Origin of the sequence: Marinicrinis sediminis, assembly GCF_042685085.1 — a bacterium.
Taxonomy (GTDB): domain Bacteria; phylum Bacillota; class Bacilli; order Paenibacillales; family KCTC-33676; genus Marinicrinis; species Marinicrinis sediminis.
This window is the reverse complement of sequence record NZ_JBHUMM010000001.1, coordinates 1-57671: the sequence shown is the minus strand read 5'-3', so window position 1 is coordinate 57671 and position 57671 is coordinate 1. Positions and strand designations below refer to the sequence as shown.

Annotated in this window: 53 protein-coding genes and 1 rRNA gene (1 of these 54 running past the window's edge); 44 read left to right on the top strand and 10 right to left on the bottom strand. The window is 47.6% G+C overall.

Annotation, left to right across the window (positions count from 1 at the left end):
• The 22 genes from yfmH to ACFSUC_RS00165 form a co-directional block, all read left to right on the top strand.
• Positions 1 to 550 carry the end of an EF-P 5-aminopentanol modification-associated protein YfmH gene (gene yfmH, locus ACFSUC_RS00270; protein ID WP_379927386.1) on the top strand. It extends 743 nt beyond the left edge of the window, so 550 of the gene's 1293 nt are visible here — the last part of the coding sequence; its start codon lies off the left edge, out of view; its stop codon occupies positions 548 to 550.
• A complete protein-coding gene (gene ymfI / locus ACFSUC_RS00265) occupies positions 547 to 1296 on the top strand; it encodes an elongation factor P 5-aminopentanone reductase (protein ID WP_379927385.1) in 750 nt (249 codons plus the stop codon). The genes yfmH and ymfI overlap by 4 nt, the downstream gene beginning before the upstream one ends.
• A gap of 76 nt (positions 1297 to 1372) precedes the next feature.
• Positions 1373 to 1624, top strand: a complete 252-nt coding sequence (locus tag ACFSUC_RS00260) for a DUF3243 domain-containing protein (protein WP_379927384.1) — start codon at positions 1373 to 1375, stop codon at positions 1622 to 1624.
• A gap of 290 nt (positions 1625 to 1914) precedes the next feature.
• On the top strand, positions 1915 to 2679 hold the full coding sequence (locus ACFSUC_RS00255) for a DUF3388 domain-containing protein (protein WP_379927383.1): 765 nt from the start codon (positions 1915 to 1917) through the stop codon (positions 2677 to 2679).
• Positions 2680 to 2730: 51 nt separating this feature from the next.
• Complete coding sequence (locus ACFSUC_RS00250; protein WP_379927382.1) at positions 2731 to 3600, top strand: helix-turn-helix domain-containing protein; 870 nt, start codon at positions 2731 to 2733, stop codon at positions 3598 to 3600.
• A gap of 65 nt (positions 3601 to 3665) precedes the next feature.
• Positions 3666 to 3830, top strand: a complete 165-nt coding sequence (locus tag ACFSUC_RS00245) for a hypothetical protein (RefSeq protein WP_379927381.1) — start codon at positions 3666 to 3668, stop codon at positions 3828 to 3830.
• Positions 3831 to 4050: 220 nt separating this feature from the next.
• A complete protein-coding gene (locus ACFSUC_RS00240; protein WP_379927380.1) occupies positions 4051 to 4542 on the top strand; it encodes a YajQ family cyclic di-GMP-binding protein in 492 nt (163 codons plus the stop codon).
• A gap of 106 nt (positions 4543 to 4648) precedes the next feature.
• Positions 4649 to 5983: a 30S ribosomal protein S12 methylthiotransferase RimO gene (gene rimO, locus ACFSUC_RS00235; protein ID WP_379927379.1), complete on the top strand. Its 1335-nt coding sequence runs from the start codon at positions 4649 to 4651 to the stop codon at positions 5981 to 5983.
• A complete protein-coding gene (gene pgsA / locus ACFSUC_RS00230; RefSeq protein ID WP_379927378.1) occupies positions 5980 to 6552 on the top strand; it encodes a CDP-diacylglycerol--glycerol-3-phosphate 3-phosphatidyltransferase in 573 nt (190 codons plus the stop codon). Before rimO ends, pgsA begins: the two co-directional genes overlap by 4 nt.
• Before the next feature lie 192 nt (positions 6553 to 6744).
• Positions 6745 to 8016, top strand: coding sequence for a competence/damage-inducible protein A (locus tag ACFSUC_RS00225; RefSeq protein WP_379927377.1), 1272 nt, complete (start codon positions 6745 to 6747; stop codon positions 8014 to 8016).
• A 280-nt stretch (positions 8017 to 8296) separates the two neighbouring features.
• On the top strand, positions 8297 to 9358 hold the full coding sequence (gene recA / locus ACFSUC_RS00220; RefSeq protein WP_379927376.1) for a recombinase RecA: 1062 nt from the start codon (positions 8297 to 8299) through the stop codon (positions 9356 to 9358).
• A 104-nt stretch (positions 9359 to 9462) separates the two neighbouring features.
• The gene (locus ACFSUC_RS00215; protein WP_379927375.1) at positions 9463 to 10122 is read left to right on the top strand and encodes a regulatory protein RecX; all 660 of its coding nucleotides are present in this window, start codon (positions 9463 to 9465) and stop codon (positions 10120 to 10122) included.
• A 270-nt stretch (positions 10123 to 10392) separates the two neighbouring features.
• A complete protein-coding gene (rny, locus tag ACFSUC_RS00210; RefSeq protein WP_379927374.1) occupies positions 10393 to 11937 on the top strand; it encodes a ribonuclease Y in 1545 nt (514 codons plus the stop codon).
• 93 nt (positions 11938 to 12030) lie between these two features.
• Positions 12031 to 12825, top strand: coding sequence for a TIGR00282 family metallophosphoesterase (locus tag ACFSUC_RS00205; RefSeq protein ID WP_379927639.1), 795 nt, complete (start codon positions 12031 to 12033; stop codon positions 12823 to 12825).
• Between the two features lie 112 nt (positions 12826 to 12937).
• Positions 12938 to 13198, top strand: a complete 261-nt coding sequence (locus tag ACFSUC_RS00200; RefSeq protein ID WP_162034705.1) for a stage V sporulation protein S — start codon at positions 12938 to 12940, stop codon at positions 13196 to 13198.
• Between the two features lie 107 nt (positions 13199 to 13305).
• Entirely contained in the window at positions 13306 to 14244 is a 939-nt protein-coding gene (locus ACFSUC_RS00195) for a dipeptidase (protein WP_379927373.1), read from the top strand.
• Between the two features lie 291 nt (positions 14245 to 14535).
• The gene (locus ACFSUC_RS00190; protein ID WP_379927372.1) at positions 14536 to 16281 is read left to right on the top strand and encodes a 2-oxoacid:acceptor oxidoreductase subunit alpha; all 1746 of its coding nucleotides are present in this window, start codon (positions 14536 to 14538) and stop codon (positions 16279 to 16281) included.
• Positions 16268 to 17134 (top strand): 2-oxoacid:ferredoxin oxidoreductase subunit beta, encoded by an 867-nt coding sequence (locus ACFSUC_RS00185; protein WP_379927371.1) that lies wholly within the window; start codon positions 16268 to 16270, stop codon positions 17132 to 17134. Before ACFSUC_RS00190 ends, ACFSUC_RS00185 begins: the two co-directional genes overlap by 14 nt.
• A 123-nt stretch (positions 17135 to 17257) precedes the next feature.
• On the top strand, positions 17258 to 17827 hold the full coding sequence (gene pduL, locus ACFSUC_RS00180; RefSeq protein ID WP_379927370.1) for a phosphate propanoyltransferase: 570 nt from the start codon (positions 17258 to 17260) through the stop codon (positions 17825 to 17827).
• 163 nt (positions 17828 to 17990) lie between these two features.
• Positions 17991 to 19466, top strand: a complete 1476-nt coding sequence (gene miaB, locus ACFSUC_RS00175; RefSeq protein ID WP_379927369.1) for a tRNA (N6-isopentenyl adenosine(37)-C2)-methylthiotransferase MiaB — start codon at positions 17991 to 17993, stop codon at positions 19464 to 19466.
• A gap of 50 nt (positions 19467 to 19516) precedes the next feature.
• A complete protein-coding gene (locus ACFSUC_RS00170) occupies positions 19517 to 19960 on the top strand; it encodes a RicAFT regulatory complex protein RicA family protein (RefSeq protein ID WP_379927368.1) in 444 nt (147 codons plus the stop codon).
• Positions 19961 to 20009: 49 nt separating this feature from the next.
• Complete coding sequence (locus tag ACFSUC_RS00165; RefSeq protein WP_379927367.1) at positions 20010 to 20513, top strand: CYTH domain-containing protein; 504 nt, start codon at positions 20010 to 20012, stop codon at positions 20511 to 20513.
• Here ACFSUC_RS00165 and ACFSUC_RS00160 read toward each other — a convergent pair whose 3' ends face one another.
• On the bottom strand, positions 20514 to 21362 hold the full coding sequence (locus ACFSUC_RS00160) for a polysaccharide deacetylase family protein (protein ID WP_379927366.1): 849 nt from the start codon (positions 21360 to 21362) through the stop codon (positions 20514 to 20516).
• 137 nt (positions 21363 to 21499) lie between these two features.
• On the opposite strand from ACFSUC_RS00160, the gene ACFSUC_RS00155 reads away from it, so the two are divergent.
• The 7 genes from ACFSUC_RS00155 to thpD all read left to right on the top strand — a co-directional run bounded on the left by ACFSUC_RS00155 (position 21500) and on the right by thpD (position 29269).
• Positions 21500 to 22198 carry a hypothetical protein gene (locus ACFSUC_RS00155; protein WP_379927365.1) on the top strand — a complete coding sequence of 233 codons (699 nt, stop codon included), beginning with the start codon at positions 21500 to 21502 and terminating at the stop codon, positions 22196 to 22198.
• Between the two features lie 65 nt (positions 22199 to 22263).
• Positions 22264 to 23232 (top strand): peptide-methionine (S)-S-oxide reductase MsrA, encoded by a 969-nt coding sequence (gene msrA / locus ACFSUC_RS00150; RefSeq protein ID WP_379927364.1) that lies wholly within the window; start codon positions 22264 to 22266, stop codon positions 23230 to 23232.
• Between the two features lie 191 nt (positions 23233 to 23423).
• Complete coding sequence (locus ACFSUC_RS00145; RefSeq protein WP_379927363.1) at positions 23424 to 25652, top strand: S-layer homology domain-containing protein; 2229 nt, start codon at positions 23424 to 23426, stop codon at positions 25650 to 25652.
• A 337-nt stretch (positions 25653 to 25989) separates the two neighbouring features.
• Positions 25990 to 26487: a diaminobutyrate acetyltransferase gene (gene ectA, locus ACFSUC_RS00140; protein ID WP_379927362.1), complete on the top strand. Its 498-nt coding sequence runs from the start codon at positions 25990 to 25992 to the stop codon at positions 26485 to 26487.
• Between the two features lie 54 nt (positions 26488 to 26541).
• Complete coding sequence (gene ectB / locus ACFSUC_RS00135; protein ID WP_379927361.1) at positions 26542 to 27834, top strand: diaminobutyrate--2-oxoglutarate transaminase; 1293 nt, start codon at positions 26542 to 26544, stop codon at positions 27832 to 27834.
• 107 nt (positions 27835 to 27941) lie between these two features.
• A complete protein-coding gene (locus tag ACFSUC_RS00130; protein ID WP_379927360.1) occupies positions 27942 to 28328 on the top strand; it encodes an ectoine synthase in 387 nt (128 codons plus the stop codon).
• 50 nt (positions 28329 to 28378) lie between these two features.
• A complete protein-coding gene (gene thpD, locus ACFSUC_RS00125) occupies positions 28379 to 29269 on the top strand; it encodes an ectoine hydroxylase (RefSeq protein ID WP_379927359.1) in 891 nt (296 codons plus the stop codon).
• 92 nt (positions 29270 to 29361) lie between these two features.
• On the opposite strand, the gene ACFSUC_RS00120 is transcribed toward thpD, so the two are convergent.
• Positions 29362 to 29790, bottom strand: a complete 429-nt coding sequence (locus ACFSUC_RS00120) for a thioredoxin family protein (RefSeq protein WP_379927358.1) — start codon at positions 29788 to 29790, stop codon at positions 29362 to 29364.
• 218 nt (positions 29791 to 30008) lie between these two features.
• On the opposite strand from ACFSUC_RS00120, the gene ACFSUC_RS00115 reads away from it, so the two are divergent.
• Together ACFSUC_RS00115 and ACFSUC_RS00110 are read left to right on the top strand one after the other, a co-directional pair.
• Positions 30009 to 30434, top strand: a complete 426-nt coding sequence (locus ACFSUC_RS00115; RefSeq protein WP_379927357.1) for a thiol-disulfide oxidoreductase DCC family protein — start codon at positions 30009 to 30011, stop codon at positions 30432 to 30434.
• Between the two features lie 338 nt (positions 30435 to 30772).
• Positions 30773 to 32926 (top strand): alpha-amylase family glycosyl hydrolase, encoded by a 2154-nt coding sequence (locus ACFSUC_RS00110; protein WP_379927356.1) that lies wholly within the window; start codon positions 30773 to 30775, stop codon positions 32924 to 32926.
• A gap of 189 nt (positions 32927 to 33115) precedes the next feature.
• On the opposite strand, the gene ACFSUC_RS00105 is transcribed toward ACFSUC_RS00110, so the two are convergent.
• Positions 33116 to 35038, bottom strand: coding sequence for an ABC-F family ATP-binding cassette domain-containing protein (locus ACFSUC_RS00105; protein WP_379927355.1), 1923 nt, complete (start codon positions 35036 to 35038; stop codon positions 33116 to 33118).
• The gene (locus tag ACFSUC_RS00100) at positions 35035 to 35994 is read right to left on the bottom strand and encodes a PD-(D/E)XK nuclease family protein (RefSeq protein WP_379927354.1); all 960 of its coding nucleotides are present in this window, start codon (positions 35992 to 35994) and stop codon (positions 35035 to 35037) included. The genes ACFSUC_RS00105 and ACFSUC_RS00100 overlap by 4 nt, the downstream gene beginning before the upstream one ends.
• A 189-nt stretch (positions 35995 to 36183) precedes the next feature.
• On the opposite strand from ACFSUC_RS00100, the gene ACFSUC_RS00095 reads away from it, so the two are divergent.
• Positions 36184 to 37797: an ABC-F family ATP-binding cassette domain-containing protein gene (locus tag ACFSUC_RS00095; protein WP_379927353.1), complete on the top strand. Its 1614-nt coding sequence runs from the start codon at positions 36184 to 36186 to the stop codon at positions 37795 to 37797.
• 168 nt (positions 37798 to 37965) lie between these two features.
• Here the strand turns inward: ACFSUC_RS00095 and ACFSUC_RS00090 are convergent, their stop codons facing one another.
• From ACFSUC_RS00090 to ACFSUC_RS00080, 3 genes are all read right to left on the bottom strand, one after another.
• The gene (locus ACFSUC_RS00090; protein ID WP_379927352.1) at positions 37966 to 38097 is read right to left on the bottom strand and encodes a DUF4023 domain-containing protein; all 132 of its coding nucleotides are present in this window, start codon (positions 38095 to 38097) and stop codon (positions 37966 to 37968) included.
• Positions 38098 to 38185: 88 nt separating this feature from the next.
• Positions 38186 to 38686 (bottom strand): hypothetical protein, encoded by a 501-nt coding sequence (locus ACFSUC_RS00085; protein WP_379927351.1) that lies wholly within the window; start codon positions 38684 to 38686, stop codon positions 38186 to 38188.
• Positions 38679 to 40223 (bottom strand): diguanylate cyclase, encoded by a 1545-nt coding sequence (locus ACFSUC_RS00080; protein WP_379927350.1) that lies wholly within the window; start codon positions 40221 to 40223, stop codon positions 38679 to 38681. The genes ACFSUC_RS00085 and ACFSUC_RS00080 overlap by 8 nt, the downstream gene beginning before the upstream one ends.
• Positions 40224 to 40433: 210 nt before the next feature.
• On the opposite strand from ACFSUC_RS00080, the gene ACFSUC_RS00075 reads away from it, so the two are divergent.
• From ACFSUC_RS00075 to ACFSUC_RS00060, 4 genes are all read left to right on the top strand, one after another.
• Positions 40434 to 41675, top strand: coding sequence for an ATP-binding protein (locus ACFSUC_RS00075; protein WP_379927349.1), 1242 nt, complete (start codon positions 40434 to 40436; stop codon positions 41673 to 41675).
• Complete coding sequence (locus tag ACFSUC_RS00070) at positions 41641 to 42615, top strand: aldo/keto reductase (RefSeq protein ID WP_379927348.1); 975 nt, start codon at positions 41641 to 41643, stop codon at positions 42613 to 42615. Before ACFSUC_RS00075 ends, ACFSUC_RS00070 begins: the two co-directional genes overlap by 35 nt.
• A gap of 125 nt (positions 42616 to 42740) precedes the next feature.
• On the top strand, positions 42741 to 43976 hold the full coding sequence (locus tag ACFSUC_RS00065) for an aminopeptidase (protein WP_379927347.1): 1236 nt from the start codon (positions 42741 to 42743) through the stop codon (positions 43974 to 43976).
• 165 nt (positions 43977 to 44141) lie between these two features.
• Positions 44142 to 45233, top strand: a complete 1092-nt coding sequence (locus ACFSUC_RS00060) for a TraB/GumN family protein (protein WP_379927346.1) — start codon at positions 44142 to 44144, stop codon at positions 45231 to 45233.
• A gap of 90 nt (positions 45234 to 45323) precedes the next feature.
• Here the strand turns inward: ACFSUC_RS00060 and ACFSUC_RS00055 are convergent, their stop codons facing one another.
• Complete coding sequence (locus ACFSUC_RS00055; RefSeq protein WP_379927345.1) at positions 45324 to 45575, bottom strand: YpbS family protein; 252 nt, start codon at positions 45573 to 45575, stop codon at positions 45324 to 45326.
• A gap of 111 nt (positions 45576 to 45686) precedes the next feature.
• On the opposite strand from ACFSUC_RS00055, the gene hrpB reads away from it, so the two are divergent.
• The 5 genes from hrpB (at position 45687) to ACFSUC_RS00030 (ending at position 51606) form a co-directional block, all read left to right on the top strand.
• The gene (gene hrpB, locus ACFSUC_RS00050; protein ID WP_379927344.1) at positions 45687 to 48245 is read left to right on the top strand and encodes an ATP-dependent helicase HrpB; all 2559 of its coding nucleotides are present in this window, start codon (positions 45687 to 45689) and stop codon (positions 48243 to 48245) included.
• A 131-nt stretch (positions 48246 to 48376) separates the two neighbouring features.
• Positions 48377 to 48919 carry a 3-dehydroquinate synthase II gene (locus tag ACFSUC_RS00045; protein ID WP_379927343.1) on the top strand — a complete coding sequence of 181 codons (543 nt, stop codon included), beginning with the start codon at positions 48377 to 48379 and terminating at the stop codon, positions 48917 to 48919.
• A 35-nt stretch (positions 48920 to 48954) separates the two neighbouring features.
• Positions 48955 to 50139, top strand: a complete 1185-nt coding sequence (locus tag ACFSUC_RS00040) for a DUF3900 domain-containing protein (protein WP_379927342.1) — start codon at positions 48955 to 48957, stop codon at positions 50137 to 50139.
• 213 nt (positions 50140 to 50352) lie between these two features.
• Positions 50353 to 51150 carry an SDR family NAD(P)-dependent oxidoreductase gene (locus ACFSUC_RS00035; RefSeq protein WP_379927341.1) on the top strand — a complete coding sequence of 266 codons (798 nt, stop codon included), beginning with the start codon at positions 50353 to 50355 and terminating at the stop codon, positions 51148 to 51150.
• Positions 51151 to 51240: 90 nt separating this feature from the next.
• Positions 51241 to 51606: a hypothetical protein gene (locus tag ACFSUC_RS00030; RefSeq protein ID WP_379927340.1), complete on the top strand. Its 366-nt coding sequence runs from the start codon at positions 51241 to 51243 to the stop codon at positions 51604 to 51606.
• Between the two features lie 93 nt (positions 51607 to 51699).
• On the opposite strand, the gene xerS is transcribed toward ACFSUC_RS00030, so the two are convergent.
• Positions 51700 to 52767, bottom strand: coding sequence for a tyrosine recombinase XerS (gene xerS, locus ACFSUC_RS00025; RefSeq protein WP_379927339.1), 1068 nt, complete (start codon positions 52765 to 52767; stop codon positions 51700 to 51702).
• Positions 52768 to 52987: 220 nt separating this feature from the next.
• Here xerS and ACFSUC_RS00020 point away from each other — a divergent pair, with 220 nt between their 5' ends.
• Together ACFSUC_RS00020 and ACFSUC_RS00015 are read left to right on the top strand one after the other, a co-directional pair.
• Positions 52988 to 54550: a histidine kinase N-terminal 7TM domain-containing diguanylate cyclase gene (locus ACFSUC_RS00020; RefSeq protein ID WP_379927338.1), complete on the top strand. Its 1563-nt coding sequence runs from the start codon at positions 52988 to 52990 to the stop codon at positions 54548 to 54550.
• A 138-nt stretch (positions 54551 to 54688) separates the two neighbouring features.
• Positions 54689 to 56683: a methyl-accepting chemotaxis protein gene (locus ACFSUC_RS00015; protein ID WP_379927337.1), complete on the top strand. Its 1995-nt coding sequence runs from the start codon at positions 54689 to 54691 to the stop codon at positions 56681 to 56683.
• A 122-nt stretch (positions 56684 to 56805) separates the two neighbouring features.
• Here ACFSUC_RS00015 and ACFSUC_RS00010 read toward each other — a convergent pair whose 3' ends face one another.
• Positions 56806 to 57078: a hypothetical protein gene (locus ACFSUC_RS00010; RefSeq protein ID WP_379927336.1), complete on the bottom strand. Its 273-nt coding sequence runs from the start codon at positions 57076 to 57078 to the stop codon at positions 56806 to 56808.
• A 193-nt stretch (positions 57079 to 57271) separates the two neighbouring features.
• Here ACFSUC_RS00010 and ACFSUC_RS00005 point away from each other — a divergent pair.
• Positions 57272 to 57671, top strand: a 16S ribosomal RNA gene (locus ACFSUC_RS00005); the annotation flags it as partial.

Sequence of the window (57671 nt, the reverse complement as noted above, 5' to 3'; positions counted from 1 at the left end):
AACGAAACTGCCCGTATCCATGCCTAAATGTCTGATCGGTTTCAAAGAAAATCAAACGGCTAAAGGTCGCGAGCTTCACATCAAGGACATTCAGATGCGGATTGTGATGGATGTTCTGTTCAGCTCCAGTTCGGATCTTTATCAAAAGCTGTATGAAGAGAAGATCATTACCGACCAGTTCGGGAGCGAGTATCGTTCTCATCCTGACTATGCCTTCTCTATCATTGGCGGTGATACCCCGGATGCCGACCTACTCGTCAAACGTTTGAAGGAAGAGATTGAATCGGTGCTTCGTGAAGGCATACGAGAAGCCGACTTTGAACGGAGCAGAAGGAAAAAAATCGGGGGTTACTTGCGGATGCTAAACGCTCCGGAATCGATCGCCAATCAGTTCACGGATTACGCCTTTAAAGGGATGGATTTCTTCGATACGCTCACCATTTATGAAGAACTCCAGCTGGAGCAAGTGAATGCTTGTATGCGCGCGCATTTCGACTGGGATCAGATGGCGATATCCATTGTGGAGAGCGAGGCCGTTTCAACCTCATGAACAAGCCGCTCCACGAATATACGGTGCTCATCACGGGTGCGAGCCGCGGAATCGGTGCCGCCATTGCCGAGCGTTTTGCGCAAGTGGGCATGAATATTGTCATTCATTACCGTTCTTCCCACGAGGCCGCCAACGAAGTGGCCCGTTCATGCCTTTCCCTGGGCAGCCAGGTGTTGACCGTCTCGGCGGACATCAGTCAGAAGCAGGAGATTGAGAAGATGAGGGAAAAGCTGGAAGGGCATGACATGCTACCTGATATTCTCATTAACAATGCAGGCATTTCGCATTACGGCTTATTCCAGGATATTTCAGAAGAGGCATGGGATCAGGTGATGAATGTCAATCTGAAAGGACTCTTTTTGTGTACACAGGCCTTCTTGCCGGAGATGATTCGCAAAAAATGGGGAAGAATCATCAATATCTCCTCGGTTTGGGGACAGTCGGGTGCTTCCTGTGAAGCGGCTTATGCAGCCACCAAAGGCGGGATCAATGCCCTGACGAAGTCACTGGCCAAGGAGCTGGCTCCATCCCATATTACGGTGAACGCTATTGCCCCAGGAGTGGTGGATACCGAAATGATGAACCATCTTGATCATGGTGAGAAACAGGCGCTTCAATCGGAGATTCCGGCTGGCCGTTTCGCCCAACCGAATGAAATCGCCTCTCTGGCTTACTTTCTCTCCTTGCCGGAATCGAGTTACATTACGGGGCAGATCATCAGTCCAAACGGGGGCTGGGTGACATAGCCAGTGTATATTTCACTTGCCACGGACAAATATTAATACTGTTCATCGAATGATTACCATAAAGGGAGTGACAGCGATGTCTACGGTATTGGATGTCTTTGACAAGTGGAAGGAATTCCTTGCTGATCGAGTGAATGCCGCGCAGAAGCTGGGTATGAGCGATGAGATGATCTCAAAGCTGGCGTATGAGATCGGACAGTTCCTCGATGAGAAAGTCGATCCGAAAAATGATCAGGAACGTTTGCTGAAAGAGCTGTGGGATGTTGCTTCAGAGGAAGAACGAAAAACGATGGCTCGTTTAATGGTGAAACTCGTCGATAAAAGCTAGGATTCGACAGATTCTCCTGTCCTGCAGGAAGGATGAAGCCCGCGAAAGTCATCCAACGGGATGAACACGTATGGACTGCCCGACTTTCGCGGGCTTTTGTTATGTTATTTGATTTTCTTGCAAAAAGGAAGGGCCTGCTAGCAGGAATCGATTTCAGCTTGTAGAATACAAAATTGTAGGCGTTTTAATACACAACCGATCTTTTTCGACATCCTGCGCAATATCGCGCGCGGGGGCCGAGGGGTCCGAGGAGTCACTTAATCTTTGTAATTAAATGAGGTGTATCACATATGGAAGCAAAGCAATGGTACATGGAATATAAAATACATAAAAATCGTCCCGGATTATTGGGGGATATTGCTTCCTTGATGGGGATGCTGGAAATTAACATTCTGACCATTAACGGGGTTGAAGATCGTACGCGCGGCATGTTGCTGCAAACAGAAGATGACGAGAAGATCGAGATCATGGGTCGAATGCTTAACAAAGTAGACAATATAACCATGACCAAGCTTCGGGCTCCCAAATTGGTGGATATCCTGGCAGTCAGGCATGGCCGGTATATCGAACGCGATTCCGATGACAAGAAGACGTTTCGCTTTACCCGGGAGGAATTGGGATTGCTGGTGGACTTCTTGGGCGAAGTATTCAAGAGAGAGGGCAATCAGGTCATCGGTCTTCGAGGCATGCCAAGGGTTGGAAAAACAGAGAGCATCATCGCGGGCAGTGTCTGTGCCAACAAACGCTGGACCTTTCTGTCCTCGACCCTGCTGCGGCAAACCGTACGCAGCATGATGTCCGATGAGGAATTGAATCCGGAGAACGTATTTATTATCGATGGCATTGTGAGTACGATCCGCTCTAACGAAAAGCATTATCAGCTGCTGCATGAAATTATGGAGATGCCATCCACCAAAGTCATCGAGCATCCGGACATTTTTGTGCGTGAATCCGAATTTGATTATGATTGCTTTGATTATATTGTAGAACTGCGTACCGAGCCTGACGAAGTGATTGACTATGAGTCTATCACCTCTAATATTGAAGGGATCTAAAGGAATGTAATCTGGCCATGCACGCCATGCTGCAACAGGAGGTGAGACGAATTGTCTGAGCTGGGTGAAATTTTAAAACGTGCCCGAATGGAAAAGCAATTGACACTGGAAGAACTTCAGGAACAAACGAAAATTAGAAAAACATACCTGCAAGCGATTGAGGAAGGGAATTACAAAGTTCTGCCCGGGAATTTTTATGTGCGGGCATTTATAAAAAGTTATGCGGAAGCGGTCGGTCTGGACCCTGCGGAAGTGATGAATCATTACAAAAATGTGATTCCCCACACGCAGATCGAAACGAAAGTAGAGCCGCCACGCAAGCGGAGCCGCAAGCTGTCCAATACAGATAAAATTGCGAAATGGGCTTCCTCCTTCTTACTGTTATCTTTTGTGGTCCTTATTATTTTTGTCATTTACATCTTTGTCATCAATCAGGACGACAGTACGAACAACAGCTTGATGGATCCGACCAGACTGACCAATGAGGAGCAGAACCTCAGTGAGAATGAGCAGGAGGAACCCGTTCCTGCGGAAAAACCGGAGCCGGAGCCACAGCCTGAACCTGAACCGGAACCGGAAGTACAGGTGTCGTATGTGGGTACGGACAGCACGACCAACATTTATACGGTGAATCACGCGGATGAGTTTTCGGTGGAATTTGAAGCGTCAAACGGGCAATGCTGGATACAGATTCGCGAAGTGAACGGAAGTGGCAAGGTTCTCAAGGAGAAAACCTATGCGAAAGGTGAGCAGGATACGCTAACTTCGAAAGAACCGATCTGGATTCGATTCGGGAATCCGAGTGCGGTCCAGATCAAGGTGAACGGGAAGCTGTTGGAAGAAGAGCAACTGAAAGAAAGCAGTCCGCGCAATATCCAGTTGAATCTGTCGAACGGTAAAAAAGCAGAGCTGGCTGAATAATCTTCGCAAGGCTGGGCATCTTAAGCTTAGTAAGCTTGGATCAAACAGCAAAGCGAGGGAAGAAGATGACCATTAGTTGGATTGTAACCGGCTTAGGTGTAGTCGTTAGCTTGCTCGGTTGGTATTTAACTCCAGATGCTTGGGGTTACGGGATCTTCGGATTTGGTCTTGCTCATATTGTGTTGGGAATTCTGGATATGTTCCGGGACCCTGCCAGAGGCAGAACCTGACGCGAATATCGTTTCAGATTTGTAAGGATGAACGAATGATGGATGAAGGTACACATAGAGGGGACGTGATCGAATGACAAGATTCGGTCGCGTCTCTTCTTTTCCATGTGTATGGAGAATGTATGAGCTTGCCAGCTGGCGTATTTCTTTCCTGTCCTGATCTTGTTATAATAGAAAGGGTCAGCAGACGAGCATATGAATGAAAGGGGACAATTACATAATGGCATCTGAATCTTCATTTGATATTGTCAGTCAAGTCGATATGCAAGAATTGAACAATGCGGTTCAACAGGCACAGCGAGAAATTGAAACGCGTTTTGACTTTAAAGGTTCCAAAAGCTCTATTCAGGTAGAGGATGACATGCTTGTCGTCGTTTCCGACGATGAATACAAGCTGGATAGTGTGCTGGATATCCTCAAATCCAAAATGGTAAAGCGTGGGGTCGCGATCCGAAACCTGCAATATGGAAAAATTGAACCGGCTGCTTCTGCTACGGTCAGACAGCGCATCAGCCTCATTCAGGGAATCGATCAGGCCCATGCCAAAAAAATCAACACCCTGATCAAGGATGCCAAGTTGAAAGTAAAAAGTCAGATACAGGGCGATCAGATTCGGGTCAGCGGAAAAAGCCGGGATGATCTTCAGCAGGTTATTTCCTTGCTCAGAGAAGCCGATCTGCCGCTGGATCTTCAGTTTGTCAATTATCGTTAAATGTTCTTTGACTCCCATTAGCGCTTGTATTATACTTTGAAAAGAGTTTTGATGTGAACAATGACGTCAATAGATAGAAGCAACATTTAATGGGGGAACACATACCATGTCTGAAAAAGTAAAAGTGGTAACATTAGGCTGTGAAAAAAATCTCGTCGATTCAGAGATCATGGCTGGCCTGATTGATGCGCGTGGCTACGGACTTGTCCAGGAATCGGAAGAAGCGACGATTATTATTGTCAATACATGCGGATTTATTGATGCGGCAAAAGAGGAATCGGTCAATACCATTCTGGAGCTTGCCGACCTTAAAGAGACAGCTAATTTGAAGGCGTTAATCGTCTCGGGTTGTCTCACACAGCGATACAAGGAACAACTGCTTGAGGAAATGCCGGAAATTGACGGGATTGTCGGTACAGGTGATTTTCATAATATTAACGAGATCATCGACAAGGCACTGGCAGGAAGCAAGCCAGTATATGTAGGCAATCCGATCTTCAACTATGAACAGGCTTTGCCACGCAAAGTCACAACTCCGCGCTATACGGCATATGTCAAAATTGCGGAAGGCTGTGACAATGCTTGTACGTTCTGCAGCATTCCGATTATGCGCGGCCAGTTCCGCTCTCGCTCCATGGAGTCTATCGTGGCTGAAGTCGAACAGCTTGCCAGTCAAGGGGTTAAAGAAGTAAGCCTGATTGCGCAGGACTCGACCAATTATGGAACCGATCTGTATGACGGCTTCATGCTGCCGACTTTGCTGAACAAGGTAAGCGAAGTAGCCGGTATTGAATGGGTGCGTCTGCACTATGCCTATCCGGGATTCTTCACGGAGGAACTGATCGAGACCATCGCTACAAATGACAAGATATGCAAATATATTGATATGCCTTTGCAGCATAGCGAGGATGCTATTCTTAAGCGCATGCGCCGTCCGGGCAGACAAAGAGATGCCCGGGAATTGATTAACAAAATCCGGGCACGCATTCCTCAGGTGTCGCTGCGGACTTCCCTCATTGTGGGATTCCCGGGAGAAACCGAAGAGGAATTCGAGCGTCTGTGCGAATTTGTGCGCGAAATGAAATTTGATCGACTTGGCGTTTTCACGTATTCCAATGAGGAGGACACGCCAGCTACCCGTTTGCCAGATCATGTGGATGATGAGCTGAAGGAATGGCGGGCCAACACTTTGATGGAAATTCAGCGTGAAGTTTCGCAGCAGGCCAATACCCGCTTCGTGGGACATGAGCTGGATGTGCTGATTGAACGATATGACGGGCGCAATGATGTTTATATTGGCCGCAGTATGTACGACGCGCCAGAGATTGATGGCGAAGTATTTGTCAAGGATCGTATTCAAACACTGGAGATTGGTCGCGTGCATAAAGTAAAGATTACACATGCTTATGAATACGACCTATCCGGGGAGGGAATTGCATGAACCTAGCCAATCGAATTACTTTGGCGAGGATTTTTCTAGTCCCGATTATCATGTTTTTCTTATTGGTTAATCTCGATTTTGAACCGATCGTAGTCGGTGACTTCACGATTACCTATAACCAGATTATTGCGACATTGATCTTCATTATCGCCGCCAGTACGGATGGTCTGGACGGATATATCGCCCGCAAGCGAAAAATGGTATCGAATCTTGGCAAACTGCTGGACCCACTTGCAGACAAGTTGCTTATTGCTGCAGTATTAATCTCGCTGGTGGATATGGCGAAGCTGGATGCCTGGATTGCCGTGGTGATTATCAGCCGCGAATTTGCCGTCACCGGGTTGAGGCAGATTGCCTTGCTCGAAGGCACCGTCGTAGCAGCGAGTAAATGGGGAAAATGGAAGACAGCGATTCAAATTACGGCTATTATCGTGCTGCTTTTGAACAATTTTCCGTTTACGTTTATTGACGTGCCGTTTGATTTGATCGCCAGCTGGGCGATGGCGCTGATTACGATTTATTCGGGTATCGATTATTTTGTGAAAAACAAACAGTTGCTGAATTTTTAATTCAATTGTCTCAATGCCACAGGACTTATATATGATAAATGGGCGTGCGCTGCTTTGGCATGTACCAAGGAAGAAGGGAGAAAGGTGATCCGGCGGGATCACCTTTCTCCTGTATGGAACGCTAGTTTGAGCGGCATCTGAAATTATTTATCTGAGATGCCACTTTCATCTCAAGCAGGAGAGCGCAGAGGAGTGAGTGGAGAAGTGAAGAAAGCCGAAATTATTGCGGTCGGCACGGAGCTGCTGATGGGACAGATCGTGAACACCAATGCTCAGTATTTATCCTTAAAACTGGCGGAAATCGGTGTGGACGTCCTGTATCATACGGTAGTGGGAGATAATGCAGCACGTTTGAAAGCCGTACTGGAGCAAGCCTCCCGTCGCGCTGACCTTATCGTATTGACCGGTGGACTGGGCCCTACTGAAGACGACTTGACCCGTGACCTTACCGCTGAATTTTTGGAGAGGTCTTTGGAGATGGAAGAGCATGCTTTTAATCAAATCTCCCGTTTCTTCTCAAAGCGAAATATCGTGATGACGGAAAACAATCGCAAGCAAGCACTGTACATATCCGGTGCAACGCCTCTTCCCAATGCGGTCGGGATGGCGGTCGGATCGGCAATTAGACAAGACGGCACGGCCTACTTGCTGCTACCCGGCCCACCACGCGAGCTGAAGCCGATGTATGAGACTTATGCCAAACCATGGATTGAAAAACACCTCGATCAGCGAAGCACTTTGTATTCCAAGATGCTGAAGTTTGCGGGAATTGGGGAATCGAAGTTGGCTGCTGAACTTGACGATCTGATTCAAGAGCAAAGTGATCCTACACTAGCTCCTTATGCCAAGGAAGGTGAGGTTACACTCCGAATCAGTACGAAGGCAACGCAAGAAGAGGCTGCCTTTGCCAAAATGGAACCGGTCATCGAAGAAATCCGGCGCCGGATTGGCACCTATCTGTACGCAGAGACCGAACAAAGTCTGGAGCAGTATCTGATCGCCCGTTTTCAGGCAACGGGCCAGACACTTGCCGTCGCCGAGAGCTGTACCGGTGGCTTGCTGAGCGAGCGGCTGACCAGCTCCCCAGGCAGTTCCTCTGTCTTTCTGGGCGGAATGGTCAGTTATACTAATCAGGCCAAACAGCAGCAGCTGGGTGTTCAGGAGGAGCTGCTGAGCGGTCCCCATGCAGTCGGCGCGATTAGCCGGGAGGCGGCTTCGCAAATGGCAACAGGAGCGGCAGACGCTTTTCACGCGGATTACGCCATCTCGGTAACAGGGGTGGCAGGCCCGGAAGAATCAGAGGGGAAACCGGTCGGACAGGTGTATATCGGCGTTGTCAAGCGGGGAGAAGAGCCAAAGGTCTTCGAAGAACTGATTCACGGAAATCGGGATCTGATTCGCCTGAGAGCCGTCAAGAAAGCCCTGTTTCATTTGTGGAAAAGTGTGCAGGAGCACGGTGACTGATCATGGACCGATCCCGGTTTAGCAGAGGAAAGGAAAGTCTGTGCCGGGCTTGTCAGGTGATGGTCTGTTCGTGTATAATACAAGTAACGGAAGAACCGCAGTAAAACTTTTGCTGCGGTTTTATTACGAGCTTCTGATCGAATGTATGTTCGGTAGCGAATGGACGTTCGCTAAATGGGGCGGAAAAAAACGATCATATGTTCGCAAAAAATGCTTGGCTTTTGACATCAAAGCAGTTATCATAAGAATATCATATAATCTATTAAAGGAAGTGATTGCGTTGACAGATCGTCGTGCAGCGTTGGATATGGCATTGCGCCAGATTGAGAAACAGTTTGGAAAAGGTTCCATCATGAAATTGGGAGAAACAGCCGGGGCGCAGGTGGAGACGGTTTCATCCGGTTCCATCGCCCTTGATATTGCCTTGGGAGTAGGCGGTTTTCCGCGCGGAAGAATTATCGAGGTCTATGGTCCGGAGTCTTCTGGTAAGACCACCGTTTCCCTGCATGCCATTGCAGAAGTGCAGAGAAAGGGTGGACAAGCCGCCTTTATCGATGCCGAGCATGCCCTTGATCCGGTGTATGCAAGCAAACTCGGCGTCAATATCGATGAATTGCTGTTGTCTCAGCCAGATACCGGTGAGCAGGCACTGGAAATTGCGGAAGCGCTCGTGCGAAGCGGAGCGGTGGATATTATCGTCATTGACTCGGTTGCTGCTCTAGTGCCGAAAGCAGAGATTGAAGGCGAAATGGGAGATTCCCACGTAGGTCTGCAAGCCAGATTGATGTCCCAGGCATTGCGCAAGCTGTCCGGTGCCATCAGCAAATCGAAAACGATCGCCATCTTCATCAACCAGCTTCGGGAAAAGGTGGGCGTGATGTTCGGAAATCCGGAAACGACGCCTGGGGGACGGGCATTGAAGTTCTACTCCTCCGTTCGTCTGGACGTTCGCCGTATCGAATCGATCAAGCAAGGTAATGACCTCGTTGGTAACCGTACCCGTATCAAGGTCGTCAAAAATAAAGTCGCGCCGCCATTCAAGCAGGCAGAAGTCGATATCATGTATGGAGAAGGGATCTCCAGAGAAGGAAGCATCATTGATATTGCGACTGAACAGGATATCGTAAACAAAAGCGGAGCCTGGTATTCGTATGAAGGTGAGCGATTGGGACAAGGCCGCGAAAATGCGAAGCAGTTCCTCAAGGATCATACAGACATTGCTGAAGAGATTGAGAAGAAAATTCGTGAAGCATCTGCCCTGACCCTTTCTCCTCCTTCCAAGCAAGAGGTCAGCAAAGACGAGGAAACAGAAGAAGAAATGCTGCTCGCGATGGAGGAATAGGGCGAAGCCTAGCTCTATCTTGGCGGTTTATCTCATCTAGTCAGTTTCAGGCGCACCCTCTAGCGGGTGCGCTTTTCAACGTTTGAGAGCAGGAGGTGGAAACGGTGAACGACAACTTGACCGGCGTCATCAGCGGTATCGAACCGCACCAAAAAAACAAGCACCGGTATCACATTTACATACGAGGGCAATATGCTTTCTCGGTACATGAGGATATCGTCGTCAAATATCGTTTGGTTCAGGGGCGGGAAGTGGATCAGACACTGTATCAATTGCTGTGTGTGGAGGAAGAGCGTCATCTGGCCTATGCGAAGGCGGTCCGTTTTCTCGGTCACCGCAGACGTACCGAATATGAGATGAGACAGAAGCTGGAAAATGACGGTATCGAGCGGGCACATATCGAACATGCAGTGAAAACGTTGAGACAGCAAGGATACCTTGACGATGCGCAGTTTGCCAGACAATTCGCTTCGGACAAGCTGCGTCTTCAGAAAAAAGGGGCAAAGTGGATCGAATACGCTCTGAAGCGAAAGGGAATCGCAGAGGAGATGATCCAGTCCGCGATGAATGAGCTTCCCCGCAACGAGGAAATGGAAGCCGCATACAAGCTTGCACAGAAAAAATGGAAACAGCTGGACGGAAAGCCCTTGCCAGAGCGGAAACAGAAGACGATGGGCTATGTCATGCGAAGAGGCTTTCCAAGTTCCGTAACTAGAGAAGTGATCGACAAGCTGATGACAGATGAAGATCACGAGGAAAGGTGAACCGAAGCAGGATAGCAACCATAAAAAAGGTTGTCGAAGTCTGACATATACTTCCTGACTTGCTTGACAAAAAACTTTTACAAAAGCTACAATAAGTGATGTGTACATCTTACACAAAAACGGATTAATTTCTTACCTTCATTAAATGAAATTAATTCAATGAACCTATTCGCCGGGTTTACAAATGTAAATGAATCGAATGTGAAACGGATTAAAAAAACCATATGACTCCCCAAGCAAGCCTTGGAGAATCAACAAGGAGGTGAAAACGTGGGACAAACGATCCTCTGGGTGTTGATCATTCTCGTTGTTGGTGTTTTATGCTTAGGGATTGGTTATTTTATCCGCAAATCTCTTGCTGAAGCGAAAATCTCCAGTGCAGAAGAAGCCGCCGATCAGATCGTTGAAAACGGGAAGAAAGAAGCGGAGGCACTGAAGAAAGAGACAGTATTGGAAGCGAAGGACGAAGTCCACAAACTCCGAACTGAAGCTGAAAAAGACATTCGTGAACGTCGAGTTGAAGTTCAACGACTAGAAAGACGATTGTTGCAAAAAGAGGAATCGCTGGATAAAAAATTAGAATCTTTAGAGCGTAAAGAGGAAAAACTAGTCAACAAGGAAAAGAGAATTGAAGAAACCCAAGAGAAAATTGATGAAATCGTAGCACAGCAATCCACTGAGTTGGAGCGTATTTCCGGTTTGACCATGGAGGATGCCAAGAAAATGATCCTCCACAATGTGGAACAGGAAATCAAGCATGAAACCGCTCAAATGATTAAGGATATCGAGCACCAAGCAAAGAGCGAGGCGGATAAGAAAGCAAAGGAAATTATTACGCTCGCTGTACAGCGTTGTGCTGCTGACCATGTCGCAGAAACGACGGTTTCAGTGGTATCCCTTCCGAATGAAGAGATGAAGGGACGGATCATTGGTCGAGAAGGCCGTAATATCCGTGCATTGGAGACCTTGACAGGGATTGATCTCATTATTGATGATACGCCTGAAGCGGTTATCCTTTCTGGTTTTGATCCCATTCGCCGTGAGATTGCCCGCAATGCGCTTGAGAAGTTGGTCGCGGATGGTCGTATCCATCCTGCGCGCATCGAGGAAATGGTGGAGAAATCCAGAAAAGAAGTGGATGAGCGAATTCGTGAGTATGGAGAGCAAGCCACGTTTGAGGTTGGGGTTCATGGATTACATCCTGACCTGATCAAAATCCTGGGTCGCTTAAAGTTCCGGACGAGCTATGGACAAAATGTATTGAAACATTCGATGGAAGTTGCCTATCTGACAGGCCTGATGGCAGGTGAGTTAGGCGAGGATGTGACTTTGGCGAAACGGGCAGGATTACTACACGACATCGGAAAAGCCCTGGACCATGAAGTTGAAGGTTCTCACGTGGAGATCGGGGTCGAGATCGGCAAGAAGTACAAAGAGCATCCGGTCGTGATCAACAGTATTGCATCCCATCATGGCGATTGTGAGGCTACATCGGTGATTGCCATGCTGGTTGGGGCAGCGGATGCATTGTCTGCTGCAAGACCCGGAGCACGCAGGGAGACGCTGGAAACGTATATCAAGCGTTTGGAAAAGCTTGAAGAAATTTCAGAGTCCTTTGATGGTGTTGAAAAATCATATGCGATTCAGGCAGGACGTGAAGTACGTGTTATGGTTCAGCCAGAACGCATTGACGACGCCGAATCGTTCCGATTGGCGCGTGATATTACGAAGCGGATTGAAAGTGAACTGGATTATCCAGGCCATATTCGTGTCACCGTTATTCGGGAAACGCGCGCGGTGGAGTACGCAAAATAAAACATCAACAGGGATGGACGAAGAGTGGCTGGCGAGGTCGCTTTTCGTCCATTCTATGTTCAGAACCCTATTCAGAGAAGGGAGCACATCATTATTAAAGTTGTATTTGTTGGGGATGTTGTTGGATCGGTTGGCAGAAAAGCATTGAAGAACATCTTGCCTTATATTAAAAAAACACAAAACCCGGATTTCCTGATCGTCAACGGGGAGAATGCAGCGGGTGGGAAAGGCATCACACCGGAAATCGCCAAGGAGATCTATGACTTGGGCGCTCACGGCATTACGCTCGGCAATCACAGCTGGGACAAGCGAGAGATATTTGAATATATTGATGAGGACAAACGAATGATACGACCGGCGAACTTTCCATTGGGAACGCCAGGTAAAGGATATACGATTTTAAAGAATGGCAGCAAGGAGCTGGCTATCGTCAATGTACAGGGGAGAACGTTCCTGCCTCCACTGGATTGTCCATTCGCTAAAATGGATCAGATTGTCCATGAGCTTCCGAATCGCATTAAGCATATCTTTGTGGACTTTCATGCAGAAGCCACATCTGAAAAGATCGCCATGGGCTGGCATTTGGATGGCAAGGTATCTGCTGTCGTCGGAACCCATACCCATGTGCAGACCCATGACGAGCAAATTTTGCCGCAGGGGACCGCGTATGTCACCGATGTGGGCATGGTAGGTTCACGCGAGGGTGTGCTTGGAATGGAACGGGAAGCCGTTCTTCGCAAGTTTATGACCCAGTTGCCGGTGCGGTTTGTATCAGACAGCGGAAAATGGCAGTTCCACGGCATCAGTTTGGAGCTGGATGACGCGACAGGCAAAGCGAAGAAAATAAAACTGCTTCGTCATTTTGAAGACGAAGTACGTTTCGAATAATGACAGGGCAATGGCGAGGAAATGCGAGAAAGCGAGAGAAGGAATTATTTTAATGCCTCCCGAATACATATAGTACTGGAATCACTCATCATTCCTGAGGAGGTACGTTTCGATGGAGGTATTAAAAGTTTCAGCAAAATCCAACCCAAATTCCGTAGCAGGTGCACTAGCAGGCGTCTTAAGAGAACGTGGTTCAGCAGAACTGCAGGCAATCGGGGCAGGCGCTCTCAATCAGGCTATCAAGGCTGTCGCGATCGCACGGGGGTTTGTTGCACCAAGCGGAGTGGACCTCATCTGTATTCCAGCTTTCACAGATATTGTGATTGACGGTGAAGATCGTACGGCGATCAAGTTGATCGTGGAACCTAGATAAATGAGTATAACGCAAAAATCACCTGTTTACAGACCGTATGACGTAGACAGGTTTTTTTTGTGTATTTTTTTATTCGTACTTCAAAAAAGGAAAGGTGAGATGATCGGATGCCTGTGATGGATATGCATTGCGACGTCCTGATGAAACTTGCACGCAATCAGGAGATTCATTTCAAGTCTTCCCCTATGCTGGATGTGGCACTGGACCGGATGTGGATGGACCCCTGGTCTTTCCAGTGCTTTGCTATTTTTCTGCCCTCAGAGCAAAAGGATGCAGATATTCGGGATGTGCTGCGCATGATTCATTTGTTTCGCACCGAAATTGCAGCTCAACCTGAGGTGACCTGGATTCGCACCAGACAGGATGCAGCCAATCTCACCAGCCGTCAAGGGCTCGGTGCGATGCTGTCGATCGAAGGTCTAGATGCCTTGCACGGGGACCTGGAGTGGCTGTATACGTTGTATGCACTAGGGGTAAGAGCAGCCGGCTTCACCTGGAACCATGCCAATTGGGCTGCCGACGGCATTATGGAACCAAGAGGAGGAGGCCTGACCGAGAAAGGCAGAGAGCTGGTGCAAGTATGCAATGAAATCGGCATCCTCATCGACGTATCTCACTTGAGCGTAAAGGCTTTTTGGGATGTGATGGCCCTCAGCAGCCGACCCGTCATGGCCTCTCATTCTAACGTAAAGTCACGTTGTGCTCATCCCCGCAACCTCGATGATGATCAGATCCAGGCGCTGATTGAACAGGATGGGCGTCTTGGATTAAGCTTTGTGCCTTATTTCCTGAGGGACAACGGTGAAGCCGACATGAAGGATATTCTGAAGCATGTGGAAGCCGTCCTTCTTTTGGGTGGAGAGGAGCAGCTCTGCTTCGGTTCAGATTTTGACGGAATCGAGCAATGGACGATTGGGATGGAGCATATTGGGCGATACCCCTATTTAAGGGAATCCATGTTAGCTGAATTTGGAGAGCGGATCACCGAGAATATACTATGGCGAAACATGCATCGGTTCCTTCAAACCGAGCTGCCATCAGAGTAAGCGCAAGTTGAAAGCGCGATCAATCTCAATTTAATATGAATACCATCTAAAAATACTATGTTTTAAATCACGCTCAAGTCTTGTATTTTTCACAGTATCGTCATAATATGAATTGAGGCAAAACAATCCTTGTCTTTCCGCCAGGTCCATGAATCTGGGGAAGATTGAACATAATGATTGAAGTAGAACGATTTGCATATATGAGCTCTTTCAATCCCTTTTCATATGAACTTCTTTCATGCTCAATTGTCTGGATGCCTGTTACTGATCAATTAAAGGAGTGGACGTGTCGTGATTAGCCAACTATCGTGGAAGATCGGTGGACAACAAGGGGAAGGACTTGAAAGTACGGACCGTATTTTCTCTACCGCCCTCAATCGCTTGGGATATTATTTATATGGATATCGTCACTTTTCCTCACGGATCAAGGGAGGACATACGAATAACAAGATCCGCATCAGCACGAAACCGATTCGGGCCATCTCGGATGACCTGGATATTCTCGTAGCCTTTGACCAGGAGACGATTGATCTGAATGCCCATGAGCTCCGCCCGAACGGCGTGATCATCGGGGATGCCAAATTCAACCCGACTGTACCGGACGATCTCAACGTGCGTTTGTTTGCTGTGCCGTTTACCGCGATTGCGGAAGAGCTTGGCACCTCGTTGATGAAGAACATGGTGGCGACCGGCGCATCCATAGCGTTGCTCGGATTGTCTGCAGATGAAGTCAAGAAAGTGGTCGAGGAAGAATTCGGTCGCAAGGGTGCCGCGGTAGTGGAGAAGAATATCGAGGCGGTTAATCAGGGATACCAGTATATTACGGATCATGCCGACACACTGGACGATTTGAAGCTGGAAGATGCGGATGGCCAACAGCGTCTGTTCATGATCGGCAACGATGCGATTGCGCTTGGCGCACTGACTGGTGGATGTCGCTTCATGCCAGCATATCCGATCACGCCTGCTTCAGAAATTATGGAATATTTGATCAAGCGACTGCCGAAATTCGGCGGTACGGTGATCCAGACAGAAGATGAGATTGCAGCGGTAACGATGGCTATTGGGGCGAATTACGGTGGGGTCAGAGCGATGACCGCATCCGCAGGCCCGGGACTTTCCCTGATGATGGAAGCAATTGGCCTTGCAGGAATTACCGAAACGCCGGTGGTCATTGTCGATACGCAGCGCGGAGGACCAAGTACTGGTCTGCCAACCAAACAGGAACAGTCTGATTTGAACGCGATGGTGTATGGCACGCACGGTGAGATTCCGAAGATTGTAATCGCGCCAAGCACGATTGAGGAATGTTTCTATGATGGTATCGAAGCCTTCAACCTGGCGGAGAAGCATCAATGTCCGGTTATTCTCATGACGGATCTGCAGCTTTCCCTCGGAAAGCAGACGGCAGAGAATCTGTCCTTTGAACGATTGCAGATCGAGCGAGGCAAGCTGCTGCAAGAAGCAGAGCCGGGAGAGGCTGATCAATTGTTCAAGCGCTATGCATTTACCGAGGATGGTATCTCTCCACGCGTCATTCCAGGCATGAAGAACGGTATTCACCATGTTACGGGCGTTGAACATGATCAGGAAGGACGTCCTTCTGAGAATCCGGTCAACCGCGTGAAAATGATGGATAAGCGGATGAAGAAGTTGGAGAGCCTGCAAGTGACGGATGCCGTCAAGGTTGATGGCAAGCATGAAGAACCAGACGTCTTGATCATTGGGATGGGATCAACAGGTGGTACGATTGATGAAGCAAGAACTCGACTGGAAGCGGATGGCATGACCACGAACCATGCGACCGTGCGTCTCATTCACCCGTTCCCGACTTCCCACATTCAATCGTATATTGAAAAGGCTAAAAAAGTCGTCGTCATTGAAAATAACCAGACCGGACAGCTGGCAGCACAAATCAAGCTGCATGTCGGTCATGCAAATAAGATTCAAAGCGTTCTGAAATACGATGGGAATCCATTCCTGCCAGCAGAAATTTATCAAAGAGTGAAGGGGTTGAGTGAACATGGCAACATTTAAGGACTTCCGCAACAAGGTAAAACCCAACTGGTGCCCCGGATGCGGTGACTTTTCCATTCAGGCCGCCATTCAGCGAGCTTCTGCCAATGTAGGACTGGAACCTGAGGATCTGGCCGTCGTATCAGGGATCGGATGTTCAGGCCGGATTTCCGGTTATATTCATGCGTACGGATTCCATGGCATTCATGGGCGTGCACTGCCAATCGCACAAGGTCTGAAAATGGCCAATCGCGAATTGACTGTCATCGCGTCCGGTGGAGACGGAGACGGATTCGCCATCGGGATGGGACACACCATTCATGCCATACGCCGCAATATGAATATTACGTATATCGTTATGGACAATCAGATTTACGGATTGACCAAGGGGCAAACTTCCCCGCGAAGCAGCTTCGGCTTCAAAACCAAAAGTACGCCGGAAGGTTCTGTGGAAGATGCACTGTCTCCATTGGAATTGGCGCTGGCAGCAGGCGCGACTTTCGTCGCCCAGTCCTTCTCCAGCAACCTGAAGCAGCTGACACATTTGATTGAGGAAGGCATCAAGCATGAAGGTTTCTCCTTCATCAACGTCTTCAGTCCGTGTGTCACCTTCAACAAGATCAATACGTATGACTGGTTCAAGGAAAATATTGTGGATCTGGATGAGGATGATCAGTACAACGCGGCGAATCGTACGTTGGCCATGGCCAAAATCATGGAGACGAACAGTCTCGCTTGCGGCTTGATCTATCAAGACAAAAATAAAAGATCCTACGAAAATATGGTGGCGGGCTTCGATCAGCAAGGTCTCTCGAAGCAGAATCTCACCTTGTCACAGCAAGAATTTGACCAATTGGTGGCTGAATTTAGATAAAATCGTGAAAGGCATGCAGACTTGCGCTGTATGCCTTTCTTCTGCTCTTGATTACCGTTATAATAAGTGGGGTATGATGAAGGTAATCGTGTAATTGACCCAAAAGGAAGGAATGACCGTAACATGAAGGAAGTACCTGTAGGCGTTTCAGCACGCCACATTCATTTGTCAGAAGAGCACATCGAAAAGCTGTTTGGAGAAGGCTATCAGCTAACGGTGTTGAAGGATTTGTCCCAACCGCGCCAGTTTGCAGCAAATGAAACGGTAGAAGTTCGGGGCAGCAAAGGAAGTTTCCCTAAAGTTAGAATCCTGGGCCCGGCCCGCAAGCATACACAATTGGAGGTTTCTCGAACGGATGCATTTCAGATTGGGGTAAAGCCTCCGGTTCGTGAATCTGGTGATATTGCCGGGACGCCGGGCATTACCATAGTAGGTCCTGCCGGAGAAGTGGAACTGGAGGAGGGCGTAATTGTAGCAGCCCGCCACATTCATTTTCATACGAAGGAAGCGAGTGAGTGGGGCATTACGGACAAGCAAATCCTGCGTGTGCAACTGCAGGGCGAACGTCCCCTTACGTTTGACGATGTGATCGCCCGTGTATCCGACGCCTATGCGCTTGATATGCATATTGATACAGATGAAGCCAATGCAGCTGGTGTCAAGACAGGAGACAAGGCGGTTATTCTGGACTAGTTTTTCTTCCTCATACTGTCCGAACAGGAAGACCTTTTCGGTTGCCGATACGGGGCCGGGAAGGTCTTCTTTTCCATGATCATTCAGGTGCGGTTCGTGGTAACCTGCCCAAGAACATGATATAATGATACGATGAATGCGTAAGGAAAGGAGACCCATTGGTATGACGACAACCTCCGAGAAGGATTTTTCTATATATTTTCAGCCTCCATCCCTGAAAGACGCCAAAAAGCGGGGAAAAGAGGATATTAACGTACATTATTCATTTGAAATTCCGGATGAAATGATCGGATTTGGAAATGACAAAACCTATATGATTCGGACGTATGGCTGTCAGATGAATGAGCATGATACCGAGACGATGAAAGGAATACTTGAACAGCTCGGATACACCGCGACAGATGACAAGCACGAAGCAGATATGATTTTGCTGAATACGTGTGCCATTCGGGAGAATGCAGAGGACAAGGTGTTTGGTGAACTGGGTCATCTGAAGACCCTGAAGCGGGAAAACCCCAATTTGATTCTGGGCGTGTGCGGTTGTATGTCTCAGGAAGAATCTGTGGTGAACCGCATTTTACAGAAGCATGGCTTCGTCGATCTGATCTTCGGCACGCACAACATTCACAGATTGCCGCATCTGCTGAAGCAAGCCTCGTTTGAGAAGGAAATGGTGATCGAGGTATGGTCAAAGGAAGGCGATATCATCGAGAATTTGCCCAAGAAGCGGGAGGGCCTCAAGGGCTGGGTTAATATTATGTACGGTTGTGATAAATTCTGCACGTATTGCATCGTCCCATACACGCGAGGCAAGGAACGCAGTCGTTTGCCTCAGGACGTCATCAATGAAGTGCGGGAGCTGGCGCGTCAGGGCTTCAAGGAAATTACCTTGCTCGGTCAGAATGTCAATGCATACGGGAAGGATTTTGATCATATCGACTATCGTTTCGGGGATCTGATGGCAGATATCAGCAAAATTGATATTCCGAGAGTTCGCTTCACGACGTCGCATCCGAGAGATTTTGATGATCATTTGATCGAAGTGCTTGCACAGCGCGGCAATCTTGTGGAACATATCCATCTTCCGGTTCAGTCTGGCAACTCGGACATTTTAAAGAAAATGAGCCGCAAGTATTCCCGCGAGCATTACATGGTGCTTGTCGATAAATTGAAAGCAGCTATACCGGATGTCGTCCTTACCACGGATATCATCGTTGGTTTCCCGGGTGAGACAGAAGAGCAATTCGAAGACACACTGACGCTCGTACAGGAAGTGGAGTATGATGCGGCCTTCACCTTTATTTATTCCCCACGGGACGGTACGCCAGCAGCTGGCATGGAAGACAATGTACCGATGGATGTGAAGAAACAGCGTCTTCAACGCCTGAATGACCTGCTGGCAGACATCGGCTTGCGCAAAAACAAGGCGCTCGAAGGGCAGACGATGGAAGTGCTGGTGGAAGGCGTCAGCAAGAACAATCCGGACATGCTCTCAGGACGTACCCGCACGAACAAACTGATTCACTTTGCCGGACCGGCGTCACTGACTGGAGAATTCGTTCAGGTTCGCATTCAGCAGGCCAAGACCTATCTGTTGACAGGCGAGATGGTGAAGGAAGAGACGGCATCTGTTTCGTAAAATCAACAGGATCGTTTGCGATTCCGTTTAGCATAAAGGAGTGTATGAAGATGGCACAACATCATGATCATGTCGATAGCTGTAATATGGTCAAGCACCAGGTAGAGGATTTGGTGGTAAGAGAGGATATCATGGCCAAGGCGAAAGAACTGGCTAATCTGTTGACCACCTCTGAGGAAGTCCAGATTTATCAACAGGCGGAAAAGCGAATTCAGGACAATGAAAAAATTCAAAATCTGATTGTGCAAATCAAGAAAAAGCAAAAAGAAATCGTCGGGTTTGAATATTTCAAAAATGAAGACATGGTAAAAAAAATCGAAGCGGAAATGCAGGCGCTTCAGGATGAACTGGATGAGATTCCGCTCGTTCAGCAATTCCAGCAGAGCCAAAGTGATATCAACTACCTGCTGCAGCTCATCGTGCAAGTCTTAAAAGATACCCTCTCCGAACAAATTAACGTCCAGGCTGGTACAGAACCGGATCTTGAGCGCTAGGATAGCCTGACTAGATCGTGGTTCGTCAGGAAGAGAGGTGTGGGATAGGTTGAGTTTGGAAATTGAACGCAAATATCGGCTGACACAGTATCCACATGAGTGGATTGAAAATGGGACGTTGCAGGTGCTGAAAAGACAGTATATGGAGCAGACGTACCTGGCCCATACGAGAGACCAGGAAGTGCGGATTCGAAAAATATCCGATCTGAATCATTCGGAGCAGTGTGAATATACGCATACGATCAAGCAAGGATTCGGCATGACGCGAGAAGAGTTTGAATTGAAACTGCTCCCGGAGATCTATGAACAGCTTCTCGCCAGCCTCGGAAAAATTCCGTTGCAAAAAACACGCACAACCCTTGCCTGGGAAACGTACAAACTGGAAATCGACGAGTATCACCAGTATGACATGCAGGTGGTAGAGGTAGAGTTTGACAGTGTGGAGCAGGCGGAGCAATTCCAACCTCCGCCATGGTTCGGGAATGAAGTCGGCGTTGAAGAAGAATATCGCAACAAGACGATGTGGGCCAAGCTGCAAACGTCAGAAGGTTAATCAGGCGTGCGTCTCCTGCAACAGCTCCGGAATGGTTACGAACGTATAACCTTCCGCACGCAGAGACTGGATGAGCAGGGGCAAAGCCTGAATTGTTCCTTCGAGATCGGAGTTGCTGCCCCCTCCGGCATGCTGTAGAATGATGGCTCCCGGGCGAATCTGACGGAATACGTTTCGTATGACTCGATAAGCAGGAAGTCCTTTCCAGTCCATCGTATCCACATTCCAGTTTACAACTTTAAAATGATGCTCCCTGGCCCAAATCAGTTGTTTTTCAGTGATTGCGCCAAAAGGGGGCCGAATCAACGTAGGGGCTATCTGAGTAATATCGAGAATAGCCTGCTGCGTTTTTTTGATTTCCTGAGCGAATTGTGGCTCTGACAACGGGGGCAAATACGGATGATCATAGGTGTGATTGCCAATTTCATGATTTTCCATGGCGATTCGCTTTACAATCCCTTGCTGGATCACAGCCCGAAAACCGACAATAAAAAAAGTCGCCTTCACGTGATGTTCCTTGAGAATGTCCAGAATGCGTGGGGTAAATCGGTAGTCAGGCGCATCATCAAACGTCAGCGCCACTTCCTTGCGCTGGGCATTGCCGTGGAAAATAAAGACCTGCGGGTATTTCTTTCGCAACCGCTCAATATGATCCGCTTGTTCCTGTTGTTGGTGGAGGATCATCTCCTGGCTTGCAGGCGCTGATTGAATGACGGCGTAAAGCTTGTTGTGATGGAAGACCGGAGTCATGATCATTCCCGCAATGAGCAGGATTGAAAAGAGTGGTTTCCGAACCCTGATCGTGATAGAAATGATTTTGCATAGAAGGGCGATCGTGAAGCGAGGCATACCTGAATCCTCCTCTGCCAAATACTGTGTGTTCTTAATGTGTCCTTTCATTGAAAACTCATACGTGAACAAAAGACGATGGGACGCGTGATCGACACGTGTTGGAGGTTGGATGAACCCGTGATCATTGAAAGGAGATGAATGACATACGTGCAGATCAAAAGCCGTGCCGATATCGACTGGTATGCATTCGTCATGCAAAACCACAGCTAGAACAGAGCGAGCGGATGGACAGTTCGCAGTTTCTCAATTGGATAAAGCGTTACGATGAAGCGGGCATTCACATCGAGACCGTACCGAATACAGGGCTCATCGACGCTCTCACCCAGATTCAGCTAATGGTGCACAGCCCTTTGCCAAGAGCAAAGCAAACTGCTGATACATTAAACCATCATATCCGAATGACAACAGGTTCCGACCTGGGTCCGGAGCAAATATCGGATGCACGATACATCGAAGCGCCTTTACCGGTATACACGCTCCCACGATGGCTGAAGTTTCCTGCCTCTCATTGGGCTGTGATTTATCGTCTGGGCTGGATCATGCAAATCCGGAAGGGGCACACATGCTGGTACGAGATAGAAACGTTGAAGGAGACACGCCAGCGAGCCATGGACGGGGTGTTGCACCTGGAGAAGTTGATGAATTGCTTGCCCGTTCGACATCCCCATGATCCTGTGATAGAGGCCGCACTTGTCAGTCATGGCTTATTTTTGCATGAGCTGGATAAGGCGTTACTGAAGAAGGGGTGGGAGTGCATAGAAATGAAAAATCCTCGTTCATGTCTTGGATATCGGATCTATGAGAAGCAAGTGGAGGAATCGCTGGGATGTTGATTTCTATGCAAAAATCGCTACAATGTAGGTAGTGAAGTGGAAGCTACAACAGGGAGGGAATAAGCATGACAACCGATCACAAACTAGAAAAGGCAACCTTTGCAGGCGGATGTTTCTGGTGCATGGTCAAGCCATTTGATGAACTTCCGGGCATTGAGCGAGTGGTTTCAGGCTATACGGGAGGACATGTAGAGAATCCTACCTATGAGCAAGTCTGTTCGGAGACAACCGGTCATGCTGAAGCGGTACAAATTGAATACGATCCGGCAGTCTTCCCCTATGCGAAATTGCTGGAGCTGTTCTGGCAACAAATTGATCCAACCGATGCAGGTGGACAGTTCCATGATCGAGGCGCATCTTATCGAACCGAAATTTTCTATCATACAGAAGAACAGAAAAAGCTTGCGGAGTCCTCGAAACAACAACTGGAGGCAAGCGGACGATTCAGTCAGCCTATTGCGACAGCGATTACTGCGGCAGGTCCATTCTACCCGGCTGAAGAGTACCATCAGGACTATTACAAGAAAAATCCATTGCGATACCGCATGTATCGTAAAGGATCAGGAAGAGATGTTTTCATTGCGAAGAACTGGAAAATGACCAAGGATCAAGGCAAACTGAAAGAGATGCTCAATCCGATGCAATATCGGGTGACGCAGGAGAATGGGACAGAGCCTGCCTTTCATAATGAATTCTGGGATCACAAGGAAGAAGGCATTTATGTGGACCTGGTATCCGGTGAGCCGTTGTTCAGTTCTCTTGACAAGTATGATTCCGGCTGTGGCTGGCCGAGCTTTACCAAGCCGCTGCAAGCACCGAACGTGGAAGAGCATCTCGACAAAAGTCACGGGATGGTCCGGGTTGAGGTGAGAAGTAAATACGGAGACTCTCATTTGGGACATGTGTTTGAAGATGGTCCCCGTGATCAGGGAGGTCTCCGCTATTGCATTAACTCTGCCGCGCTGAAGTTTATTCCGAAGGATGAACTGGAGGCAGAAGGATACGGTGAATATACGAGGTTGTTCGACAGATAATGGAAATCTTATGGTTTCACCTGACCTGTCTCGTTCTAGCTGAGGTTTTGTTTTTACATCGTCCCGATTCATCATCGAATCGGGACTTTTGTCGTTTTTTTTAGTAAAATTTTAGTTTCCAAATGCCTATTTTCTGCTATACTATGCTAGGGTTTATGACTAGATAAGTCGATTGAATGGAGGTGAAATCAATGAAAACTAGCATAAATAAATCGGTCAGAGCCATTTTTCTGATCGGATTTCTGGTATTGACTGCTTTGGTTGCGATCGGATGTGAGCGTTATAGTCTCACCATCCAGTCGGATGAGCATTCGGTTCAGGAGGCTGTTTATTTACGGGATCTTTCAGATCGTGTGGTTCAGATGACGATGGATACCCATCAGGACAGTGTGACGACTTACGTTTATGAGAATGCCGGAGGTAACGATCTGGATTACGGATTTGTGACCGATGGTGAAGTGTCATGGGTTCCAGAATACATAAGTACCTCTATGTCTCCAATCGAAGCTAGCATTACGCACAACTCGTTGACGGGTTCGGATGAATATGGAAAGCCTCAACGGATTCCTGCCTATTTGATTCTGGATGAAGCATTATACAATGGCATGAGCCTGTCCGTCACCATGGCCGTGTATGATATGACTGGCACGAAAGTGGATGGCAGACCTGAGGTGTTTGTGAAATCCACCTCTGATTATCAAGGGAACAGTATAGCTGCCCAGCATGGTACGGCCCAGTTGATGCTGAACATGTTTACGTCACCGGTGCCAGAGATAGAAGAATTGTCGTTTGATACGTACTCGGGATTGAAGAAGCTGCCATATTTTGTCGAAGCGCCTGAGAGGTATACCGAGAACATTTCAATAGAGATGGAAGCGGGTACCCGTGTGTTGAGCATGACTGACTTAATGGGTAGTGAGAGAGCCGCTCAGGATGACTATTCAATCGTAGCTTTGGTTCCTGGTGATGCGCAAGCCAGTGCGAACGTGGATTTCACAGATGAGACTTTAATGGTGACACCGCTTCAGACGGGCACTTATTCCGTTTCACTTCTGATTGCCGGTACAGATCATACGGGATGGATTGCAGATATTCAGTTCGTGAATACAGTCCCGCAAAATGAGAATGGGGGCAACAGTGGGAACGACGGAAATGATGAGAACGATGGGGATGGAAGCAGTGAAGAGTCTGATACACCTGAGCCAACCTATCACCAGGGCACATCCGCTGGATTTGCCGATGCGGACACACCGAATGCCTCGCATACCATTGAACGTTTGAAAAACGAGGATACGGAGCGGGCCGATTATACCTTCAAATCCAACACGTTTGAAGCCTGGCTTGCGGAGCAGGGAGAAAGAGAAAGTTCGACCATCCTGATCCAACTCGGCATGACACAGGATATGAAGGGAGCCTCGCTCTCGATCGATCAGGATGTCATCGAGATGATCCGCAAACAACAGGTGGATCTGGTGATTACGACGGTAAAAGGGAGCGTACGCATCCCGTTCGAAGCGCTGCCAGGCGGGGAAACGATCGATCAAGTGACCATTCAGATTTGGACCGATGAAGAAGCGGGTCAGGTACTGAGTGAGCGGCTTCCTGAAGGGATGAGCGTTCTGTCCACACCCATCACGTATTCTATTCAGGTCTATTTACCAGATGCGAGCGAAACCGATTCGGTTAAACAACCACTTTATGCAAAAAGATCTTTGGTGATGGAAGGAAGTCTTGACGACGAGAAATGGTCTGTGATCTACATGGAAGGCGATCAATGGGTAAGTATACCTGCGCAGATAGTCGAACAGGATCAACAGACGATCGTGACCTTCCATGCCAACGGAAACGGCCATTATGCCTTGGTCGTGACAGAATCTGAAACGGCTGCTGTACAGGAACATTGGGCGAGTGAGCCCGTGCAGGAGCTGTCAGATCGATTACTGATCCAGAACGTGTTTACGGACGACATCGAAGTGAATCAGTCTGTGAACCGGGGTGAATTTGCAGGATTGCTCATGCAAGCGTTTGGGCTTGTGTCCCGAGAAAGTTTCGAGACCTTCCCGGATATCGAGAATCAGCCTTTCCTCGATGAGATTAATCAGGCTGCTGAATGGAAGATCGTTCAGGGCTGGGATGGCCAGTTCCACCCGGATGACGCCATCACGCGTGAGCAAATGGCTGTCATGATGGTTCAGGCGATTCAGGTGCTTGAATTGACTCCGAATGCGGGGGAACAAATTGTCCCGTCGTTCATCGACGAATCGGACATATCTCCGTGGGCAATCGAAGCGGTGTCTTTCTTGCGCAACATCGGGATTGTCATCGGCAATGAGCAGGGTGCTTTTGAGCCGAAGCAATCATTAACGATCGCTGAAGCCGCAGTGGTCATTTCCCAACTGTTAGCCACATTGAGCCGATAAACGCATGCTTTACACATCTAAATAGGATTTTGAAAGAGTCGGTGATCTGCATTCACCGGCTCTTTTTTCATAGAAAACTGGGTATGAATGCCAAAAATAGCGAAGATGAAAACCAATGATTGGATAAATCTCGAGCATGATGGACGATTCGGGAAGCATTCGTAAGGATTCAAAGGATGAGCATGTTAATCTCTGATCTGTCCGAATGAACTCAGATAGTCCCTGCTCAACTGGTATTTGCTCAAGTGTGCAACTCTATGATTCATGTTACACTAATTTGGGTAAAAAACGATGAGGCTGTGAACGAACAGCAAAAAAAGATACAGGAGGCAAAAGGGTGAGTCATTCTGATATCCAGTTTCGAGCTCCACGAGCCGAAGACGGCGCAAAAATCTGGGGACTGGTGAAAGAAACGGGCGTACTGGATGTGAATTCGCCATACAGCTACATGATGCTGGGTGAATTCTTCTCAGATACGTGTGCCGTGGCAGAGGTCGACGGAGAAGTGGCAGGCTTTGTTTCCGGCTTCATACCGCCTGAGAAAGAGGATACTCTGTTCGTATGGCAAATTGCGGTAGACAACAAGCAGCAGGGCAAAGGCATCGCCACATCGCTAATTGAGGAAGTCGTCAATCGTCCGGATCATCACAATCTGCAGTACGTGGAGGCGACAATCTCTCCATCCAATCAGCCGTCAACACGATTATTCCATCGGCTAAGTCGTCAGTGGAACACGGAGATTCAAACGGAAAGCTGTTTTCCAGCAGATTATTTTCCAGAGGGTCAGCAGCATGAGGAAGAAAATATGTATCGTGTAGGTCCGATATCTAAATAAGCCAGTAAATGTAACGTAATTAAATGAACGTGATTAAAAAAGAGGAGTGTTGACATGAGTGTCAATGTATTAGACAAACCGAGTATTAAATTGGAATTGTTTGAAAAGTTAGAATCTGAAGTTCGTAGCTATTGCCGCAGTTTCCCGACTGTATTCAGCAAGGCCAAGAATGCGAAGATGTGGGATTTGGACGGCAAGGAATATATTGATTTTTTCGCCGGAGCGGGTTCATTGAATTACGGTCACAATAACGAACGTATCAAGCAGAAGCTTGTGAATTATATCATGGAAGACGGGATCACACATAGCCTGGACATGGCAACAGAGGCCAAAGGCCATCTACTTAACACCTTTCATGAGGTGATCTTGAAACCAAGAAAGATGGACTACAAAGTCATGTTCCCAGGCCCGACCGGAACCAATTCTGTTGAAAGTGCACTGAAACTGGCACGCAAAGTGACAGGTCGCGAGACCGTATTGAGCTTTACCAATGCGTTTCACGGCATGACACTCGGATCATTGGCGGTAACGGGCAACAAGTTCAAACGTCAGGGTGCAGGGGTTCCTCTTCATCATACTGTATCCATGCCTTTCTGCAGATATCATGGGGATGAGGCAGATACGATTGCCTACATCGAGAAATATTTGGAAGACAGTGGAAGCGGATTATCTCTGCCAGCTGCGATGATTTTGGAAACCGTGCAAGGTGAAGGCGGCGTCAATGTAGCGAGCTTCTCCTGGATGAAAAAGCTGTCTGAGCTATGCAAGAAATATGGCATTCTCCTGATTGTGGACGATGTTCAGGTAGGCTGTGGACGTACAGGTCCGTTCTTCAGCTTCGAAGAAGCAGGGATCGAGCCCGACATCATCTGTCTATCCAAATCGATTGGCGGATATGGTTTGCCGCTTGCCCTTACCTTGTTGAAGCCAGAGCTGGACATTTGGGAGCCGGGAGAGCATAACGGAACCTTCCGTGGCAATAATCTTGGGTTTATTGCAGCGGCCGAGGCGTTGTCTTATTGGGAAGAAGCTTCCTTCCAAAAGGAAATTGAAAAACGGGGAAGCCTGATCGAGGAAACCATGAACGGGATTCAGCAAAAATACCCGAATGTCGCGATGGAAGTTCGCGGTAAAGGGATGATGATGGGAATTGCATTTGAAGAAGGTGATCTGGCTGGCGAAATTTGTAAAGCCTGCTTTGATCGTGGATTGATTATGGAAACGGCCGGAACCGATAGTGAAGTGGCAAAAGTGATGCCGGCATTAACGATTGAAATCGATGTGCTCAAGGAAGGTTTGGCGCGTCTAGCTGATGCTGCCGATCAAGTATTGGGCAATCAATCATAGAGTCAGACGATTAACAAGGAATTATCGCTGTCATTATGTGAATCATAGAGAACCATCTGTAAACAGAATGTTACGGGATGGATATATCAATTGCTGAGGTGAACAGAATGATTGTCAGAAGTTTAGAGAGTATGGTCGGAACAGATCGGGATGTACATGGAGAGACTTGGAACAGCCGTCGTTTTTTATTGAAAGGAGATGGCATGGGCTTCTCCTTGCACGATACAATCCTTCATGAAGGGACCGTTACACGTATGTGGTACAAAAATCACGTCGAAGCGGTGTATTGTATTGAAGGTGAAGGAAAGCTGGAAGACCTGGACAACGGAGAAACTTATGAGATTAAAGCAGGCACCATGTATGCGCTGAACGGAAACGAGCGTCATATTTTGACTGCCACTTCCACACTTCGTATGGTCTGTGTGTTCAATCCGCCCGTCACAGGAAAAGAAGTTCATGACGAAGATGGCGCGTACCCCCTGATAGAGGAATAAGGTAACGATTGTTATACACGAAAATTAAATATTCACAGGAGGAGATGTCCATGACAAGCACTACGATTACAGACTTATATCCGAGCAGAGTAGGAACTGAAGTGAGCATCAGCCAACGCAAAGATCCTGTGGTGTATGGCCAGCAGCTGCCAGGACCTCTCTCGGATGAACAATTGAAGTTTTTTGAGGAAAATGGATATCTGTTTTTGGAATCCTATTTCGATGAAGAAGAAGTTCGAAAACTGCAAGATGAAATGAACCGCATGCTAGGGGAATACAAAGGTTCCTCCAAGCAGGAAGTGGTATTGGAGCCAGACGGGGATGAGGTCAGATCGATCTTTTCCGTCCATCAACTGAATGAAATATTCCGTGAACTGCCGAAGCAGCCGAAGCTGCAGAATGCAGCAAAGCAAATTCTCGGTAGTGACGTTTATTTGCATCAATCCAGAATAAATTTCAAGCCTGGATTTACCGGCAAGGAATTTTACTGGCATTCTGATTTCGAGACGTGGCACGCAGAGGATGGCATGCCGAGAATGAGAGCATTCAGCTGTTCCATTGCCCTAACGGACAATTACCCGTTCAACGGTCCGCTTATGGTGATGCCAGGATCTCATCGCCAATTTATTTCTTGTATTGGCAAAACGCCGGATGATCATTATAAATCCTCGCTTCGCAAGCAGGAATACGGGGTGCCGGATGAGGACAGCCTGAAATGTATGGCAGATCAATATGGCATTGAAATGCCAACTGGAAAGGCCGGTTCTGTTTTGTTGTTTGATTGCAATATTTTGCATGGTTCAAACAGCAACATTACTCCTTACCCGCGAAGCAATGTGTTCATGGTATTTAACAGTGTGGAAAACAAGCTGGAGGAACCGTTCTCCGGAACGAAGCCTAGACCAGAATATATTGCGCATCGCAACCAAACGCAATTATAAGCATCATGACGAGACAGATTATAAGATAGGATTAGCCAGGATAACAGGGAAATGCCTCTGTCCGAATAGAGCGGACAGAGGCATTTTTGTCGTCATTCTCCTTCTTTCAACTGAGCAAAGGCATTCAGTTCGTCCAGGGTCATGACACCGGTATGGGATTGAAGTTGTTGCTGATCCTTCACCAGTAACACGGAAGGTACGTACTGAATTCCGTATGGTTCGGTTACTGCACGATCCTCCAGCTTGGCTACATCGAGCAAGAAAACAGGCAATGCTTCTGACTGGTTCATATATTCCAGCATCACCGGCTTGAAATCTTGGCAGTGTGGACAACTCTCCATATAAAAATAGACGAGATACCTGTCAGGCTCCTGAGTCAGCACATCCTCTATCTGGATCGGATTGTGCGTATAGAAATGTTCTTCCGTTACTTCATCGGACTCCCCGCCACAGGCTGAGATGACGACCGTCAGCAGGCTGATGGCCATCACGCGGACCGTCCTTTTTACCCATCGTTTCATTACATATCCTCCTTGTCAATCGTCCTATACCGAGACTTCCATGTCTCATAAAATATACTAGATTTAACCATAATCGAATAGATGGGGAAATGCCTATGTGATAACTCACAATCTCACCATTCAATTTTGACAATATGGAGTCCGCCAATTGAAGTAAACAATGGATCATGAGATGATAGGGTCATATATATCTGACACTGACAAGGGAGAAGATCACAATGAGCAAGCTGCCAGAAGGCAAATCGTTAGTCTTGTATGATGGATCTTGCGGACTTTGCTCCAGACTTGTTCAATTTCTTATACCGAGAGATCCCCGACAGCATCTTTATTTTGCTCCCCTTCAATCCGAGATTGGCAAGGCTTATTTAAAACAATTTTCACTGACTGGCGTTTCAGAGGACACGTTCGTATTTATTGAACAGGGGAAAACAGCCCATGTGGAATCGGGGGCTGCGTTGCGGGTTCTCCGTTATTTGCATCGGCCCTGGACCTGGCTGAGCAGGTTAACTTTTGTGCCTTCTCCTATACGCAATGCCTGTTACCGGTTTGTAGCAAAACGACGAAAAAAATGGTTTAAGCCCGAGGCGTGTATGTGGATTCCACCAACGGAACGAATTCGATTTTTGAATGAGATAGAGAAGTGATCATGGTTGTTCACAAAATGAAACCGGTTTCTAAAGCCGCGAAAAAAGGTAGAAAAATGAAATAGGATGGCAGAATGGAAGGAAAATGCTTGTTTTTTCTGTTTTTTGGGAATTGTCAGAAAATGCGTGTCAAGCTATGATGGTGATAACAACCCATGCAGGGTTCCTCGTAAAACACTTGTTCATTTCAAAAGACTGAATGGCAAGTGTTTTATTTTAACAGTCCAGGAAACCGGTTCCCTAATTGGTTTGTAATTCAAGAACAGGAGGTGGGTATACGCGATCAACTAGAATGGCATCGATCATGTCAATCAAACATTAAAAAGGAGGATTTGTTCATGTCAACGAAATCTTGGATTTTGAAACCGCTTGCAATGTGTATGCTTGCCTTTGTACTCGCGATGGGTGTGCTTCCTCAATCTGGTGTACAAGCTGCACCGGATACGGATGTTTCTAACAAAGTTAACTTCAATACCGATGTTATCTATCAGATTGTAACGGATCGCTTTTTGGATGGAGACAGTACCAACAACCCTTCGGGAACGATATTTGATGGCAGTTGTACGCAGTTGAAGAAATATTGCGGCGGTGACTGGCAGGGAATCATTAACAAGATCAACGATAACTATTTTACAGATATGGGTGTAACGGCGCTCTGGATCTCGGTTCCGGTCGAGAACATCTATGCTCCTCTTACTTACAGTGGAACGGTCAGCACCTCTTATCATGGATACTGGCCTCGTGACATGAAGAAAACGAATCCTTACTTCGGAAACTTCACAAAATTCGACAGCCTGATTTCAACGGCCCATGGCAAAGGGATCAAAATCATTATCGATTTTGTTCCGAACCATACCTCTCCGGCTGATCCAAACAACGCTGCTTTCGGTGAAAATGGCAAGCTGTACAACAATGGTACCTTGCTCGGCGGCTACACCAATGACACCAACAATTACTTCTATCATAACGGTGGAACCACATTCTCTTCGATTGAAGACGGTATTTACCGCAACCTGTTCGATCTTGCAGATCTGAATCAGCACAATAATACGATTGATGGCTATCTGAAAGATTCCATTAAATTGTGGTTGGACAAAGGGATCGACGGCATTCGGGTGGACGCGGTCAAGCATATGCCGTCCGGATGGCAAAAAGCATGGATGGAAACAATCTACAGCTACAAGCCGGTGTTCACATTTGGCGAGTGGTTCCTCGGCGCCAACGAGATTGATCCACAAAACCATGTTTTTGCAAACGAGAGCGGCATGAGCTTGCTTGATTTCCGTTACGGACAGACTGTACGTGAAGTATTCAGAGATCGGACAGATACCATGTATGATTTGGATACCATGTTCTCGGGTACGAACTCTGCCTATAATGAAGTGCTTGATCAGGTAACCTTTATCGATAACCATGATATGGACCGTTTCCAAAATGGTGCGGCCAATCAGCGTCGACTGGAGCAGGCAGTTGCCCTGACTTTGGTTGCACGTGGAGTGCCAGCCATTTATTACGGTACCGAACAGTATATGAGCGGTAATGGTGATCCGAATAACCGTGCCAGAATGACTTCTTTCTCCAAGACAACGAAGGCGTACAAAACCATCTCTAAGCTGTCACCGCTTCGCAAATCGAATCCTGCCCTTGCTTACGGGGATATGGAGCAGCGCTGGATCAATAACGACGTCTATGTCTTCGAAAGAGAATTTGCAGGCAATGTCGTATTGATGGCCATTAACAAAAGTGAAACCAGCAGCTACAATGTTTCCGGATTGACTACTTCTATGCCAAGCGGTACGTATTCCGACGTGCTTGCTGCTGAACTGAACGGAAACAGCATTACTGTAGCAAGCGGGGGAGCGGTCAGTACGTTCCAGCTTAGTGCAGGTGAAGTAGGCGTATGGAGCTACACGACAACGGTTGCTGCGCCAAATGTAGGTCATGTTGGACCGATGGTCGGCAAAGCTGGAAGTACCATTACAATTGATGGTCGTGGATTTGGTGCCACCAAAGGAACCGTTTACTTCGGCGCGACTGCCGTAACCGGTACGAATATCGTCTCTTGGGAAGATACGCAAATTAAAGTGAAAGTACCAGCTGTAGCTGGTGGTCAATATGATGTCAAGATCAAGACTTCTGGTGGAACAAACAGCAATGTGTATGACAAGTTTGAAATTCTGAACGGCCAGCAAGTCACCGTTCGCTTTATTGTTAACAATGCAACCACTACGCTTGGACAGAGCGTCTATCTCGTCGGAAACAAGAGCGAGATTGGAAACTGGAATGCTGCTGACGCCATTGGTCCTATGTACAATCAGGTGCTCTACGCTTACCCTACATGGTACTTTGATGTCAGCGTTCCAGCCAGCACCAGCCTGGCATTCAAGTTTATCAAGAAAAACGGAGCAACGGTCGTATGGGAAGGTGGAAGTGACCATACGTTTACGACTCCAGCCAGCGGTACGGCAACTGTAAATGTGAACTGGCAGTAAGACCTGACACGCATATCACTTGGACAAAGTGACAACTTTCTTCGTAATCACTCTCATTTCTTAGGGATCAGCCATCGACTGTGCAATCGATGGCTGATTTTTTTTGACTCCTGCGGGTTCTGGTATAGGGGGGATTCGATGGCGAAAATGCCGTGATAATATGAGAGATTGCTTCGATCTATGATCGATCTATGAATGGCGGAGTTGCTCTGCTAATTCTTCCAGCTCTGTCCAGCGTTCCAGCAATTGCTCGAGCTTCTGGTTGCACTCATTCTGCTCCTGGGTTAGTTCGGCTAATTTCTCATAATCTGTAGCTGCTTGCACCATCTCAGCCTCCAGTCGTTCAAGTCTGGCTTCGACGTCTGCAATCCATCCCTCGATTTTCTCGAAATCCTGTTGTTCCTGATAGCTGAATTTACGCTTCTTTGGCTTGGCCTCTGGTTGAGCAGAGGAAGAGGCAGCAACAGATTTTCCCTGTGATCCGGCAGGTGAATGCTCGATGGCAGCCGTTTGTCGCTTCGCCCGCAGTTCCGACACCTCACTGTAATTGCCGACCTCACTTTGAATCTTACCATTGCCTTCAAAGGACCAGATTTTCTCTGCGATACGATCCAGAAAATATCGGTCATGGGATACCGTAATGACAACGCCAGGAAAATGTTCCAGGTAATCTTCCAATACAGACAGCGTGTAAATATCGAGATCATTCGTTGGTTCGTCCAGGAGGAGAACATTGGGAGCCTGAATCAGCGTATATAATAAGTACAGTCTTTTTCGTTCGCCGCCAGAAAGCTTGGAGATCGGGGTCCATTGCATATCCGGCGGAAACAAAAATCGCTCGAGCATTTGCGAGGCACTGATCAACTGCCCTTCTGATGTACGAATTTGTTCGGCCGCTTGCTTGATGTATTCGATTACCTTCAGCGATTCATCCATCTCCAGATGTTCCTGTGTATAAAAGCCGATTTTCACCGTTTCTCCTACCGTGAGATCCCCGCTGTACGTGGTCAGATCTCCGGCAATCAGCTTCAGCAAAGTGGACTTGCCCATGCCATTTTTTCCGATAATGCCAATGCGATCTTGCGGCTGCACGATGACGGAGAGCTGGTCGATCAGCACATTTCCGCCCAAACTGGCTGTAACCTGATCAAACTGGATCACTTTTTTTCCTAATCGCTGACCACGGATGGCCATGTCCATTTCTTGGGATGGTGAATCGGGCTTAGCGGCCTGCAACGCTTCAAATCGATCTATTCTCGCTTTTTGTTTGGTTGTGCGAGCTTTGGCTCCTTTTCGAATCCAGGCCAGTTCGTTGCGATACAGATTTTGACGTTTTTTCTCTACGGCTTCTTCTCTCTCCAGTCGTTCCGCTTTTTTCTCCAGGAAATAACTGAAGTTCCCGCTGTATCCATAAGCGTTGCCTTTGTCCAGCTCGATCAATCGCTTCGTAATGCGATCCAAAAAATAACGATCATGGGTAATGAGGAGGAGGGTACTGCTTTTTCGCTGCAACTCATGCTCCAGCCAGTCTATCGTATCGGTATCGAGATGGTTGGTCGGTTCATCCAGAATCAGCAGGTCTGAAGGTCGAATCAGGACGCCAGCCAGCATAACACGCTTGCGCTGTCCCCCTGACAGGCTGCCCATCGTCTGTCCCACATTCGTAATGCCTAGTCTCGACAGTACTGCTTTTGCCTCTGACTCTACACTCCAGGCTTGCATGCTGTCCATTTGTTGATGAATCTGAGACAGTTTTTGTTGACAGCTTGTATCCTCGGGCTGGCTTTCGAGCTGTTTCAGAATGGATTCATGCTCCTTTAACAACACCATCAGGGGATGAGAGCTGCTGAAGACATAATCGAGGATGGTGGAATCCGGATCAAAGTCGGGGTTTTGACCCAAGTATTCGATAACTAATCCATTCGCATACGTGACTTGTCCCGTGTCAGCCGGTTCCAGACCCGCAATGATTTTGAGCAGCGTTGATTTGCCGGTCCCGTTTACGCCGATGATGCCGACTCGATCCCCTTTGTCGAGGCTGAAGGATACATCGGTCAGCAAGGGCTTGATGCCATAACTTTTCGTAATATGTTCGACGTTGCATAGATTCATATCGATTCTCCTAAAGGTTGAGTATGTGAGGAGGATGGAGGCAGCGAGTGTGCTTCACAGATCTCCCGGAAATGACATCCCTTGCAGCGACCAGGTCGAGGCGACGGGGTGAAAAATGTGATCGGTCTCGGAATATTTAGCGCTGGATCCATTAAGCAGGTTTTCATCTCTTGCAGATCATGCTCGATTTTGGCTGACAGACGTGTAAGTTGATCTGCGGAAGGTTGCAGTTCCCTGGATGTACCTGAACTTAAATATTCCACGCGGCAACGAATTTGTGAGAGGGGAACCTCATACGTTTCATGTACATACATGGCATACAACAATAGCTGATCGTCAAACTGGTCTTCATTGCCGGTCTTCCAGTCCACAATGATCCATTGATCTTCTCCTATGGTGTACAGCATATCCATTTTGACATAGACGTTGGTTTCATGGAGTTGAAAGGTATCCCACTTTTCTATTTCCCTGACCTTGGAGCGCGGTTGATGGGTCATATCCTGCCAGGTTTTCGACTGAAAGAAATTTTGCGTACACGCCGCGAGTCTGGTTCGAATGCTGTCCCTTCGCTCAGGAGGGATCTCTCCGTCGTAATACAGCTCTGACAGCATGGTGTTATGCTTGGGTGAGGCGATCCATCGCTCAATCTGATGAGATTCTTCATAGGCTTTTCGCAGCAACTGCCGGATGACATGTTGTACGTATTCTATTCTGGGCGCTTCATGCCCTTTTAGATATTGACGGATGACAGATTCACACATCTGATGAACCGCTTCCCCGAAAACCAGATAGAGGTTGGTCATCTGTTTCAGTCGGTAAGCGGTTCGCTGTGCATCTGTCGCATCCTTTTTCCAACCTGAATGAGAGGCATAGTAATGATAATAGTATTTGCGCAAGCATTCATCGAATGTCTGGGCTCTCGATTGCGAGTACGACCATGGTGGGTGCTGAGACATGGACATGCACTCCTTTCAAAAGACTATTATAGCATGATTGTACGCCTTTCCTATACAGTCGCAACAGGATTTGATATGATAGATAAGATGCACATGTGACGATGGGACGTACGAATTGAAAAGAAAGCCAATTTGTCATGAGAGTGAAGAACACGCAACAACAAATAGAGAGTAAAAGGCGGTATGAACATGATCAGTACAGAACGATTAACGCTCCGTTTCGGAGGAAGAACTTTGTTTGAAGATGTGAATATTAAATTCACCCCAGGAAATTGCTACGGGCTGATTGGCGCCAACGGAGCGGGCAAATCCACCTTTTTGAAAATTCTGTCCGGTGAGATTGAACCGAATTCCGGGTTCGTGCACATTACGCCTGGAGAGCGAATTGCCGTATTGAAACAGAATCATTTTGAATTCGATGAATACCCTGTGCTGGAAACGGTTATTATGGGGCACCAGAAGCTGTATGCCATCATGAAAGAGAAGGACGCCATCTATGCCAAATCTGATTTTTCAGATGAAGACGGCATGCGTGCAGCAGAGCTGGAAGGGGAGTTTGCGGAACTGAACGGCTGGGATGCGGAACCGGAGGCTTCGGAATTGCTGGTGGGTCTCGGGATTTCCAAAACGCTTCAGGAAGGGAAAATGAAGGATCTCGACGGCAATCAGAAGGTACGTGTATTGCTCGCGCAAGCCCTGTTTGGCACGCCGAACATTTTGCTGCTGGATGAGCCGACCAACCATTTGGATCTCGAATCGATTGAATGGCTGGAACAGTTTCTTGCCAAATATGAAGGTACGGTCATTGTCGTATCCCATGATCGTCATTTTCTGAATCAGGTCTGTACACACATTGCAGATATCGATTTTGGCAAAATTCAGATGTTCGTGGGCAACTATGATTTCTGGTATGAGTCCAGTCAGCTTGCACTCAGTTTGCAGCGTGAGAGCAATAAACGGGTGGATGAGAAGAGAAAAGAACTGGAAGAATTCATTCGTCGATTTAGCGCCAATGCTTCCAAATCCAAGCAAGCCACTTCACGTAAAAAATTGCTGGAAAAGCTGACGCTGGAAGATATCAAGCCTTCCAACCGCAAATATCCGTTTATTCAATTCAAGGCGGAGCGGGATGCGGGCAAACAGTTGCTGATGATTAAAGATTTGTCCAAAACGATCGATGGCGTGAAAGTGCTGGATCGTTTGAATCTGACGGTAAACAAAGGCGATAAAATCGCTTTTGTGGGTCCTCATGAACTCGCTAAAACCGTATTGTTTGAGATCATTACCGGTCAGATGGAGCCGGATGAAGGTTCTTATACTTGGGGAGTTACAACCAATACGGCCTATTTCCCGAAGGATAACTCCAGTCATTTTCAGTCCGATCTGAATCTGATTGACTGGTTGAGACAGTATTCCAAGGACCAGGATGAATCCTACATTCGGGGATTCCTCGGGCGTATGCTGTTCTCTGGGGAAGAAGCGTTGAAGAAAGTGAATGTCCTGTCAGGGGGAGAGAGAGTGCGTTGTATGCTGTCCAAAATGATGCAGCAGCAGCCAAACGTCCTCGTTTTGGATGAACCGACCAATCACCTTGATTTGGAATCCATTACAGCCCTCAATAACGGGTTGATTCAGTTTGATGGCACCATGCTGTTTACTTCTCAGGATCACCAGTTCGTGCAGACTATTGCCAATCGGATTATTGAACTGGCACCGACTGGCGTGATGGATAAAATGATGACGTATGATGAATACATGCAACATGAAGATGTGAAGCAGTTCAGAACGAGTGTATACGCCTAAAACAGGCCAAAAAAAGACCGCTGACGATTTACAGGTCCCCCTTTACTGGTGTGCAGTGCTTGCGAATGTTTCGCAAGTGCATCAGACAGCCTGGCCAAGGGGATACCGTTCTCGTAGAGCGGTCTTTTTTAATGGGATGTTCGTGATTCGATCCGAGGTCAGAGCGAATTACGGATTTTTGGCATGCTGCTTGCCTGGCAGCTTGGAAGACGGTGTAGATTTGCCGGCCGCTCTCCGATTGTGTTCATCCTTCGCCTGTGTGTCGTGTACTTTCTCAATAAATTGCTTCGTATCGTCCATCAGGTCAGCCTCCTTGCGTGCTTCTTCATGAATGCCTAGCCTTCTTCAATTGTACGGTTCCCTATTCTGACCGTCTCATACATGAAACCTAGATATAGCGATTTTTGCGATGGAGCAGTCGGAATGTCTCTTCCAGCACTTCCTGATGCGTGGAGCGCTGCATAATTTTGAAGCGGCATAAGGTATTATAAGTGTGCAGGGAAACCTTGCCTTCAAACATCATCTGCCTGAGAATGGGAATGCAAAATCGCTCAATCGGAAAATAGGCGATCTCAGCGTTTTCGTTGTCCCCATCATGCAGCAATACTCTCAATCCTTCTATCCGGGGACAGAAGCCGTCAGTAAAGTCTTCAATGATCCGGATCTGATCCGGCTGTGCCTCGAGAATACGCGGATTGTGACTGGGATGATGAATTCGGAAAGTTAGCTCATTGAAGGAGTAGGAAGCCGTATTCAGATCGATCTTCAGCTTGCGAAGCAGGACAAGGCTGTACAGATGAATCGCCTTTCTGTACATCCATTGATTGAGCACAATGAATAGTAGAAAAAAGAATGTAAGTTGCACAAGCAGCCATAGCAAACTATCCATCTTGATCCCTCCTGTAGCTGGCAATCTGGTTTCTCCCGGACTCCTTGGCCTTGAACAAAGCCAAATCTGCCGCTTCAAATAAATGTTCCGGTTCCTTGCAATGAGCCGGATAGCTGGCGATGCCGATACTCACGGTCAAGTTCTGATTCGGTTGCGTCTCCTGATTGTGAAAGTAGGTCTGGTCGATCGTATGACGAACGAATTCGGCATGCTTCATCAGTTCATCCTCCGGACAATTGGGTACGACAATCACAAATTCCTCCCCACCGAATCGAAACAAAATATCTTCACTTCGCAAACACGTTTTGAGCGCATTGGCGAACTGGGTGAGCACGATGTTTCCATTTTGATGTCCATTCTGGTCGTTGTAGTGCTTGAAGTAGTCGATATCCAGCACGAGCATGGCAAGTCTGCCCCGGAATGAGCGTGCAGCCTCACAGTACTGCTTGAATATACTTTGGTAGTATCTCAGATTGTACAACCCGGTCAGGCCATCCTTGATGGCATATTCCTGCGTTTGCTGATAAGTCAGTGCATTACTGATCGCCATGGCAGCCTGGTTGGCGAATGGGATGGTGCTGTCCAGCAGCTCATGGGTGATCGGGGTATGATAGATATTATTGTCCACGACAATGACGCCGATCGAGGTATGATGGGTGATCAAAGGGATCACGGCAAACTCATCCCGGATGTCAAACAGCTCCTTCAGCATCAATTGGACGCGATCGGATTCGTCCCATTCCTGAATATGTAGAATCTGCTCCTTTTTCAGCGCAGTCGTGAAGATGCCAGCCTGGTGAAGAGGCAGCTTCATAGACAGGACGACATCATTCAGTTCGAGATCCTTCTGTACATGATTGAGCTGGATCAGGTCTTTGAGGTCGATGCGGTGATGGATCAGATTGGCCCATTTGTCGAGTCCTTCCCGAATGGACATGGAGCCGATGCCAAGACGTCCTACCAAATATTTCTTGTCGTCCGAGACGAGCAACAGGAAAGCCCGGTTAAAGCCGAGTCCGAACCCTGCGGTCATCACGGTAAGAATGGTATGGTAGAGGGTAGGCAAATCAAATGTACTCTGCATGGCCGAACTGATTTCCCTCAGATTGTTCAGTTCCTTCGTTTTCGTATACAGCATGCGATGGTAACCCATTTTGCGTTCCTGAAGTTCTTGCCTTTTTAAGTAAAATCGGCTGACCAGCAGCGCGCATAGCAGCGAAGCCAGGGTGAAAGTCATTGCATATTCAATATGGATCTGTTCGGGGTAAATCAGACAGAGTCCCCAGATGAGCAATGAGCTGATGGCCGAGCTGAGTGCAGCCCCCATAAAATAATAAGCGGCCGAACATGCCCAAATCGGCAGAAACAACAGCACACCCAAATATTCGATATCCAGCCAGAGAAGATTCAATATGGTGAACAGCATCGTCGCCACCGGAAACAGAAGCCGACACAAAGAAGGTGCGAGAAGGTGCCGAAAGGTATTGACGAAGATGAAAATCAGTATCAGAATAAGGGTGGTGGTGATTTGAACCATAAACCTAAGTCCCCTTTACGAGATCAATGTATGGAAAGACATCTAGAATTATTTCGATGGAAGAAAAACAATTTCCTGCCAGATCGTACGAATTGGTCAAATTATCTTGATCCTGATGAGGGACGAACAACAAAAAGTGAAACGACCTGTTCAACTGGCCCGTATACAACATGATAAAAGGTCAAGGTTTGCACAAGTAGGGGTAGCGATATGGATGTTGCTTGTCAATTGACCTTTGAGATACATGTAATCATTCGAGCCGTGATGCTCATGCTGATCACGATATGGCTGGTCTTTCTCATGGTCAGATTTAGACGCAAGCCCAAACAGATTCAGGCACGCTCATTAAAAAAAATCATGGCAGTGCTTGAGGTTCTGCCAATCCCATTTGCGCTTCATCGGAACAATGACTGTATCTATCTCAACAGAGAAGCGAAAAAGTGGTTTCATCTGTACAAGGATCCATCCTCTTCAGGTGATGAACCCATGAACTGGATTGCCCAGGTCCAGGAGCAGTACCAGCAATCCTGCAGGCATGAGATCTATCTGATGTCACTTGTCGATTCACAACGTGTAGAGAAACTGTCGATTCCGTTTCAGACTGGCTGTGTACCGCGCAGCGGTCATGTGATGTGGATGGACCTGCAGCTCAATCGGATGGTGATCAGCAACAAGCCTTACGTTCTGATTCAGTTTAAGCCGGTTCGTTCGAGAACAGATGGACTGGAACAGGCAGAGAGGCCACTGCAATATGCGGGGGAGCTGGCTGCCGCGATGGCGCATGAGATTCGCAATCCCCTGACGACCATTCGCGGTTTCTTGCAACTGTTGCAGCCCTATTACGATGGCAAGAAAGTGTATGTCGATCTGCTCTACGATGAATTGAATCGTCTGGATGTCATTGCGGAGAGCTTGCTTCAGCTTGATCCGTCTACGGTGCCAAGGCTGGATGAAGTGGATTTGCGAACCATCTTGCAGGACATGATGATCTTGCTGCAAACAGAAGCAAGTGAAAACAAGATCTCGTTGGTTCTGCATGTACCACAGAGCGCTGTCATGGTATACTGTGAAGTCAAGTCCATGAAGCAAGCATTGCTGAACATTGTGCGAAATGCGGTGGAAGCTTCACCACAAGGAGAGACCGTATACATAACGATGGGTGTGTGCGATGCAATGGTACAGATCAAGATCAGGGATTGCGGTTACGGACTGAATGAGCAGCAGCTTCAAAGGCTGGGTCAGCCTTTTTATCGAAGCAAGGGAAAAGGGACCGGACTCAGCCTGATGATGACGTATAATGTTTTGGAAAAGCATGGCGGCATGATCGAGGTACAGAGTGAAGTGAACAAAGGAACGACGTTTAATATTCAGTTGCCATTCAGACAACCCCCCACTAATCATGAAAAAGGAGACAAATATGAAAAAACTTCCGATTCATCGCAGAGGTATTGAAATAAGTCCACTCAGCTTGGGATGCATGGGCTTTGGCGGAGGCTGGAACACAGGCTCAGTTACGGACGAGCACGTAATGGAGGCGCAACAGGCTCTGGAAACATCCATTGAGCATGGCATCACCTTCCTGGACCACGCAGATATTTATACGTTTGGCAAAGCGGAAGAAACATTTGGTCGTTTGTTGACGGAGAAGCCGCAATGGCGGGAACAGCTCTGGATTCAGTCCAAATGCGGCATTCGGTTTGAGGAATCCGCAACGGTGCCGGGCCGCTACGACTTTGATCGCAACTACATTGTAAAAAGTGTGGAAGGCATTCTGTCCCGTCTGAAAGTGGATTATCTGGATTCGCTGCTGCTGCATCGCCCGGACCCCCTGATGGACCCTGAAGAAGTTGCAGAGGCGATTTCACAACTGAAATCCGCCGGCAAGGTGAAGTATTTTGGCGTTTCCAACATGAGCAGGGGGCAGATTGAGCTGTTGCAAGCTTACAGTGAAGAGCCTCTGATATTCAACCAGCTGGAAATGAGTCTGGCGAAGCTGGATTTTCTCGAAACAGGCGTATTGGTCAATCATCCGGATGGAAAATACTTACAGTTTCCAGAAGGAACCATGGAATATTGTCGCCTTCAGAACATACAGTTGCAGGCATGGGGTTCACTGGCGCAGGGATTATTCTCTGGCAGATCCGTTGATGACCAGCCAGAGGCTATTCGTGCAACGGCAAAACGAGTCAGTGAACTGGCCTTGGAGAAGGATTGCAGCAGAGAAGCGATTGTATTGGCGTGGCTAATGAAGCATCCTGCTGGCATTCAGCCGATTATTGGCACGACCAATCCTGAGCGAATTGCTGCTTGCAGCCAGGCGGTGGATGTCACACTTAGCCGGGAAGAATGGTACTCCCTGTACGTGAGCGCAAGAGGAAAGAACATGCCTTAAGGAAAGTTATTGGCACATGTAGCGAATATGGAACATGAGCATGGAGAAGTGGGAAATAGAAGCGACATCACGATCGTCGTGAACAGGAAAGCAGCGGTAGCCGTAGCAGGAAAGGAGAAAGTCGATTGCATACAGATTCGTTTCAGTCCTGTTTGGAGGCCTATGCACAATTGGTCATTGAGGTGGGTGTGAACCTGCAGACCGGACAATTGCTTAGAATTGAGGCCCCGGTTGAAGCCGCAGAACTAACAAGATGGATCACCCAAAAGGCCTACCAGGCAGGAGCCAAATATGTCGATGTTCATCTTCATGATGAACAACTGTCACGAATCCGGTTTGAACATGGCCATTCTGAGACATTCGGCTATTACCCGGAGTGGCAGGCATCCGGACTGGAAATGCTGGCTGAGCAAGGCGGGGCATTCCTGAGCATAAAAGTTCCCAATCCGGATTTGTACAATGGGATCGATCCGGCGGCTGTGCGTACAGCTACACAAGCTGCCATGCAGGCCAGACAGGGATTCTCTCAATATACCCGCAACCATCGGATTAGCTGGTGCCTCATTAAGGCACCGACGATAGCCTGGGCGAACAAGGTCTATGCAGATTTGCCTGAAGAAGAGCGTGTCGAAGCCATGTGGCAAGACATCTTCAAAATGAATCGGGTCGATCAGCTCAAACCTGCCGACGCATGGCGGGCGCATATGTCACAGCTGCAATCGAGACTCACGCTGCTCAATGATCGAAGATACAAGCGATTGCATTACCGCGCACCTGGAACAGACCTGTCTGTCGAATTGCCAGCAGATCATCTGTGGGCAGGTGGAGGCGCCGTGAATGCAGACGGACACGTCTTTGTTCCGAATATGCCAACGGAGGAAGTCTTCACCATGCCGCATCGGCTCGGTGTGAACGGAACGGTGACGAGCACGATGCCATTGAATTTGAATGGTCAGTTAATCGACCAGTTTACACTGACCTTTCAAAACGGGCGAATTACTTCCTACACCGCTGAGACGGGACAGGAAGCGCTGGCCTCTATCATTGAAACCGATGAAGGCGCGTCCTATCTGGGGGAGATTGCACTTGTTCCTCATGATTCACCGATTTCCAATTTGAACCGTGTTTTTTACAATACCGGGATCGATGAAAACGCCTCCTGTCATTTGGCGATCGGGAGTGCGTATCCGATCAACCTTGAAAAAGGGATAACCCTCCGTCCAGAGGAATTGCTTGCCAAAGGCGCAAATGTGAGTCTCACTCATGTCGATTTTATGATCGGTTCTGCCGAACTGGACATCGACGGAGAGACGGAAGACGGCGAACTGGAGCCTCTCTTTCGCAAGGGAAATTGGGTGTAAGGATCAGGGCCCGAAATAACGAGTTGATTGAGAGGACAGTGAGGAATCAGAGGAATTTGAGAGTAAACAAGTTGTATCAAAGTGAAATGGAGCAATAGAGAAACAATGAGGAAAGTGAAACAATGAGGAAATAGAAATATAGGGAAACATAGAGGTGGAGGATAAATGAACGGAACGTATATGAAACAACATGCAGGACGCAAAGCTATCATGTTGTTGTTCGTGGCATGCATGATGTCCATCCTGTTTCTGACTGCTGGCTGTTCGTCGAATGAGGAAGCGGGTTCAAGCGCCAATCAACCGGATAACTCGACTGAACAAAATGCAGAGGTGCCAACCGAAGAAAGTGACGAACCTTCCGTTTCAGACAACGATACGGCAGAACAGACCGAAAATGATCCAGAGCCGGCCGTTACATCTTCCCCACAACAGGAAGGATCGGGAGGATTTTTCTGGAAAATGAACAATGATGAAACGGGAGCGACGGTGTTTCTGCTAGGCTCGGTACATGCCGCGTCTCCCGACTTCTATCCGTTGCATCAGGTGATTGAACAATCATTCGACGACTCGGACGTGCTGGCTGTGGAAGCCAATATCGTAGACATTGATCCGCTCGAAGCTCAGCAGATGTTGGACGCCAAAGCGAAACTGCCAGATGGGATGACGCTCGAACAGAAACTGGATGCGGAGACATTGGCTGCGCTCAAGGAGAAACTGAAAGCGTATGGTATCCTGAACTTTTCCTTTTTCAACCAATATGAACCGTGGTACATCAGCATGCTGATTGAGAGCTTTGAGATTATGAATCAGGGGTATGATCCTGAATCGGGTATAGACGTGCACTTTTTGAAGGCCGCAGGTGACAAGGAAATAGTCGAATTGGAAGGGATGGAATTTCAACTCGATATGTTTGCCGGATTTTCGGATGAGATTCAGTTGATGTTGCTGGAATCGGCTATGGATGAAATAGCCGATCACCCGGAAATGATTGATGAATTGATGACCGCTTGGAAGCAGGGTGATGAAGAGGGCATGTCGAAATTGCTCATGTCAGATTACTCCGATGAGGAAGCGTATCAGACGTATATGAAGAAAATGCTGGATGATCGCAATGTCGGAATGGTGGAGAAGATTGAGCAGTTTTATGCGGGGGATCAGAACGTGTTTGTAGTCGTGGGAACTGCGCATTATTTAGGTAAAGCGGGCATTATTCAGCTTTTGCAAGACAAGGGATATGAGGTTGAAAAGGTGCTCTAGGATGTCCATAGCAGTGAACAAGAGGGGGAGATGATGGATCTCTTCCTCTTGTTCTTTTCCTGATAATCTGTAGCCGAACGGCGGTCCCTGTTATTTTGTTGCATAAGTCTGCACCATTTCGGGGGTGACATATACCCGAACAGGAGAAATACCTTCCTTCGCATGTTCATTGATTTTTTTGGTAATGAGATTGATCTCGTCTACGGTGTAAGGTTGACCAGCTTTGCAGAGAGACAGGGCTTCTTCGATCGCCATTTCCCGCTGTTGATCAAGTTTGTAAAATTGCTGCAAATGTTCGAACTGTTTCTTGGAATGTGCGCTGATCGCTTCATGCGCATTCATGGACCGTCTTCCTTTCTGTAGGTGGCGTATGGCATTATTATACCGTTATTTGATTCAACTTCAAGTCTCTTCTGCAGAGGCAATGAGGATGAGATAAGGAGAGGATCGGAGATGCGAGAGATGAAGAAGGATACATTTCCGGTTGAGGAAGCCATTCCGTCTGTGATGCAGGCTCTTGGGCATCGAGGCACAGGGGTGCTGGTCGCAGAGCCGGGGGCTGGAAAGACAACGCGTGTACCACTCGCTTGCATACAGGAGGAGTGGCTGGGAGAGAAGAAAATTCTGCTGCTCGTACCACGCAGAGTCGCGGCCAAGTCGGCCGCGCATTTTATGGCGGCGCAACGAGGTGAACAAGTCGGCGATACGGTAGGTTACCGTATTCGACTGGAGCAAAAGATCAGCGATCGAACGCGAGTTGAAGTCGTCACGACAGGCGTCATGCTTCGCATGATGCAGCAAGATCCTACGTTGGATCAGTATGGGCTGGTTATCTTTGACGAGTTTCATGAGCGAACATTGGATGGAGATCTGGCACTTGGGTTGATTTGGGATGTCAGGCAAGTGTTGCGAGAGGATTTACGCATCCTCGTTATGTCTGCGACGATTGCAGCAGAAGCGGTCTCTGAACTTCTCGGAGGTGCTCCGGTCATCCGAAGTCTCGGCAGGACGTATCCAGTGGACAGGAAATATGTACCTGGACCCGGAACCTGTGATAAGGAATTATTGGATTTGATCGGACAGCAGATTGATCAGGCATATCGAACACATACGGGAGATATTCTGGTGTTTTTGCCTGGAATGAAGGAATTGAAGTACGTTCAGCAGCAGCTCAATGTCCGCTACCCGCTTGAATTAGGCGAAGGTGTGCTGAGGTGCTATCTCCTGCACAGCAGTTTATCTATCGAAGAACAGTCTCTTGCCTTGAAGCGGTGTGCGGCTGGAACGAGAAAAATCGTGCTTGCCACGTCCATTGCGGAAACAAGCGTCACCATTGACGGGATTCAGGTCGTTATCGATAGTGGTTGGGTTAGAAAACCGCAATTTTCCCCGCGTACAGGGCTGTCACAGTTGATCACGACACGCATTTCGAAGGCTGCTGCCGATCAACGAGCAGGTCGGGCTGGGAGACAAGGGGCTGGCCTATGCTACCGTCTGTGGAATGAAGAGATGCACCACGCGCTAAATGCGTATGATGAACCTGAGATCAGGCACGCGGATCTGATCTCGTTTACGCTCGAACTGGCATGGTGGGGACTCCAGGATGCGTCAGGCTTGTCTTTGCTTGACCAGCCTTCCTCTTCGGCCATGATTCAGGCCCGGGAGCTGCTGCATCTACTGGGTGCAACCGATGATCAGGGTAAGATCACGGAGCATGGGAAGGATCTGGCAGCTCTTGGGATTCATCCGCGGTTGAGTCATATGTTGTTATCCGCTTTGTCACGGGGCTGGAACGTCCATGAAGCTTGTGATGTAGCGGTCGTTTTGCAACATCAGTCTCATTTCTCAGGCGGATCATACATGACCTTGCATGAAATCATAAAGGCATTTCAGGATGGACCTGATGAAAGGACCTATAGCCAGTTCAGAGCAGAGAGCTTGCGTCTGCAGCAGCAATTGACGATAAAGGGTCTATACGAACAGGAATATGAACAGAAAAAATCGCAGATCTCGTACGATTACGGGATGCTGGCTGCGATGGCGTTTCCCGATCGGGTCGCCAAAAATCGAGGAGACGGGACCTTTCTTTTGCGAAGTGGCAGAGGTGCAGCATTGGCTCGCACAGACAGGTTGCAGCATGCTCCCTTCCTGGTCGCGATTCAGGTGGAGATGGGCAAGACAACCAGTTCAATCCGCCTGGCTGAGGAAGTGAAGGAAAAACAATTGCTGGATATGTTCGAGCAGCAGATTACGTCTGTCTGTCGTGTGAGATGGGATGAAGAAAAAGGAAAGATAACCGGACGTCTGCAGCAGCATTTGGGCGCTATGGTCTTGTCGGACACCCCTGTTCCACTGGATCAGCTTTCATCTGAACGCATCGTTGAAGCGGTGTATGAGTATGTGACAACAGGCGGGATCGAACAGTTGTCATGGAACAAGAAATCCAGACAGCTTCAGCAGCGCATCCAGTTTATGCATGCTCACGATCCCAGGTGGCCCGATGTATCTGACGAAGGGCTGCTGAAGAGAGGCAGGGAATGGTGGGAGGTTCAGCTGGATGGCCTTACAAATCTCCAGCAACTGAAACAAATCAACGTTTGGGAGCTTCTTCAATCTACACTTGACTGGGAACAGTCTCGACGTTTGGAAACAGAAGCACCCGTTGACTTTGAAGTGCCCAGCGGTTCCCGCATTCGGATCGATTACTCCGATCCGGATCAGCCCGTGATGGCCGTGAAGCTTCAGGAGTTGTTCGGTCTGAGTCAAACGCCGACACTTGGTTCTCACCGTATTCCGGTGACCCTCCACCTGTTGTCTCCCGCTATGAGACCGGTACAAATCACGCGGGATTTGAAAAGCTTTTGGGAACAAACGTACTTTGAAGTGAGAAAAGACCTGAAAGGAAAATATCCCAAGCATCCATGGCCGGACCATCCCATGGAGGCACAGGCAACGAGAAGAACAAAAGCAGCAATGGAAAAAAGCAAGGACGGTCTGCTTAAAAGGAAATAATTGAGCGTCATTTCCCGGGGAAGCGCAAGGTTCGATCTTTTTTTGCCTGCGTGGTGGCAGGATTCGACGAGAGGATGATCCAGAACGAATCGGATTGGATCGTAGTCTAACAATCAGGGAGGAGAGACAAGATGACATTGCAATACGGAGCTGTCATGAGCATTTCAGAAATTGGTGTGGGAATGAGAGTGTGTCTGGATACGACAGATTTACTGAATCCGACTGAGGGGATATGGGTGGGCAATACCGGTCACGGTTATGTCTTTGTGGCCGCCGAGACCCGCACCACTGAGACGTATCCGCCGAGACCCTTTCGAATCAATGGTGGGGCCATCCATCAATATGTTCGACAAGGTGGAGAGACGCGGTATCTGTCTGATTTTCAGCCGGGCGCGTGCATAGAGGTATCCGATTGGGAAGGGGAGGTTAGAAGTATCCCCCTTGGCCGTATGAAATTTGAGAAGAGACCCCTTCTTCGACTTGAGGTATCGCTGGAGGACGGGACGAAGATAACGGCTACCTTGCAGCAAGCAGACAGTGTGCATGTATGGAAGGAAGAAGTGGGAGCTTATCCACTCATTCAGATAAAACCGGGTGATCGGATACGGGTTCAGTCCGATATTCCCGGCCGACACCTGGGAGAGCGAATTGAAGAGGAGATAATTGAAAAATAACGCGACTGTATCAATAGCGAAAGGATCGAAAGTGCATGGAGTTTTCCGTTGAATTTCTTTCATTTTTTGTCATTCAAGATGAAGCCTCTGCCTCAGGGTCGAAATCATTCAAGCATTTTCAGACGCTAGGTAGAGAGGAATATGAGTACAGTGAACTGCGGTCATTTCTGGATGGGGAGTTTGTGCGCATTACGAAGCGCAAAGTGGAGAAACATCCAAAAACTGAACATGCGCCGACCAAAATCGGACATTTCATCGTGGAGCCCGGACATGACTGGAGCAGTAATCCCAACTACAATCTGTTCCAGCGTCTGCTGACCGCAGAAGACAAACAAGCCTTTTTTAATCAGGCGGACGAATTGGTTCGCATGTATATGGATACAACCGCTGTGCGAGGTGGTGCTCTGATTATTGCGTCGGCCCGCTTGCAGGATTATTCGGATCAATTGATTCTGTTTGTCATGAAATGTGATTTTGAACCGAAGATTGCCCGCATTTCAGATGAGAAAAGCCTGATTCATCATGTAGAGATGGCCATAAGCGCCAGGAATATGAAGTCCATACAGTATCCGTACATGCCGGAACCGGGCATATTCGAGACCCATGAACTGAAAATCCATCAAGCCTCTCATGCTCGTTATTTTGAGGACTTTCTTACTTTCATCTCCTATGAAAAATCGATGCCGGAATGGATGAACGACCAGATGCATGTCATGGTCCATGATTATATGGATATGAAATGGGGAGGCAACGAAGAAGCAGCCGAACGTAAACAGGAGGAAGAGAGCTACGAGATTTGGGCTGCTAGTGAGAAGCGGGAACTTCAAGAGAAATGGCATCATGAGCAGGTCATGGAGGCCAAGCAGCATTTCATTGCGCACGATGAGGATTTGAGCTTGCAATTCAAACTCGAAGATATAACGGTGAAGGGAAAGATGGCGCAGTACGGGGATCATATCCACATTGCGAGATTTCAGGGCAGGTATGTTGTGCTACTGGAAGGGGACTCGATTCAATTTGAAAAGGGAAAGTCCCCGATTGAACTGCTGCAGCCCCAGGAACTGCACGAAGTGCTGGAAGCGTTGCAGAACAAGCCTGAGATTCCTACAGCCCTTTCCGAAACGGAGAGGACGGACGCGATAGATAAGACAGGCACAACAGACACAACAGACACGACAGATACCGTTTCATCTACAGATGAAGATGCCCCGCCGTGGTAAACATAAGGATACCGCAATGATGCTAGCGTGTTGACCATGATCTTCCCAAGCAAAAGGCAATGACGAGATTGACATTGCCTTTTTTGGGCTTTATAATTTTAAAGTGTTTAAACATTTGAACCTTTTAACTTTTGAAACTTCACTTCATTCCGCTTGTGCCAAAGCGGGGTGGGAACGTGAAAGGATACAGGATACAGCATTCAGGAGGACATCATGAAGAGAAAAAGAGCATTAATTACTGGAGCCTCTACCGGCATCGGAAGAGAGTATGCGTTTGCGTTAGCAGAGAAGGGATATGATCTGGTGTTGGTTGCCAGATCGAGGGATAAACTGGACGCACTAGCCCACGAGTTGAAGAAAACGTACAAGCGGAACATCCATGTCATTGTGAAAGACTTAAGTATAGCGTCCGCTCCGGAAGAGATTTATGTGGAGTTGAAAGATCGTCAATGGCAGATTGATATGCTGATCAATAATGCGGGAGCGGGGAGTACCGGGCAGTTGCTGGAGCGTTCCCTTGTACAGAATCAGCAGCAAGTGATGTTGAATGTCAATGCTGTCGTCAATATGACACATTTATTTTTGCAAGATATGGTAGCGAGAAAGCAGGGGGATGTGATCAATGTCGCTTCAATGGCTTCCTTTCAACCGATACCGTATATGTCTATTTATGCAGCTACCAAATCGTTCGTGCTGTCATTTACCGAAGGTCTTCATGAGGAATACAGTCAGCACGGCATTCGTGTCATAGCCGTCTGTCCTGGAAACACGCAGACGCAATTTTTTGATCAGGCACCGGATTCTATCAAGGTAGGCAAGATGAGATCATCGAGACAGGTTGTGGAGACAAGCTTCAAAGGTTTGCGCCGAAATCAAAGCTATATCGTGGATGGCAAGATGAATAAGCTGCTCTCCGAGCTACCGAGATTTCTTCCCCGACGCTGGATAAGCAAGATGAGTGCACGCTTAATGAAGAAAACCATGAGCCATACCAATTCTGGTTCAAATTAGGATGGAAGTAGTCAAGCGTACACGCAAATGAAGAGATGTGGACATAGATTACACTATATACGCACACAATGGTGAAGGGCGGTGTATGTCATGTCACGTCGAATGTCGATCAGCAGCCGTCAGGAAGCAGAGATGTTTCTCGGACAACCCATCTATGCATTAGACCAGAAGGGGAATGTCTATGTGGGTGTGATCGCAGGTGTTGAAGAGGATGCAGTACGGATTAGCGGTGCCAAATATGTTGAGGTCAAAGAGCAAGCACAGGTGCAGGGGATGCTGGGCTCTCTATTCTCCGGCATGCTCGGAGCAGGAGGAGCTGGCGGTGCTGCTACTGGAGGTGGAAGTCCATTGCCGAATCTCTTCAATGGTCTCGGCAATGGCAAAAGAGGGATGTTTCGTCTCGGATTTGGTGCCCTGCAAATGCTGATGCCTCTCGTCGGACGATTTTTCCTCTAACTTTATAGATGGAAAAGAAGGCTGTTCTCTAGTGGAGACAGCCTTTGATCGTTCCCTTGTCGGTTGGGAAGTTCCATTTGTGGGATTTTGCACTCAGAGATGCTCAATCGCCCTGGCCATGGTCGGATCGGAGAGCTGGGCATAAATTTGCGTCGTTTCTGTGCTGGAATGTCCCAATTGTTTTTGGGTTTTATAGATGTCATTTTTCGTATAGTAGCTGGTTGCAAACGAATGACGCAGCTTGTGAACCGTTAAATGTGGTTTGCCGAATGCTTTTGCATATTTGGACACCATTTGCTGGATCGCTCGTTTGGACATGCGAGCCCCGTCTCGTTCTCCGCGTTTCAGTGCCAGAAATAACGACTTTTCACCGCGTTTTGGGGCATACTGATCTCTCGCTTTCAAGTATGCCTGAATCGCTTCTTTTCCTTTCTCTGCAAAGTAAACCCCTTGCTTGTAGCTTTGCTCCTGAAACCCTTTTCGAGTAACTTGTAGCAGACGTTTCCCGAGATCCAGATCCTCCGTGTTGAGGTTTACAATCTCTGACACACGTAGTCCTGAGGACAGGATCAACTGAATAATGGCCACATCTCTGACGCGATTCTTCTTATAATAATGTAGAGCCTGCTTGTTGGACTGAACATCTGTTTCGTAACCGGTGGCGATATAGGAGAGAAACTGTTCAATTTCGTTATCATCCTCCAGAATCTTGCCTTTCAGCCGGGATGCAATCAGATCGGGATGCAGAAGTCGATGTGTCTTTACCTTGGCCATGACATTTCGTTTTAACAAGGGATAATGGTGCTCGTCTTCGGCAATTTGACTTAAATAATGAAACAGGGATTTCAGAGAGGCCAATTTTCGCTCTCTGGAAGCCAGTTTGTTTTGTCTGCGAAGGTGAAGAAACAGTTTGTACGAATCGATCTGTTCCGTCGTCAGTTGCTCCAGCTCGAACAAAGTAATGTGGGCAATGCCATCCGCTTGACTTAATCCTTCATTGATTAGCCACTGCAAGAACATGTGAAAGTCTCTCGTATACTCCAGCAGGGTAGAAGGGGAGCACTCGGGCAATTTATGTTGGATGAACTGATCTACATACCATGGATACAGAGCTAGCTTAGATTCCAGCAACTTCATATCCTGTTCTTTAATGACATTCATGTATGAACAGCCCCTTCTATTTATGTTCTTAATGTTTTATGATATTAACTAATTACACTCAATTATATATAGAAACATACGTTCTTGTAAAGCGACAACGAAAAAAAGAATCAACGAGTTCTTGATTTTTATGTGAATCTTTCATACACTCAAACTTGGTCATATCGTATGGATGATATTTCATCCATTATTCCAAGAATTGAAAGAAGAGATTGCACCGATGATCGATTTCAATCACAGCGGATATCCCGTTGAATTGCTTCTCGCAGCATTTATCACGATTCTGCTCGTCATCGCAGGGGTCAAGCATCGCAAGTCTCCAGGAGGCAGTTATTTTTTGGCGTTCACGGTACTAGCCTTGCTGCTGACCATCTCGAGCAATATTGAATTATGGGTGTCTACACTGGAAATGAAGGTCTGGTGGCGGAATATCCAGCAGATTCCTCTTTTTTTGACCCCAATATTAACATATGCAATTGCTATGGAATACTGTGGCAAAAGAAACTGGCGAACCAGGCAGATCCTTTTTCTGCTGACAGCTCCTTGCCTGGTTTATTTGCTATTGATTTTTACAGATTCCTACCATCATCTCATGCGGGAGGAACTTTGGCTAGAAAATATTGGAGAGCATGCCAGAACGGTCGTCAAATCGACGCCATTTAGTGTGCTGTTTTTGCTCTATACGATGCTGCTACATCTGTTCTCTGTATTTGTGCTTCTGGTTCGTTTACGATTTACACCCCCTTTTCACCGCAAGCAGCATCTGATTTTGCTGATCGGTTATCTTTTTCCTATCGTCTATACGATTTTTAAGGATGTCGTGCCGTTTGGCATCAGCACAATTGCCGCGACTTATATCCCGACAGGTTTGCTGATTTTTTATGGCCTCTTTCGTTATCAGTTGATTGATTTATGGCCAGTTGCCCAAAATGTGATTGTACAGCATATTCAGGACGGCGTTGTCGTGGTTGATCATCAACATCAGGTGGTGGAGATGAACAAAAGTTTTTCCAACTGGCTCCGTCAGGGGATGATGAAAGGAGGTGATGCCATTTCGATTGGCAGCAGCTTATTGCCTGTCCTGCAGGCGCATCCGACTTTGATGCATACATATATGAACAAAACGGAAGGATCGACCGAACTCGAGATTTGTATTCGTGACCATACGGTCATCTATTTTTTCGTGCGCATTGTACCAATCCGACATCAATTTAAACAAGGCATGTTGCTAATTTTTCAGGATGTGACAGATCGCAAGCTGAGGGAACAGTCTTTGTACTTGCGTGCGACGAGAGACAGTTTGACTGGCATTTATAATCGTGGCCATTTTATTGAACAAGTGAAACTCTCCATGAGGGAAGGCCGGAAGACGCATCCGTCCATGACTTTTCTATTGCTTGATCTGGATCACTTTAAGAAGATTAATGATCAGCACGGACATCAGGCCGGTGATGCTTGTTTAGTGCAATTCGCCGCTTGCTTGAAGGAACATTTGCCACAATCCGTTGTGTTTGGAAGAATGGGCGGAGAAGAATTCGGTTGTTTCTGCACAGGTTATTCGTTAGACGAAGCCAGGAAACTCGCCTATTCGATTCGAGAAATGACGGAGAAAATGACGATTCAGTTGAATGATTCCAAAGAAATTTCATTCACATTAAGCATCGGACTTTCCTATCATATCTATGCAAGTACTTCATTTAGTGAGTTGTATCGAAAAGCAGACGTGGCACTGCTTCGAGCGAAATCCAGTGGCAGAAATCGAATCGTAATCGCCAGGGACTAGAGACGATAACCCGATCTACCAGCATTCTCCTTTGTACATGTTGTACGTGAATCTATGTGTGTATATGGATGACCGTCATCATGACTTGACAACGTATAGGAACCAACACTTTCAATTCTCAATCAAAGGAGCGGAAACATGAATTTCAGCTTGAAGCTACATCAGAAAATCCTGCTCGTATGTCTGTCTCTTATTCTCATTACATCTGCTATCACCGCTTTTGTTAGTTATCAATATAATGTGAAAACGACCGTACATGCTCTTTCAGACGGGGTCTCTCTCACACTGGAGCAAACCAACCAGGTTTTTGAAAAGTTTTTTCGGGATGCGGAAGCAAAAATTGATCTGATTTCTGAAAAGACGATCCCGTCCAATTTTACATATAGCGATTCGTCTGTCCAGGCTTTGCTAAATGAATTTGAACGTTTTCATGCGATGGATACGGATACATTGAATCTGTATCTCGGCACGGCAGAGGGAGAGATGATTCTCTATCCTGTTCAGGAACTGCCGGGTGACTATGATCCTCGCACAAGACCTTGGTATGAGGACGCGATTGAACGCAAGGGCGAGATCATTTGGACGGCCCCTTATATCAATGCAACAGATGGTCAAGTGATCATCAGTGCCGCCAAGACAATCGAGCAAGGTGGGCAGGTGGCCGGCGTTCTAACCCTTGATCTATCCCTGCAAAAGTTAATCGCCTGGTTGTCAGAATTCAAGATCGGCGATGAGGGTGAGGGACATGCGGTACTATATAATCAGCAATCGATTCTGTATCATCCCGACTCGTCCCAAATTGGAGAAGACCGTGTGACCGAGGAATGGATGGAAATGATGAACGAAAAGAGCGGATTCCATGAAGTCGAACTCGATGGAGAGTGGAAGGCCTTCAACTACATTACGAATCCAACGACAGGCTGGAACATAGCAGCCATTGTTCCCCTGAGTGAATTCGAAAATCAGGCAACCCGCATCATCAGACCGTTGTCCTTGACCGTCGCGATTGTGTTTTTGCTGGCGATTATCTTGACCTGGCTGTTTGCCAGACAGTTGACGAAGCCGATTCATCAGTTGTCCGCTACCCTAGGGAAAGTCGAACACGGCGACTTGACAGCGCGCTCTCATTTAAGCCGCGGAGATGAACTGGGCAAACTGGCGGTGAGTGTGGATTCAATGATTGAACAGATGAGTCAGCTCATTCGCTCTACGGATCGCGTTTCTAAACAAGTTGTCTCGGCTTCTAATTCTTTGACAGTGAGCAGCAGTGAAATGAAACTGGCCAGTGAGGAAGTAGCCAAAACCATGAGTGACATGACGCACGGAGTGAACCATACTGCTGAATTGGTAGATCAGACCGTGTCATCCATTACTAATTGGTCTAGCCGTTTTACTCAAATGAACCGTGAAAGCGACCGGATGCAACAAGATTCTATCGAAATGACAAGCGTGACGATGAACGGTTTGAAAATCGGGGAAGAATTGAAAGATTCGAGTGAAAATTCTTCCCGGCAAATGACCGAAGCAATCGATGCTGTTCATACCCTGCTGGAGCGAACAGAGCAAATTAGTGACGTGATACAAATGATCGCAGATTTCACGAATCAAACCAATCTGCTGGCACTGAATGCTTCGATTGAGGCTGCGCGTGCAGGTGAAGCTGGGAAAGGCTTTTCTGTTGTTGCCTTTGAAATCAAAAAACTGGCCGTTCGTTCCAACCAGGCGCTGCAAGACATTTCTGACTTGATGGAACAAACGAGACGCGACTCTTATCATACGAATCATGTCATGCAATCTGCTTTCGATATCGCGAGAAAGCAAACAGAAACGGCCACAGTGACACAGGAAGCCTTTCAAAAGATCGAACAGCATGTCTCCTTGAATTCTGCAACGATCAAGGGAATCAGTGAATCCATTTCGGAGATGGAAGCGGAGAAGAAGAACATTCTTCAGGCTCTTGAAGACATGACGGCTGTATCACAACAATCGGCAGCTGGCAGTGAGGAGATTCTGTCCTCTGTTGAAGAACAATTGGCGACGATGGCCCAATTGAATGAGATGGCCCAGAAACTGCGTCGCGACTCCGAGGACTTGCAGCAGACGCTGAATCAATTTACATTTCAGGATGAGTAATTCGTCTTTCATATAGAAGTCATCATCATGTATGATCATTTGAAAGAACTCTGACGCTGTGTAGTCAGGGTTCTTTCATCTTCTGCAAACGACCTAGATTACTCCAGTAAGTGAAGTCGAAATTAACACTTGCAAATATGGATGGCCCATGTTATATTGTTTTTCGCCCCTTTGAGCAGGCACTGAATGATTTCTGGTTTTTGCGGATTTCCCTTGAATCGGATTGCAGCGGTGGAATGCACAGTTGGCAAAGCAAGATGAATAGCAGTTATGAAATGAATCGCAATAAAAAGCTTGTCTTTTGGCGTCAAACCTGATATATTACGTTCTTGTCCGGCAACAAGCTGTACATGATCACGATCTTTGAAAACTGAACAGCGAGCGAAATTGTCCAAAACAATTCCCCAAAAAGTGAAGCAAAGCTTAGTCGCTTTTGCCGAGTACTTTTCGGGGGCCCCGGAATAAACATTCTGGAATAGCTTTAAATCATGAGCAAGACAAACACTTAATGCCGTTTTCCTATGAAGAAGTATCGTTTCATCAGTGGTTCATTGCTGAATCGATGCTTCGGAAGAAAAATCGGCACCTTTATTGGAGAGTTTGATCCTGGCTCAGGACGAACGCTGGCGGCGTGCCTAATACATGCAAGTCGAGCGGAGTATAAGAAGTGCTTGCACTTCTTATACTTAGCGGCGAACGGGTGAGTAACACGTAGGCAACCTGCCTGCAAGATCGGGATAACTAGCGGAAACGTTAGCTAATACCGGATGGTCCAGAAAATCGCATGATTTTCTGGGGAAAGAGGGTTTCGGCTCTCACTTGCAGATGGGCCTGCGGCGCATTAGCTAGTTGGTAAGGTAATGGCTTACCAAGGCGACGATGCGTAGCCGACCTGAGAGGGTGATCGGCCACACTGGGACTGAGACACGGCCCAGACTCCTACGGGAGGCAGCAGTAGGGAATCTTCGGCAATGGGCGAAAGCCTGAC

Bases quoted from the DNA above. Each gene is read 5' to 3' on its own strand.
- ACFSUC_RS00040 (WP_379927342.1), top strand. From the start codon at position 48,955: ATGGAGTTTTCCGTTGAATTTCTTTCATTTTTTGTCATTCAAGATGAA.
- ACFSUC_RS00105 (WP_379927355.1), bottom strand. From the start codon at position 35,038: ATGAATCTATGCAACGTCGAACATATTACGAAAAGTTATGGCATCAAG.
- ectB (WP_379927361.1), top strand. From the start codon at position 26,542: ATGAGTGTCAATGTATTAGACAAACCGAGTATTAAATTGGAATTGTTT.
- ACFSUC_RS00015 (WP_379927337.1), top strand. From the start codon at position 54,689: ATGAATTTCAGCTTGAAGCTACATCAGAAAATCCTGCTCGTATGTCTG.
- ACFSUC_RS00035 (WP_379927341.1), top strand. From the start codon at position 50,353: ATGAAGAGAAAAAGAGCATTAATTACTGGAGCCTCTACCGGCATCGGA.
- ACFSUC_RS00130 (WP_379927360.1), top strand. From the start codon at position 27,942: ATGATTGTCAGAAGTTTAGAGAGTATGGTCGGAACAGATCGGGATGTA.
- ACFSUC_RS00070 (WP_379927348.1), top strand. From the start codon at position 41,641: ATGAAAAAACTTCCGATTCATCGCAGAGGTATTGAAATAAGTCCACTC.
- xerS (WP_379927339.1), bottom strand. From the start codon at position 52,767: ATGAATGTCATTAAAGAACAGGATATGAAGTTGCTGGAATCTAAGCTA.
- ACFSUC_RS00200 (WP_162034705.1), top strand. From the start codon at position 12,938: ATGGAGGTATTAAAAGTTTCAGCAAAATCCAACCCAAATTCCGTAGCA.
- ACFSUC_RS00060 (WP_379927346.1), top strand. From the start codon at position 44,142: ATGAACGGAACGTATATGAAACAACATGCAGGACGCAAAGCTATCATG.
- ACFSUC_RS00160 (WP_379927366.1), bottom strand. From the start codon at position 21,362: ATGCCTCGCTTCACGATCGCCCTTCTATGCAAAATCATTTCTATCACG.
- ACFSUC_RS00185 (WP_379927371.1), top strand. From the start codon at position 16,268: ATGGCAACATTTAAGGACTTCCGCAACAAGGTAAAACCCAACTGGTGC.
- ACFSUC_RS00100 (WP_379927354.1), bottom strand. From the start codon at position 35,994: ATGTCTCAGCACCCACCATGGTCGTACTCGCAATCGAGAGCCCAGACA.
- ACFSUC_RS00170 (WP_379927368.1), top strand. From the start codon at position 19,517: ATGGCACAACATCATGATCATGTCGATAGCTGTAATATGGTCAAGCAC.
- rimO (WP_379927379.1), top strand. From the start codon at position 4,649: ATGTCTGAAAAAGTAAAAGTGGTAACATTAGGCTGTGAAAAAAATCTC.
- miaB (WP_379927369.1), top strand. From the start codon at position 17,991: ATGACGACAACCTCCGAGAAGGATTTTTCTATATATTTTCAGCCTCCA.
- pduL (WP_379927370.1), top strand. From the start codon at position 17,258: ATGAAGGAAGTACCTGTAGGCGTTTCAGCACGCCACATTCATTTGTCA.
- ACFSUC_RS00245 (WP_379927381.1), top strand. From the start codon at position 3,666: ATGACCATTAGTTGGATTGTAACCGGCTTAGGTGTAGTCGTTAGCTTG.
- ACFSUC_RS00080 (WP_379927350.1), bottom strand. From the start codon at position 40,223: ATGGTTCAAATCACCACCACCCTTATTCTGATACTGATTTTCATCTTC.
- ACFSUC_RS00020 (WP_379927338.1), top strand. From the start codon at position 52,988: ATGATCGATTTCAATCACAGCGGATATCCCGTTGAATTGCTTCTCGCA.
- hrpB (WP_379927344.1), top strand. From the start codon at position 45,687: ATGCGAGAGATGAAGAAGGATACATTTCCGGTTGAGGAAGCCATTCCG.
- ACFSUC_RS00030 (WP_379927340.1), top strand. From the start codon at position 51,241: ATGTCACGTCGAATGTCGATCAGCAGCCGTCAGGAAGCAGAGATGTTT.
- ACFSUC_RS00195 (WP_379927373.1), top strand. From the start codon at position 13,306: ATGCCTGTGATGGATATGCATTGCGACGTCCTGATGAAACTTGCACGC.
- ACFSUC_RS00055 (WP_379927345.1), bottom strand. From the start codon at position 45,575: ATGAATGCGCATGAAGCGATCAGCGCACATTCCAAGAAACAGTTCGAA.
- ACFSUC_RS00240 (WP_379927380.1), top strand. From the start codon at position 4,051: ATGGCATCTGAATCTTCATTTGATATTGTCAGTCAAGTCGATATGCAA.
- ACFSUC_RS00095 (WP_379927353.1), top strand. From the start codon at position 36,184: ATGATCAGTACAGAACGATTAACGCTCCGTTTCGGAGGAAGAACTTTG.
- ACFSUC_RS00120 (WP_379927358.1), bottom strand. From the start codon at position 29,790: ATGAAACGATGGGTAAAAAGGACGGTCCGCGTGATGGCCATCAGCCTG.
- ymfI (WP_379927385.1), top strand. From the start codon at position 547: ATGAACAAGCCGCTCCACGAATATACGGTGCTCATCACGGGTGCGAGC.
- ACFSUC_RS00115 (WP_379927357.1), top strand. From the start codon at position 30,009: ATGAGCAAGCTGCCAGAAGGCAAATCGTTAGTCTTGTATGATGGATCT.
- pgsA (WP_379927378.1), top strand. From the start codon at position 5,980: ATGAACCTAGCCAATCGAATTACTTTGGCGAGGATTTTTCTAGTCCCG.
- ACFSUC_RS00090 (WP_379927352.1), bottom strand. From the start codon at position 38,097: ATGGACGATACGAAGCAATTTATTGAGAAAGTACACGACACACAGGCG.
- ACFSUC_RS00045 (WP_379927343.1), top strand. From the start codon at position 48,377: ATGACATTGCAATACGGAGCTGTCATGAGCATTTCAGAAATTGGTGTG.
- ACFSUC_RS00145 (WP_379927363.1), top strand. From the start codon at position 23,424: ATGAAAACTAGCATAAATAAATCGGTCAGAGCCATTTTTCTGATCGGA.
- ACFSUC_RS00255 (WP_379927383.1), top strand. From the start codon at position 1,915: ATGGAAGCAAAGCAATGGTACATGGAATATAAAATACATAAAAATCGT.
- ACFSUC_RS00085 (WP_379927351.1), bottom strand. From the start codon at position 38,686: ATGGATAGTTTGCTATGGCTGCTTGTGCAACTTACATTCTTTTTTCTA.
- msrA (WP_379927364.1), top strand. From the start codon at position 22,264: ATGACAACCGATCACAAACTAGAAAAGGCAACCTTTGCAGGCGGATGT.
- ACFSUC_RS00075 (WP_379927349.1), top strand. From the start codon at position 40,434: ATGGATGTTGCTTGTCAATTGACCTTTGAGATACATGTAATCATTCGA.
- ACFSUC_RS00260 (WP_379927384.1), top strand. From the start codon at position 1,373: ATGTCTACGGTATTGGATGTCTTTGACAAGTGGAAGGAATTCCTTGCT.
- thpD (WP_379927359.1), top strand. From the start codon at position 28,379: ATGACAAGCACTACGATTACAGACTTATATCCGAGCAGAGTAGGAACT.
- ACFSUC_RS00110 (WP_379927356.1), top strand. From the start codon at position 30,773: ATGTCAACGAAATCTTGGATTTTGAAACCGCTTGCAATGTGTATGCTT.
- ACFSUC_RS00155 (WP_379927365.1), top strand. From the start codon at position 21,500: ATGAATGACATACGTGCAGATCAAAAGCCGTGCCGATATCGACTGGTA.